This is a genomic window from Streptomyces sp. NPDC020845, assembly GCF_044334165.1.
In the GTDB taxonomy this organism is placed as follows: Bacteria; Actinomycetota; Actinomycetes; order Streptomycetales; family Streptomycetaceae; genus Streptomyces.
On the sequence record NZ_JBIRSJ010000006.1, the window covers coordinates 520,151 to 577,821 of the forward strand.

Here is a 57,671-nt window from a genome sequence, read left to right on the forward strand (position 1 = left end):
GGCTCGGACTGCCGGAGGCCTGGGCCAACGTCTCGTGGAACCAGTCGCCGAGCGGTCGCAGCTCGCCCAACTGCCCGCGCCGGGCCCGCTCCTGGCCGAGCCTGACCAGGCCGCGCAACACCTTCAGATGCGCCTCGGTGCGCCGCTGGGCGGCCCGGGCGGCCCCCAGGGGCTCCAGCAGCGCGCGGATGTCCAGCAGGTCGGCGGCCTCCCGCTCGGACGGCTGCGCGACGCATGCGCCCGCGTGTCGGCGGGTGGTCACAAAGCCTTCCGACTCCAGGGTGCGCAGCGCCTCGCGCACGGGCACGCGCGAGACGCCGTAGCGCCGGGCGAGGAATTCCTCGATCAGCCGGCTGCCGGGCGCGAAGGTGCCGGAGACGATGTCGTCGCGGATCGCCGTACACACCGCGTGCGCCGAAATCCGGCGACCGCCCGGCATCGCGGTCGTATCGCCGCTCACTTCCGGTCCCGCATTGTTGAACCTCCGCCTTAATCTCCGCGAAACGCAGCCGATTGACGCGTGTTCAGCGACTCTATTCTAAACAGCCGGAATTTCCGATGGGCGCGGAGATTTCATGGATATTTTTGGCCAGGCGGCCGGGCAGCCGGATGGCCAGGCGGCCGGGTGCCCATGCGAGTACGCCGAAGGCCCCGGTCCGCGGGACCGGGGCCTTGGGGAGCCGAAGGGGCGCGCCGCCCGCGCCGGAGGCGCTGATGTCGCTGTGAAAGGGAGAGCGCGCGGAGACCCTGAGGTACGAAGGGCCGAGCACGGGCGACCGTCGACAGGGGCTGAGGCGCCCCCCGCGAGGCGGACCGGGTTCAGGGGCAGGTGTGCGGGGGCGTGATCAGAGGTTCACGCCGTGCGAGCGCAGGTAGGCGACGGGGTCGATGTCCGAGCCGTAGTCGGGGCTGGTGCGGGCCTCGAAGTGCAGATGCGGGCCGGTGACGTTGCCCGTGGCGCCGGACAGGCCGATCTGCTGGCCGGGGGTGACCGTCTGGCCGACGGAGACGCCGATGGACGACAGGTGGCCGTACTGGGTGTAGGTGCCGTCGTTCATCTTGATCACGATGTTGTTGCCGTACGCGCCGCCCCAGCCGGCCTCGACGACGGTGCCGGAGCCGACGGAGTGCACCGAGGTGCCGGACGCGGCGTGGAAGTCCACTCCGGTGTGGGTGCCGGAGGACCACAGGCCGCTGGACGCCTGGTAGCCGGTGGAGACATACGAGCCGGTGACCGGCAGCACGAACATGTTCAGCCGCCTGCGCTCGGCCTCGCGCGCCGCGCGCTCCTTGGCCTCGCGTTCCTGCTTGGCCTTCTTCGCGGCCGCCTCGGCCTTGCGCTTCGCCTCGGCCGCCTGACGCGCGGCCTCCTTGCGGGCCTGGGCCTCGGCCTGCGCCTTGGCGGCGGCCTCCTCGGCGGCGCTCTGCTGGCTCTCCGCCTGGGCCTGGACCTGGTCTGCGAGCTGGTCGTCCATGGCGACCGCCTGGCGCAGCCCGGTGTCCTCAAAGCCGCGCGGGTCGTCCGCCGCCGCGAGGGCGGGGGCGGCGAAGCCGGCGACCACGCCGGAGGCGGCCAGCGTGGCTATGCCCGCGAGATTGGCGTTGGAACGGGCGGTGCGGGGGGCCCGGGTGGGGCGGCGGTGCTTCCCGGCGGTACGGGTGAACGCCATGGTCCGGCGCACTCCTTTCCTTCCTCTCGCCTACCGGGTTAGCTGACGGGTTCGGAGCAGGAAGGTCTCCTACGGGCCCCTCCCCCACGCGGGGAAGGCGTCCGATTCACCCCTGGGGATCACCCGTCCGGCGCCGCTGCGGCGACGGGCGAGGTTGGTTCCCCGGCTCCCCTGGCTCGCGCCGTACGGGGACTCGGCGATGGTTGCCCGTGCCGCGGATGCGGCGTGTCTCGGGCGGACAACCGAACTGACGCTAAGCGTGATCGCATTCGTTCACCAAACGGTTCCGCTTTTTTGTTGGTTTCCCCACAGACACGATCACCCAGACGAGCAATCTCTGCCACAAAGCGGACGAAACGATCGAGGAAACGACCGACAAAAAGAGACCCTGGCGCCTGAAGCGGCGCCAGGGTCCTTGTCACGAGGGCCTGTTGCTCCCGGGTCGGGTCGGCCCGTCGGCCCGTCGATCTGTCAGTTCGTCGGTCTGTCGGCCTGTCAGCCCTGGATGACGCGCACCTCGCCGATACCGAGCGCCTTGACCGGCTCCTCGATCTGCGAGGCGTCACCGACGAGCACCGTGACCAGCCGGTCGGCCGGGAAGGCGCTCACCACCGCGGCGGTCGCCTCCACCGTGCCGGTCTCCGCGAGGCGCGCGTACAACTGCGCCTGGAAGTCGTCCGGCAGATGCTGCTCGACCTGGTCGGCGAGCGTGCCCGCGACGGCGGCCGCCGTCTCGTACTTCAGCGGGGCGACCCCGACCAGGTTCTGCACGGCGACATCACGCTCGGCGTCCGTCAGGCCCTCCTCCTTCAGCGTGCCCAGCACCTTCCACAGGTCCTCCAGGGCGGGGCCGGTGACCTCGGTGGCCACCGAGCCGCTGATGGCCAGCATCGCGGCGCCAGTGGCCCCTCCGGAGGCGTCCGGAGCCGCGGAGCGGAGCACCTGGCCGAAGGCGCGCACGCCGTACGTGTAGCCCTTCTCCTCGCGCAGCACGCGGTCGAGCCGGGAGGTGAGGGTGCCGCCCAGGCAGTAGGTGCCCAGCACCTGGGCGGGCCAGACCCGGTCGTGGCGGTCGGCGCCGATCCGGCCGATGAGCAGCTGGGTCTGCACCGCGCCCGGCCGGTCGACGATGATCACGCGGCCGGTGTCATCGGCCGTGATCGGCGGCATGGGGCGGGACTCGGCGGCGCCGCCCGTCCAGGCGCCGAGGGATTCGGCCAGCGCCTTGTCGAGGTCGACACCGGCCAGGTCGCCGACGACCACGGCGGTCGAGGTGGACGGGCGGACATGCGTCTCGTAGAAGGCCCGCACGGCCGCGGCGTCGATGCCCTCGATGGTCTCCTGGGTGCCCTGGCGCGGCCGGGACATCCGGGACTCGGCCGGGAACAGCTCCTTGAACAGCGCCATCGAGGCGCGCCGGGCCGGGTTGGCCAGCTCGTGCGGGATCTCGTCCAGGCGGTTGCGGACCAGCCGCTCGACCTCGCCCTCGGGGAAGGCGGGCGCGCGCAGCGCGTCGGCCAGCAGGCCGAGCGCCTTGGGCAGCCGGGAGACGGGGACCTCCAGGGACACCCGGACGGCGGGGTGGTCGGCGTGGGCGTCCAGGGTGGCGCCGCAGCGCTCCAGCTCGGCGGCGAACTCCTCGGCGGTGTGCTTGTCGGTGCCCTCGGACAGGGCGCGGGCCATGATCGTGGCGATGCCGTCGAGCCCGGCCGGCTCGGCGTCCAGCGGGGCGGCGAGGTTGATCTCCACGGCGACGACCTGCTGGCCGGGGCGGTGGCAGCGCAGCACGGTCAGCCCGTTGGACAGCTCGGTGCGCTCGGGGGCCGGGAAGGCCCACGGCCTGGCGGCACCCGCCTGCGGCTGCGGGTGGAAGGTCATGGTGGTGGCGGCGTCGCTCACTGGGCCGACTCCCCTTCTGCGTCGTTGTCGTCGGCTGCTGCGTCGTGGTCGCCGTCGGCGGCGACGTCGGCCTCGGCCTGCTCGGCGCCCTGGACCGGCTCGTAGACCAGTACCGCGCGGTTGTCGGGGCGCAGCCTGGCCTGGGCCACGGCCCGCACCTCCTCGGCCGTCACCTGCAGGACGCGCGACACGGCGGTCAGCGCCAGCTGCGGGTCGCCGAACAGCACCGCGTAACGGCACAGCTCGTCGGCGCGGCCGCCGACGGTGGCCAGCCGGTCCAGCCACTCGCGCTCCAGCTGGGCCTGGGCGCGCTCCATCTCCTCCGGGGTCGGCCCCTCCTCGGCGAACCGGGCCAGCTCCTCGTCGACGGCGGCCTCGATGTCGGGGACCTCCACGCCGCCGGAGGTCTTCACGTCCAGCCAGCCGAGCGAGGGGGCGCCGGACAGCCGCAGCAGGCCGAAGCCCGCGGCCACCGCCGTACGGTCCCGCCGCACCAGGCGGTTGTGCAGGCGGGAGGACTCCCCGCCGCCCAGGACGGTCAGCGCCAGGTCGGCGGCGTCGGCCTCGCGGGTGCCGTCGTGCGGCAGCCGGTAGGCCGCCATCAGGGCGCGGGCCGGGACCTCTTCCTCGACGACCTCGCGCAGCTGGCCGCCGATCACATCCGGCAGGGTGCCGTCGCGGGGCGGGCGCTTGCCGTCGTGGGAGGGGATGGTGCCGAAGTACTTCTCGATCCAGGCCAGGGTCTGCTCGGGGTCGATGTCGCCCACGACCGCCAGCACCGCGTTGTTCGGCGCGTAGTACGTGCGGAAGAACTCGCGGGCGTCCTCCAGGGAGGCCGCGTCCAGGTCGGCCATCGAGCCGATCGGGGTGTGGTGGTACGGGTGGCCCTCGGGGTAGGCCATGGCGACCAGGCGCTCGAAAGCCGTGCCGTACGGCACATTGTCATAGCGCTGGCGGCGCTCGTTCTTGACGACGTCGCGCTGGTTCTCCAGGCTCTCCTCGTCCAGCGCGGTCAGCAGCGACCCCATGCGGTCCGCCTCGAGCCACAGCGCCAGCTCCACCTGGTGGGTCGGCATGGTCTCGAAGTAGTTGGTCCGCTCGAAGCTGGTCGTCCCGTTGAGCGAGCCGCCGGCGCCCTGCACCAGTTCGAAGTGGCCGTTCCCCGTGACCTGCGCCGAGCCTTGGAACATCAAGTGCTCGAAAAGGTGAGCCAGACCCGTACGCCCCTTGACTTCGTGGCGCGAGCCGACGTCGTACCACAGGCAGACCGCCGCGACCGGGGTCAGGTGGTCCTCGGAGAGCACCACCCGCAGGCCGTTGGCCAGCCGGTGCTCGGTCGCTGTCAGGCCGCCGGAGCCGGCTTGTTCCGTGGCCGTGTGACCCATGGGCATGTACGTCCCTTCGATCGCGTGATGGAGCGCGTGCGAGCCGCTTGAAGTGCGGTCCTGTCACTGTATGCAAGCGCACCGACATCTGGCGAAGTTCCCGCCGGGGAATCTCGCGGAGGGGGCGTTGTCAGTAGCCCGTTCCACACTTGTCGGTGGCCCGGTCCACAATGGTCGGCGTCAGATCCCGCCTCGGCAGTTGAAGGAGCCGCAAGCGCGATGGCCCGCCGCAGTACGAAAACCCCTCCGCCGGACGATTTCGAGGAGCGCATCCTCGACATCGACGTCGTCGACGAGATGCAGGGCTCCTTCCTCGAGTACGCGTACTCGGTGATCTACTCGCGCGCCCTGCCCGACGCCCGGGACGGGCTCAAGCCGGTGCACCGGCGCATCCTCTACCAGATGAACGAGATGGGCCTGCGGCCCGAGCGCGGCTTCGTCAAGTGCGCCCGGGTCGTCGGCGAGGTCATGGGCAAGCTGCACCCCCATGGCGACGCGTCGATCTATGACGCGCTGGTGCGTATGGCCCAGCCCTTCTCGATGCGGGTGCCGCTGGTCGACGGCCACGGGAACTTCGGCTCCCTGGGCAATGACGACCCGCCCGCGGCGATGCGCTACACCGAGTGCCGGATGGCCTCGGCGACGTCGCTGATGACCGAGTCGATCGACGAGGACACCGTCGACTTCGCGCCCAACTACGACGGCAGCGAGCAGGAACCGCTGGCGCTGCCCGCCGCCTACCCCAACCTGCTGGTCAACGGGGCGTCCGGGATCGCGGTCGGCATGGCGACCAACATGGCCCCGCACAACCTGGGCGAGGTGATCGCCGCCGCCCGCCATCTGATCAGGTACCCGGGCGCGGACCTGGACGCCCTGATGCGGTTCGTACCGGGCCCCGACCTGCCGACCGGCGGCCGGATCGTGGGCCTGGGCGGCGTCCGGGACGCGTACGAGAAGGGGCGCGGCACCTTCAAGATCCGCGCCACGGTCTCCGTGGAAACCGTGACGGCGCGCCGCAAGGGCCTGGTCGTCACCGAACTGCCCTTCACGGTCGGCCCCGAGAAGGTCATTTCGAAGATCAAGGACCTGGTCGGCTCGAAGAAGCTGCTGGGCATCGCGGACGTCAAGGACCTCACCGACCGCGAGCACGGTCTGCGCCTGGTCATCGAGATCAAGAACGGCTTCAACCCCGAGGCCGTGCTGGAGCAGCTCTACAAGCTGACGCCGATGGAGGAGTCCTTCGGCATCAACAATGTCGCGCTGGTCGACGGCCAGCCGCTGACGCTGGGGCTCAAGGAGCTGCTGGAGGTCTATCTCGACCACCGCTTCGATGTGGTGCGGCGGCGCAGCGAGTTCCGGCGCGGCAAGCGGCGGGACCGGCTGCACCTGGTCGAGGGGCTGCTGGTCGCCCTGCTCGACATCGACGAGGTCATCCGCATCATCCGCTCCAGTGAGAACGCGGCGCAGGCGAAGCAGTCCCTGATCGCCCACTTCGAGCTCTCCGAGGTCCAGACGCAGTACATTCTGGACACTCCGCTGCGCCGGCTGACCAAGTTCGACCGGATCGAGCTGGAGTCGGAGCGCGACCGCCTCAAGTCGGAGATCGAGGAGCTGACCCGGATCCTGGATTCGGACGCCGAGCTGCGCAAGCTGGTGTCGGCGGAACTGGCCCAGGTGGCCAAGAAGTTCGGCACGCCGCGGCGCACCGTGCTCCAGGAGTCGGCGGACGCCCCGGTGACCGCGGTGCCGCTGGAGGTCGCCGACGACCCGTGCCGGGTGCTGCTGTCCTCCACCGGCCTGCTGGCCCGCACGGCCAACGGTGAGCCGTTCCCCGGCGAGGGCCAGGCCAAGCGCACCAAGCACGATGTGATCCTCTCGGCGGTCCCGGCCACGGCCCGCGGGGACCTGGGGGCGGTGACCTCGACCGGGCGGCTGCTGCGGCTCGCCGTGGTCGATCTGCCGATACTCCCCGAGACGGCCGGCGCGCCGAACCTGGCGGGCGGGGCTCCGATCGCGGAGTTCCTGTCGCTGGAGGACGGCGAGGAGCTGATCTGCCTCACCACGCTCGACGAGTCCTCACCGGGGCTCGCGATCGGCACGGAGCAGGGCGTCGTCAAGCGCGTGGTCCCCGACTATCCCGCCAACAAGGACGAGTTGGAGGTCATCGGCCTCAAGGAGGGTGACCGGATCGTCGGCGCGGTGGAGCTGCGTACGGGCGAGGAGGACCTGGTCTTCATCACCGACGACGCGCAGTTGCTGCGCTATCCGGCGAGCCAAGTACGGCCGCAGGGCCGCCCGGCGGGTGGCATGGCCGGTATCAAGCTGGGCGCGGGAGCGAAGGTGATCTCGTTCACGGCCGTCGACCCGGCGGTCGACGCGGTGGTGTTCACGATCGCCGGCTCGCGCGGCACCCTCGACGACTCGGTGCAGCAGTCGGCCAAGCTCACTCCGTTCGACCAGTACCCGCGCAAGGGCCGGGCCACCGGCGGGGTGCGCTGCCAGCGGTTCCTGAAGGGCGAGGACTGCCTGGTCCTGGCCTGGGCGGGCGCGACACCGGCCCGCGCGGCCACCTCGACCGGCACCCCGGTGCCGCTGCCGGAGCCCGACCCGCGCCGCGACGGCTCGGGGGAGGCGCTCGCCAAGCCGGTGGCGGTGGTCGCCGGTCCGGTGTAGCGGGCCCGGCCCCCGGCAACCGGTGCAGCGGCCGAAGCGGCCGGGCCGTACGTCTCGCGCGTACGGCCCGGCCGCTTCGGCCGTTCGGGCGTCTTCGGCGGTACGGGGGTGTGCTGGACCGTTCGAGCGTCTTCAGCGGGTGAGCAGGTCCCGCAGGGCCTTGGCGATATCGGCGGGGGCCTCCTCGGCCATGAAGTGACCGCAGGTGACGGTCGTGTGCCGCAGATCGGGCGCCCAAGCGCGCCACAGCGCGGCGGCGTCGTAGCCGAGGGCGGCGCCCCAGTCCTGCTGGAGCACGGTGACCGGCATCCGCAGCCGGTGGCCGGCGGCGCGGTCGGCCCGGTCGTGGTCGGTGTCGATGCCGGCGGAGGCCCGGTAGTCGGCGACGATCGAGGGCACCGCCTCACGGCAGGCGTCCAGGTACGCGGCGCGGACATCGGCCGGGATGGCCTGCGGGTCGCCCGTCCACAGGTCGAGGAAGTGGCCGAAGAAGAGGTCCGGGGCGGCCCCGATCAGCCGCTCGGGCAGTCCGGGCGGCTGGGCCATCAGATACAGGTGGAAGCCCACGGCGGCGGTGGTGCCGTGCAGCGCCTCCCACATGTCCAGGGTCGGGAGCACATCGAGGCAGGCCAGATGGGTGATGGCCGCCGGGTGGTCGAGGGCGGCACGGAAGGCGACCAGGGCGCCGCGGTCGTGCCCGGCCAGAGCAAACCGTGTGTGGCCCAGGGCGCGGGCCAGGGCCACGATGTCGGCGGCCATGGTGCGCTTGGCGTAGCCGGTGCCGTCGGGGTCGGCGGGCTTGTCGCTGGCGCCGTAGCCGCGCAGGTCGGGGCAGATCACGGTGTGGTCGGCGGCGAGGTCGGCGGCGACGTGCCGCCACATCAGATGGGTTTGGGGAAAGCCGTGCAGCAGCACGATCGGGGTGCCCGAGCCGCCGACGGCCGCGTGGAGGGACACGCCGTCGGCGACGGGGACACGGTGGTGAGCGAAGCCGGCGATGGCAGGCGGCATGGTTCCGCCCCTTTCAGGAGATTTCCGAAGTGATCAGATGTGGTCAGACGTCGTCAGCGTGCCGGGCGCGAATGAGCATCGGATGAGCGCGTTACCGTGACCGGGGGCGTTGCCCCGGAAAGGGTGGTCCGGCGTGCGGTTCCTGTTCGGAGTGCTGGGTCCGGTGGCGGCCTGGGACGGGGCCGGGGACGCGATCGCCTTGAAGGGGCCGCGACACCGCGCGGTGCTGGCCCGGCTGATCGTCGCCCGCCGCCGGGTCGTCCCGGTCCGCCGCCTGGCCGAGGACCTGTGGCCGGAGGAGCCCCCCGCCGACGCGGTGGGCGCGATCCGCACCTTCGTGGCCGCGCTGCGGCGCACTCTGGAACCGGAGCGCCCGCCCCGCGCCCCCGCCCGCCTGCTGGTCACCGAGGGCCCGGGGTATGCGCTGCGCGCCGACCCGGGCGCGGTGGACGCCTGGAGCTTCGAGCGGGCGGTGACCGCCGCCGCGGCGCTGCCGCCCGAGGACGCGTTCGCGCGGCTGGACGAGGCGCTGGAGTGGTGGCGCGGGCCCGCCTACGCGGAGTTCGCCGACGAGCCATGGGCCCGCGCCGAGCGCTCGCGCCTCGCCGAGCTGCGACTGCACGCCGTCGAGCGACGCGCCGAGGCCCGGCTCGCGCTGGGCCTGGCCGCCGAGGCGGCGGCTGACCTGGACTCCCACGTGGCCGAGCACCCCTGGCGCGAGGACGCCTGGCGGCTGCTGGCCCTGGCGCTGTACCGGTCCGGCCGCCAGGGCGACGCGCTGGCGGTCCTGCGCCGGGCGCGTACGCTCCTCGCCGAGCAGCTGGGGGTGGATCCGGGCCCGCGGCTGCGCGGCCTCGAGGCCGACATCCTCGGCCACGCCGACCACCTCGCCCCCGGCCCAGGCCCGGGGTCCGGGGCGGCCGACCGGGTGTGGGCGCGTACGGCGGCGGCCTACGACCGCACCGTGCCCTCCGGCGCCCGGGCACGTCTGGAGTCGACGGTGGGTCTGCTGCGCAGCCTCGCGGTGACCGGTGGCAGCGGCCTCCAGACGGCCCGCCACCACCGCGTGGCGGCCGTCGCGGCAGCCGAGGAGCTCGGCGACGCGGAGCTGACCGCCCGTGTGATCGGCGCGTACGACGTCCCGGCCATCTGGACGCGGCTCGACGACCCGGAGCAGGCCGCGCGGGTCGTCGCGGCGGCCGAGCGCGCCCTGTCCGCCCTGCCGCCCGACGGGCACGACGCGCCCCGGGCCCGGCTGCTGGCCACGATCGCCCTGGAGTCGCGGGGCACCCGCGCGGCGCGCGGGCCGCAGGCCGCCCGGCGGGCGGAGGAGATCGCCCGCCGCCTGGACGATCCCGCGCTGCTGGCGTTCGCCCTCAACGCCACGTTCATGCAGACCTTCCACCGCGCCGGTCTGGCGCCGCGGCGGGACGCGATCGGCGCCGAGCTGATCGCCCTGTCCGCCCGGCACGGCCTGACCACCTTCGAGGTCCTGGGCCACCTCATCCGGCTCCAGGCCCGCGCCGCCCTGGCGGACTTCACCGGAGCCGACCGCCACGCGAGCGCCGCGGACCGCCTGGCCGAACGCCACGAGCTGCCGCTGGTCGGCGTGTTCACCCAGTGGTACGCCGCGCTACGGCTCGCCGCGACCGGTCCGACGGCGGAACAGGCGGAAGTGGGGGCGCCGGAGGCGGCCTACCGGGACGCCGCCGCGCGGCTGGACGGGGCCGGTATGCCCGGTCTGGAGCGCGGTCTGCTGCCGCTCGCGCTGCTGTGCCTGCGCGCGCGGCACGGGCTGCCCGCCCAGGCCGACGAGCACGGCGACTGGGGACCGTACGAGCCCTGGGCCCGCCCCTTGGTGCTGCTGGCCCAAAACCGCCGCCCCGAGGCCGCGGCGGCGCTGCGCGAGACCCCGGACCCGCCCCGTGACCTGCTGTTCGAGGCCCTGTGGTGCCTGACGGCCCGGGCGGCCCTCGCCGTCGGCGACCGGGAGACGATGGAACGCGCCCACCGCGAGCTCGCCCCCGCGGCGGCGGAGCTGGCCGGGGCGGGCAGCGGGCTGCTCACCGTGGGCCCGGTCTCGACGTACCTGGCCGAACTCGCCACGGCCCTGCGCGCCACCGAGCGACGCGGCTAGGAGCCCGCGCCGTTGCGCCGTGCGCGCAGCTGGTGGAGGGCCGCCCGGGCGCCGGGGTGGCCGCTGTCCGCCGCCCGGCGCAGATGCCGCTCCGCCTCGCCCAGCCTGCCGAGATCCATGTACAGGGTGCCGAGCACCACCATCGCCTGGGTGTCCCCCGCCTCGATCGCCCGGCCGAGCCAGCGCGCGGCCTCGGCGTACGCCCCACGGTGGACGAGTCCGATGCCGTGGACCGTCATCCCGCGCGGATCCCCGGCCTCGGCCGCCTCGCGGGCCAGCGCCTCGGGGATCGGCCGCCGCTGCTCGTACGCCGCGCCGACCATCGCCTCGAGCACCGGGCCCAGGGGCGCGGCCCCGCGCCTCCCCCGGCGTCTGCGCCACCACGCGCACAGCCCCGTGCGCACCCGCAGCCCCATACAGAACGCGCCCCCTCCCGCCCCCGTTCGCGCACCCCCGTACGAGCCCCCTCAAGCCCGCAAGCGCCATTTTCCCGCCCTGCCCGCCCTCCCGGAACCCGGCCGCGACCGGCAGAAACGTGCCTCTTGCCGCCGAAGGCGCGCCTTCGGAGGACCAAGGTCACAAGAGAGGTTAGGCTTACCTTCGTGAGCACGTGCGCGACCGCCTCCCGTGATCTGTCCGAGCCGCTCGCCGGGACGGCGACCGCCGCCACCACCTGGCTGCTGCTCGAACAGCCCGGCCCCTGGGGTGCCGAGGCCCTGACCGCCAGCCATCTGGCCCCGGCCGTCGGCCGCGCGCTGGAGCGCGCCACCAAGGACACCGGCGTCCGCGTCGCGCTGATCCGGCGCCCCGGCCGGCACGCCGACTGCCACACCCACCCCCGGCAGCGTGTCTTCGTCGCGCACACCCGCCCGGGCCGCTCCTGGATCCGTACGACCGCGCTCACCGAGCCCGAGCGGCTGCTCGCCCTCGACTTCGCCGCGCTGGGCGCGGGCGACCCGGGCGGTCTGCGCCCCGCCGCCGCGGGCCCCGACCAGGGGTGGGAGACGTACACGGGCGACCCCTTGGTGCTCGTGTGCACCAACGGCAAGCGCGACCGCTGCTGCGCCCTGCTCGGCCGGCCGCTGGCCGCCGAGCTGACCGCCTCCGGGGTGCGTGGCACCTGGGAGATCACCCACATCGGCGGCCACCGCTTCTCGCCGACGCTCATGGTGCTGCCGTACGGATACGCCTACGGGCGGGCCACCGCGCGGTCCGTGCAGGACGTCCTGGACGCGCTGCGGGAGGGCAGGGTCGTCAGCGAGGGCTGCCGCGGCCGGTCCACCTGGGATCGCCCCGGCCAGGCCGCCGAGCTGGCGGTCCGCGAGCTGACCGGCGAGGCGGGGGCGGACGCGCTGACCGTGCTGCGGACCGAGGGCGCCGCCCCCGCCTGGAACGTCACCGTCGAGCACGCCGACGGACGGCGGTGGCGGGTCGGTGTCGTGCAGATCGCCAGCGCGCCGCCGCGGCCGGAGAGCTGCGGGTCGGTGCTGGGCTCCCCGGCCCGTATGGACGTCATCGGCGTGCGGGCGGTGCGCGCCGGGCGCCCGGCGCCGACCGTCGCCGCGGCCGCGCCCGCGGCCGTGACACGACCGTCAATTGAGGAACCCCCACGGCGAGCGACCACCTCCGCGAGAGCGGCGCGGATCTAGCCGCAAGGCGCCGCCTGGCGCCGTGCAGCGGACCCGTGCTTGGTTACCCTCCTTGCCATGAGCGCCGCGATACCCAGGGGGCCGCGTGCCGAGGCTCCAAGGTGGCGCATCGGCTGGCCCCGCCGTGTCTTCTCCCAAGTGCTGCTGATGCAGCTGACCATCGCCACGGGCGTCATCGTGCTCGCGACCGGCCTCTTTCTCTCCCGGCTCGGCTCCCAGCTGGACGACCAGGCCATGCGCCGCGCCCTCGCCATCGCCCAGACCACGGCCTCCGCCCCGGGGCTCCCCGACGCGCTCGTAGCCACCCGGCCCACCCCCCACGGCCCGGTCCAGGCCCAGGCGGAGCGGATCCGCCGGGCGACCGGCGCCGAGTACGTCGTGATCATGGACAAGCGGGGTGTGCGCTGGTCGCACACCTCGTCCGAGGAGATCGGCCGGCATGTCTCCACCGACCCCAGCGACGCCCTCGCCGGCCAGGAGGTCATGGAGATCGACAACGGCACGCTCGGCCGCTCGGCCCGCGGCAAGGTCCCGCTGCGCGACGAGGACGGCCGCATCGTCGGCGCCGTTTCGGTCGGCATCTCGTACCAGAGCGTGCGCGACCGGCTCATCGGCGCGGTGCCGGGGCTGCTCGCGTACGCGGGCGGCACGCTCGCGGTGGGCGCGGTGGCGGCGTACGTGGTCGCCCGCAGGCTCCGACGCCGCACCCACGACCTGGCCTTCTCCGATATCTCCGCGCTGCTCGCCGAGCGTGAGGCGATGCTGCACGGCATCCGCGAAGGGGTGCTGGCCCTGGACGCGCGCGGCCGTATCCGGCTGGTCAACGACGAGGCGCAGCGGCTTTTGGACCTGCGCGCCGAGGACACCGGGCGGCCGCTGGACGAGGTGCTGCCGCCGGGCCGTACCACCGATGTGCTCGCCGGGCGGGTCACCGGCTCCGATCTGCTGACCGTCAGCGGCGGCCGGGTGCTGGTCGCCAACCGGATGCCGACGGACGACGGCGGGGCCGTGGCCACCCTGCGCGACCGCACCGAGCTGGAGCGGCTGGGCCGCGAGCTGGACGGCACCCGGGGGCTGATCGACGCGCTGCGCGCCCAGGACCATGAGCACGCCAACCATCTGCACACCCTCCTCGGGCTGCTGGAGCTCGAGCTGTACGAGGAGGCGGTGGAGTTCGTCACCGAGGCGGTCGGGGTGCACCGGGCCACCGCCGAGCAGGTCACCGAGCGCGTCCACGACCCGCTGCTGGCCGCCCTGCTGGTCGGCAAGGCCACGGTCGCCGCCGAACGCGGCGTCTCGCTGCGCATCGCCCCGGGGACGCTGCTGCCGAACCGGCTGGTGGACCCGCCGGGCCTGGTGACGATCGTCGGCAACCTCCTCGACAACGCGCTGGACGCGGCGGCCGGAACGGCCGATCCGCTGGTCGAGGTGGAGCTGTCCGCCGACGACAGCACGGTCGTGCTCCGGGTCTCCGACAGCGGGCCCGGTATCCCGGCCGACCGGCGCGACGTCGTCTTCGCCGAGGGCTGGTCGACGAAGGAACCACCCGCACACCGCAAGCGCGGCATCGGCCTGGCGCTGGTGCGCCGCCTCGCCGAGCGGCAGGGCGGCAGCGTGCGGGTGGCCGACCGGGACGGCGGAGGCGCGGAGTTCACGGTGGTGCTGCCCGAGGCGCTGGCCGAGGAGCCGAGCGAGCCCCGGCTGAGCACGACAGGAGAGCCGCGATGAGGGAGGTACGGAGGTGACGGACGTGAACCGCGCGGGCGGCGCGAGTGGCGCCATTAACGTGCTGGTCGTGGACGACGATGTGCGTGTGGCCCGGGTCAACGCGGCGTATGTGGAGAAGGTGCCCGGCTTCCGCGTCGCGGGGCAGGCGCATACGGCCGCCGAGGCGCTGGCCTTCCTGGACCGTGCCGAGGTCGACCTGGTGCTGCTCGACCACTATCTGCCGGACGAGACGGGCCTCGCGCTGGTGCGGCGGCTGCGCGAGCGCGGCCACCACACCGACATCATCATGGTGACCGCCGCCCGCGATATCGCGACCGTGCAGGCGGCGATGCGCCACGGCGCGCTGCAGTACCTGGTCAAACCCTTCACCTTCGCCGGGCTGCGCGCGAAGCTGCAGGGCTACGCGGCGCTGCGCCGCGCGCTGGAGGGCGGCGGCGAGGCCGGGCAGGACCAGGTCGACCGGATCTTCGGCGCCCTGGGCGGCGCCTCGGCCGGTCCGGCGGAGCTGCCCAAGGGCCACTCCGCGCTCACCGCCGACCTGGTACGGGAGGTGCTGCGGGGGGCCGAGGGCCCGCTCTCGGCGCAGGAAGTCGCCGATCGGTCCTCGCTCAGCCGTCAGACCGCCCAGCGCTATCTCAAGCTCCTGGAGCGCACGGGCCGGGTCCGGCTCAGCCTGAAGTACGGCGAGACGGGGCGCCCGGAGCACCGCTACGTATGGGTGTGAGGCGGCTGCGTACGGGCCCGAGGGCGGCCGTACGGGTCCGAGGGCGGCCGTACGGGTCCCAGCCCGCCGGGGCGCACGCCCCCGTCAGGCCGCTCCCGCCCCGGTGAGGGCCCGCACCTCCATCTCGGTGTGCTTGGCGGCGGATCCGGAGGCGCCCGCGGCCTGGGGCGAGGTGACGGTGCCGAGCCAGCCGGCCAGGAAGCCGAGGGGCACGGAGACCAGGCCCGGGTTGTCCAGCGGGAAGACGTGGAAGTCCACCCCCGGGAAGATCGCCTCCGGGCCGCCGGAGACCACCGGGGAGAGCACCACCAGCACGACGGCCGGGAGCAGCCCGCCGTAGACGGCCCACACCGCGCCACGCGTGGTGAACCGCCGCCAGAAGAGCGAGTACAGCAGCACCGGGAGGTTTGCCGAGGCGGCGACCGCAAAGGCGAGCCCGACCAGGAAGGCCACATTGAGATCCTGGGCGAGCAGCCCGAGGCCGATGGCGACCGCCCCGATCCCGACGGCCGCGATCCGCGCGACCGCGACCTCGCTGCGCGGCGTACCGGTCGCGCGGCGGCTCAGCGAGGCGTACAGATCGTGGGCGACCGAGGCGGAGGAGGCCAGGGTGATCCCGGCGACCACGGCGAGGATGGTGGCGAACGCGACGGCGGCGACCGTGGCGAACAACACCGTGCCGCCGGTCGATCCGGCGCCCCCGCCGAGGTCCAGCGCGAGCAGCGGCACGGCGGTGTTCCCGGCCGGGTTGGCGCTCCGTACGGTGTCGCTGCCCAGCACGGCGGCGGCGCCGAAGCCCAGCACGATGGTCATCAGGTAGAAGCCGCCGATCAGCCCGATCGACCAGATGACCGAGCGGCGGGCGGCCCGGGCGGTGGGCACGGTGTAGAAGCGCGACAGGATATGCGGCAGCCCGGCGGTGCCGAGGACGAGCGCGAGTCCGAGGCTGATGAAGTCCAGCCGCGCGGTCCAGCCGCCGCCGTACTTGAGCCCCGGGGCGAGAACCCGGCCGTGTCCGCTGTGCCGCGCCGCCGCGCTGAGCAGCGCGTCCACGTCCCCGTGGAAGCGGACCAGGACGAGGGCGGTGAGCGTGGCCGCCCCGGCCATCAGCAGCACCGCCTTGACGATCTGGATCCAGGTCGTGGCGCGCATACCGCCGAGCGCCACGAAGATCACCATCAGGGTGCCCACGCCGATGACCGTCCAGGCGCGGGCGCGCGGGCCGGTCTCGCCGATCAGCAGGGCGATCAGGCTGCCCGCCCCGACCATCTGGGCGACGAGGTAGAGCACGCATACGGTGACGGACGAGACGCCCGCGGCGATCCGGACCGGGGGCTCGCCCATACGGGCGGCGAGCACGTCGGCGAGGGTGAACCGGCCGCAGTTGCGGACCAGTTCCGCGACCAGGAGCAGCACGACCAGCCAGGCGACGAAGAAGCCGACGCAGTACAGCACCCCGTCGTAGCCGAAGAGCGCGATGATGCCGGAGATGCCGAGGAAGGAGGCGGCCGACATGTAGTCGCCCGCGATGGCGAAGCCGTTCTCCATCGGCGAGAACAGCCGCCCGCCCGCGTAGAACTCCTCCGGAGAGCCGTGCCGCCGGCGGCCCGCCCAGGTGGTGATGGCGAGGGTGGCGGCGACGAACACGCCGAAGAGCAGCAGCGCCAGGCCCTGCTGATTGCCCGTCACCGGCCGTGCCCCCGCATCATCTCCTGCGTCACCCAGCGGAGCTCCAGCGCGACCCGGTCCCGGCGCAGCCGGGCATGGCGGGCATACGCCCAGGTCAGCAGGAAGGTGGTGGCGAACTGGGCGAGCCCGGCGACCATCGCCACATTGAGCGCGCCGACGACGGGGCGGGCCATCAAACCGGGCGCGGTGGTCGCCGCGACGACGTACGCGAGGTACCAGAGGAGGAAGAGGGCAGCCGCGGGGAAGACAAAGCGGCGGTAGCGTCGGCGCACTTCCTGGAAGGCGGCGCTGCCGTGCACCTCGGCGTAGACATCCGCCGCGGCGGGCGGGTGCGCGCGCCGGGGTCCGGGTGCGCCGCCGGTCTCGTCCTCGCCCCAGCCGGAGCCGACCGTGTCGTACCAGGGATCGCCCAGCCCGACCACCCCGGCGTCGCGCGCGTTGTGCTGCATGTTCACCCGAACACTCCTTGCTCCACTGCCGCATTGGCCGCGTGCCAAGGATGGACGGAGTGGGAGGCCCCGGACCCCTCAATAACGGACGTTCACCCCATCAGGTGACTCAGGTGACGAACATCCCGGAACCGGGACCGTATTACGGGCCGGGTTCGAGATTACGGGCCGGGTTCGGGCCCGAGCCCGGGGCCGGAGGAGAGGCCAGGCGGTTGGGCGATCCCGCTCCGGTAGGCGTAGCGCACGGCCTGGGCGCGGTCGCGCACCCCCGCCTTGGCGAAGAGGTTGTTGATGTGGGTCTTCACGGTCGCCGGGCCGATATGCAGCCGCCGGGCGATCTCGGCATTGGACAGCCCCTCGGCGACCAGCGTCAGGACCTCCGCCTCGCGGGGCGTGAGCCCGTCGGGCAGCGGGCCCGGCACGGCCCCGGCCCCCGTCTTCGCGGCTGTTCCGTTGGCGATGTCCGGGGTGTCCGCGGTGTCCGCGGTGCCTGTGACCAGTCGCTCCAGCAGCCTGCGCTGCACCTTCGGCGACAGCCCGGCCTGCCCCGACATCACGTCCTCGATGGCGCGGGCGATCTCCTCCGCGTCGGCGTCCTTGGTCACATAACCGCGGGCGCCCGCCTTCAGGGCCGGGAAGAGCCATTCGTCGTCGGCGTAGGTGGTCACGACCACGACCTGGGTCGCGGGATGTTCGGCACGGATGCGCCGGGTCGCCTCGACGCCGTCGCAGCGGGGCATCCGCAGATCCATCAGCGCCACATCCGGGGAGACCTCGGCGACCAGCCGCAGCGCCTCCTCGCCGTCGCCCGCGGAGCCGACGACCTCGATGCCGGGCAGCAGCCCCAGCAGCAGCACGATGCCCTCGCGCACCATGATCTGGTCGTCGACGACCAGTACGCGCACCGCCCGTGGCCCGGCGGCCCCGCGCCCTTCGCCCATTGCCTCTCCCCCTGTGTCTCCCCCTGCCGACGTCACGCCGGGACCCGCAGGCGCACCACGAAGCCCCCGTCGGCGGGTCCTGCCTCCAGCGTGCCGCCGAGGAGTTCGGCGCGTTCGCGCATCCCCCGCAGACCGTATCCGGCCCCGGTCGCCGCCGGGCCGCCGGCGGATGACTCGCGGGCCCCGCCGTCCCGTATCTCGAGAAGCACCTCGTCCATCCGGTAGACAAGCCGCAGCTCCACCCGGGCGCCCGGCGCGTGCTTGCGGACGTTGGTCAGCGCCTCCTGCGCGACCCTCCGGACCGCGAGCCCGGCCTCAGCGACCAGTTCGCGCGGCTCGCCCTCCGTCTCGAACCGTGCGCCCTCGGTCGCGGCGGACTCCCGCAGGAAGTCCTCGACCGGGGCCATCTCGCCGCGCAGCGCGTAAAGCGCCTGGCGGGTCTCGGCCAGGCCATGGCGCGCCATCCTGCGGGCCGCCACCACCCGCTCCAGCACCACGGCCCGGTCCTCGCCGCGCTCGACCAGCAGCCTGGCCGCCTCCAGGTGGACGAGCTGGGCGGAGAGGCTGTGCGCCAGCACGTCGTGGATCTCCCGGGCGATCCTGGCCCGCTCGGCGAGCGCCGCGCTCTGCGCCTCGGCGCGACGTGCCGCCCGCTCCTGCTCGAGCAGCCGGTAGCCGGTGCCGCGCGCCTCCTCGTCCAGCCGCAGCGTATAGCCGACGAGCAGAAAGCCGAGGCCCGCGGCCAGACCGCCCGGCAGGCTGTGGTCGCCGAAGATCGTGAACGAGCAGGCGGCCACGATTCCGGCGGGCAGGCCGGCCATCAGCGGCAGCCGCTCCATCGAGACGACCACCCCGACGATCCACACCGCGGCCGCCGGGTTGTCGGCTCCCACGGCCCTGAGTGCCGCCCCCGCCCCGAGCAGCAGGGCGAGCAGGGCGAGGGCGGGGCCCAGCCGGTGGTCGACGGTGACGCGGCGGAACGCGTACACCGTGGCCGCGCATCCGGCGACGGCGGCGAGCAGGACGATCCGTGCCCACCTCGGGAAGGCGTCGTCGCGGGCCACGTCCCACAGCAGCAGGCTCGCCCCGAAGACCCACATGCCCGTGTTGATCATCAGCCGGACCGGGGGCACGCCCTGGCGGCTGAGCGCCTGCCGCGAGGGCCACTGGGTCCATCGGTTCATCGGCCCTCCCTGGGTCCGGCGGGGTCCCAGACGCTACGGAACGACCTCTGCGGCGCGGATCAGCCTTGAGGCGGGCCCTGGGTGGAAAGTGCCTCTCCACCCAGGGGTGGAGAGGCACTTGTCCGCTGCGGGCCGGGGTACGTCAGGCGTCGATGCGCGACCGGTCCAGGGTCGCCGCCGAGTTGGTGATGAACTCCTTACGGGGCGCGACCTCATTGCCCATGAGCAGGTCGAACACCTGCTCCGCGGCCTCCAGGTCGCTGATGTTGATCCGCCGCAGGGTGCGATGGCGCGGGTCCATCGTGGTCTCCGCGAGCTGGTCGGCGTCCATCTCGCCCAGACCCTTGTAGCGCTGGATGCCGTCCTTGTAGCGCACGTTCCGGCGCTGGAGGTCCAGCAGCGTCTCCTGGAGCTCGTGGTCGGAGTACGTGTAGACGTACTTGTCCTGGCCCCGCTTGGGGTTGACCAGCTCGACCCGGTGCAGGGGCGGTACGGCCGAGAAGACCCGCCCCTGCTCGACCATCGGCCGCATATAGCGCTGGAAGAGGGTGAGCAGCAGGATGCGGATGTGGGCGCCGTCCACATCGGCGTCGGCGAGGAAGATCACCTTGCCGTAGCGGGCCTGGTCGATGTCGAACGTCCGGCCCGAGCCGGCCCCTATGACCTGGATGATCGAACCGCACTCGGCGTTCTTCAGCATGTCGGAGACCGACGCCTTCTGAACGTTGAGAATCTTGCCGCGGATCGGCAGCAGCGCCTGGAACTCGGAGTTCCGGGCGAGCTTGGCCGTGCCGAGCGCCGAGTCGCCCTCGACGATGAACAGCTCGCTGCGGTCCACGTCATCGCTGCGGCAGTCGGCCAGCTTCGCGGGCAGCGAGGAGGACTCCAGCGCGGTCTTACGCCGCTGCGCCTCCTTGTGCTGACGGGCCGCGATGCGGGTGCGGGCGGCCGCCACGATCTTCTCCAGCACGGCGCGGGCCTGCTGCTTGCCGTCCCGCTTGGTGGAGGTGAGAAACGCCTTGAGCTCCTTGGCCACCACGTTCGCCACGATCCGGGAGGCCGCCGAGGTGCCCAGCACCTCCTTGGTCTGCCCCTCGAACTGCGGCTCCGCCAGCCGCACGGTCACGACCGCGGTGAGCCCCTCCATGGCGTCGTCCTTGACGACGTCGTCCTCGGCGACACGCAGCAGCTTGGCGCTGCGCAGCACCTCGTTGACCGTCTTGGTCACCGAGCGCTCGAAGCCGGAGACGTGGGTGCCACCCTTAGGGGTCGCGATGATGTTGACGAAGGACTTCGTGGTGCTGTCGTAGCCGGTGCCCCAGCGCAGCGCGATGTCGACGCCGAGCTCGCGCGTGACCTCGGTCGGGGTCATATGGCCGCGCTCGTCCAGGACCGGGACGGTCTCCTTGAACGTGCCCTGCCCGGACAGCCTCAGCACATCGCAGACGGCCTTGTCCTGCGCCAGGTACTCACAGAACTCGCTGATGCCGCCGTCGAACCGGAAGATCTCCTCCGAGGGACCCTCGGCGCCGTCCCGGCCCTCGGCGGTCCGCTCGTCCCGGACGATCAGCGTCAGGCCCGGCACCAGGAAGGCCGTCTGGCGGGCGCGGGCGTACAGCGTCTCCAGGGAGAGCTTGGCGTCCTTGAGGAAGATCTGCCGGTCCGCCCAGTAGCGGATGCGGGTGCCGGTGCGGGTCTTGGGGACGCGCTTGCCCTTGAGCAGGCCGCTCGACGGGTCGAAGGGGGCCTCGGGGCCCGATTCGGTGAAGATGCCGGGGACGCCGCGCCGGAAGCTGATCGAGTGGGTCTTGGCGTCCCGGTCCACCTCCACGTCGAGTCGGGAGGACAGCGCGTTCACCACGGAGGCACCGACGCCGTGCAGACCGCCGGAGGCCGCGTACGAGCCGCCGCCGAACTTTCCGCCCGCGTGCAGCTTGGTCATCACGACCTCGACGCCCGACAGGCCGGTCTTGGGCTCGACGTCGACCGGGATCCCGCGGCCGTTGTCCCGCACCTCCACCGATCCGTCGTCGTGCAGGATCACCTCGATGCGGTCGCAGTAGCCGCCCAGCGCCTCGTCGACGGAGTTGTCGATGATCTCCCATAGGCAGTGCATGAGGCCACGGCTGTCCGTGGAGCCGATGTACATACCGGGGCGCTTGCGTACCGCTTCGAGTCCTTCCAGGACGAGCAGGTGCCGCGCGGTGTAGTTGGAGCCGCCCCGGTCTGCTCCGGTCAGCAGCGCAGTGGACGGCACGGACGTGTCGGCGGTCACGCGGTTCGCTCCTCGCTGAATTTCTTCTTGGCCCCGCTGGGGGCCGACTTGGTGGCTGGGTCGCCCGTCAGAGCGTACCGAGGCCTGATAGAGCCGTTGTGCCGCCACCCATAAGAACGTCCATGCTAGTCCAGACTCCTTGACTTTCGCTCGTACGTTCGATCGCTCATCGGGGTGACACAAACATCACGTTCCCTTTCAGGCATGAACCATTTAGGCTCCGGGCACGTCCTCACCAACAACCGGCAACCCGGCCGGGAGGACAAATCCGACAAGCGACGTGAAACCGTAAACCCACGCAATACGGCTCATTCGCCGCCAACCGTCACCATCTGGTCTACTCAGAAGCAATTTTTGAGAAAAAGCCACGAGCGGGAACGTTTTCGGCTTGGTTGGATGTTGACCCTGGTACGACAGCTCGTCGAGCTAGAGAAGAGGCGACGTGACTACTGTTCTGACCCCCGCGAGCCCCCTGACGGCCGCTGACCGCTGCGACCGCTGCGGCGCCCAGGCGTACCTGCGCGTCGTCCTGGTGAGCGGCGGCGAACTGCTCTTCTGCGCCCACCACGGGCGCAAGTTCGAGCCGGAACTCAAGAAGATCGCCGCAGAGATACAGGACGAGACCGAGCGGCTCATGGCCGCCCCGGCGTCCGCGTCCGACGACGAACGCTGACACCTCGCATCATCCGACGACGACGAGCGACACCGGCCCAGGGCCGGGACCTCGGGCGGCCGTCCCCGCAGGGGGAGGCCGCCCGTCCTCGTGCTCGCCCTCATTCCGCGTGACCCCGCCCCCTCACTCCACATCCGCGGTCGCCTCGTCCGCCGCAGAGGCGGTCGCCTGGCGCGCCTCAGACGCGGTCACCTGGTCCGCCTCGGCCCCGGTCTCCACACCCGCCTCGGTCGCGGTCTCCCGGTCCGCCTCGGCCGCGGCCGCCAGCGAGAGCACCGACGAGATCCGCGTATAGACGCCCGGCCGGCCGGCCTCCGCACAGCCGCTCCCCCAGGACACCAGGCCCACAAGCTTCCCGCGGGCGACCAGCGGTCCGCCACTGTCCCCCTGGCAGGCGTCCCGGCCCCCGTCCGGCAGCCCGGCGCACATCATGGTCTCCGAGCGGTACTCCCCCTCCGCGTTCCCCGGATAGGCCTCCTCACATGCCTCGTCCGGCAGCACCCGCACACGGCTGGCCCGCAGCGTCGAGGCGTAGCTGCCGTTGCCCCGCGTATCGCCCCATCCGTACACCGCCGCCCGCGCCCCCGGCTGATAGGCCAGATCTCCGCCGGCCGCCATGGCGATGCCGTAGACCCGGGGCAGTGGCTGGGCGAGGGTGAGCACGGCGACGTCCCCGGACCGGCCGACCTGCTCGTATGACGGATTGACCCAGGCCCGGAGCGGAGCCATCTCCACCCCTCCGCTGCCGCGCAGATCGTCCCGGCCGATGATCACGCGCAGGTCCCCGACCTCCCACCAGTCCACGCCCAGCACCTCGCGGCTCAGGCAGTGCGCGGCCGTGAGCACCGTGGTGGGGCCCACCACCACGCCGCCGCAGAACTGGCCCGAGCGTGCTCCGCCGAACCGCTCACGGCTCGCCAGCGCCACCGCCCAGGGCGCCAATTCCGTATGAGCCGGGTGGCCGCCGACCACCGTGCGGTCTGCCGTCGCCGGGGGAGGCAGGATCGCCAGCATGGCCAGGGCGGTGACCAGCGGGGCCGCGAGAGGAGCGAACAGGGCGGACAGCGACCTACGCATTCAGCCTCCTGACCGTACGGAGCGCGTCGCACACCCAGCGTCACCCCGTCTTCGCCACTCCGCATCCTGGGACGGGCCGAACGGGGGTGAGCACGGACAGCACGAAGGCCGAGCCCTTGGGAGGGCCCGGCCTTCGCGCTGTTATCTGGTCCGTGAGAACCGGTCCGAAAGGTCCAGTCCGTGCGGTCCGGTGTCCGTCAGTCCAGGTAGTCCCGCAGAACCTGGGACCGGGACGGGTGGCGCAGCTTCGACATCGTCTTCGACTCGATCTGCCGGATGCGCTCACGCGTCACCCCGTAGACCTTGCCGATCTCGTCGAGCGTCTTCGGCTGGCCGTCGGTCAGGCCGAAGCGCATGGAGACCACGCCCGCCTCGCGCTCGCTGAGCGTGTCGAGGACGGAGTGCAGCTGCTCCTGCAGCAGCGTGAAGCTCACCGCGTCGGCCGGAACGACCGCCTCGGAGTCCTCGATCAGGTCACCGAACTCGCTGTCGCCGTCCTCACCGAGCGGGGTGTGGAGGGAGATCGGCTCGCGGCCGTACTTCTGGACCTCGATGACCTTCTCAGGGGTCATGTCGAGCTCCTTGGCCAGCTCCTCCGGGGTGGGCTCGCGGCCCAGGTCCTGGAGCATCTGGCGCTGCACCCGCGCGAGCTTGTTGATGACCTCGACCATGTGCACCGGGATACGGATGGTGCGGGCCTGGTCGGCCATCGCTCGGGTGATCGCCTGACGGATCCACCAGGTGGCGTAGGTGGAGAACTTGTAGCCCTTGGTGTAGTCGAACTTCTCGACGGCACGGATCAGGCCCAGGTTGCCTTCCTGGATGAGGTCCAGGAAGAGCATGCCGCGGCCGGTGTAGCGCTTGGCCAGGGAGACCACCAGTCGGAGGTTGGCCTCCAGGAGGTGGTTCTTGGCCCGGCGGCCGTCCTCGGCGATGATCTCCAGTTCGCGCTTGAGCTTGGGCGCGAGCTTGTCGGAGTTGGCGAGCTTGTCCTCGGCGAACAGGCCGGCCTCGATGCGCTTGGCGAGCTCGACCTCCTGCTCGGCGTTGAGGAGCGGGACCTTGCCGATCTGCTTCAGGTAGTCCTTGACGGGGTCGGCGGTCGCGCCCGCCGCGGCGACCTGCTGCGCCGGGGCGTCGTCCTCGTCCTCGTCGGAGAGCACGAATCCCTGGTTCTCAGGCTCGCCCTCGCCACCCTCGGCTCCGGGCTTGCCGCCGGGAGCGTCCTCGATGACGTCCTCACCCTCGAGGATCTCGTCCGGGTCCTTCTTGGCGGCGGTCTTCTTCGCCACTGTCTTCTTGGCGGCGGTCTTCTTCGCCACCGTCTTCTTGGCGGCGGTCTTCTTGGCTGCGGCCTTCTTCGCGGGCGCCGCCGCGGCCTCTCCGGCCATGCCCTCTCCTGCCTCGGCCGCCGGGGCGGTCGGAGCGGCAGGGGTCTTCTTCGCGGGGACCGTCTTGGCCGTGACGGTCTTGGTGGCGGTGCGCTTTGCCGGACTCTTCGCTGCGACGCTCTTGCGGGTGCGCTTGGGCGCCTCTGCGGCACTGACCATCAGCGTCACACCCTCCTCGTCGAGGACCTGGTTGAGGCTGCGCAGAACGTTCTTCCACTGGGTTGGCGGAATCTGGTCAGCCTCGAAGGCCCGACGCACGTCATCGCCGGCGATCTGCCCCTCAGCCTTTCCCCGCTCGATGAGCGCCATGACAGACTCGGATTCGGCGATCTCCGGCGGGAGCGTACGGGATGTGCTGGCCGACACGAACAACCTCTCGGAACGATGGAAACGGCTTCCGGCCCCGTCCGCTGGGGACCGGAGCCGACGACCGCCGGCAGGATGAACCGACGGCGCGGGCGGAGTGCTGCGGGTGGAGTACAGCGTCGCGAACGACGCCCGTATTCCCTCTGCGGCTGCCACCTCTTTAATCATCGCGCTGCCCCAAAGAGCGTTACGCCCATTCCTCGTGTCCCGAGTCACACCCCATAACGGTCGCAATGCCCACTCAGCGGACAGATCGACCGGACAGGCCGGCTTTAGTTGATCATGCGCCGCGCCCGCGCCACCGCATCCGCGGAAATTGGCGTTGCGCCGCGGCGTCACCCCGCCGCATCACTCCGGGGCGCCGCCTCGCCACTTTGCCTCGCGGCTTTGCTCTGCCTCTTTGCCTCGCGGCTTTGCCTTGCCGCGTCACGCCGCCGCGTCGCGCCGCCGAACCCGCCGGGCGGGTTCCGGCGACGCCGCTTCCTACGCCGTATGCCGCGGCCCGCGGGGTCAGTGCTCGCGCGGCGCGGGCACCCCCACCTCGGCGTGGTCGAGATCGGGGTGAACGATCAGCAGCTGGCGCATCGCGGCCTCCGCCGCCGCGGCGTCGCCGGAAACGATGGCCTCGACGATCCGGCGGTGGTGACCCACCCCGGCCTCGGTGAGCCGGTCGCAGCCGGTGACCGGGGCGCCGGAGACATGCAGCGCGGCGGCGACGATGCCCGCCAGGTGCTCGAGCATGCGGTTGCCCGCGACCTGCAGCAGCAGGGCGTGGAACTCGGCGTCGGCGCGCGAGAACGTCAAGGCGTCACCCTGCCCCAGCGCATGGCCCATGATCTCGGCCATGTCGGCGAGCCGCTGCTGCACGTCCTCACGACCGGCGCCGGCGGCGAGACGGGCGGCGAGCGGCTCGATGGTCCAGCGCAGCTCGCACAGTTCGCGGCGCTGGTCGTCGCGCTGCGGCCCGAAAGCCCGCCACTCGATGATGTCGGGGTCCAGGAGGTTCCAGTCGCTGACGGGGCGAACCCGGGTGCCCACATTGGGGCGGGCGCTGACGAGGCCCTTGGCCTCCAGGACGCGCAGCGACTCCCGCACGACGGTGCGGGAGACCTCGAAGCGCTGACCGATCTCCTCGGGGACGAGCGGACGGTCGGCCCCGAGATCGCCGGAGACGATCATCTGGCCCAGCTGTTGGACGAGTTGGCCGTGCAGCCCGCGGCCCCGGCTGCCGGCCGCGCGTCGGCCGACTCGGCCGATCTCGGCGTCTGCGCCGTCCCAGGAGGGGGCGCCGCCGCGGTCGCCGCCGGGGGCGTCGGCGTAGGGATAGCGGTCAAGCTCGCCCGGGCCGGCGAGGCCGGAATCGGCGGGGCGAGCCGCGGTCATCGTGGTGTGCGCAAGGGTACTCACGCATCCTTTGTCGGCGACGCCCCGGAAGCCCTTGAGGTCTTTGGTGAAAAGCACACGAAAGGGTGATCGACCATTACCTCATAATTGACGCCGAATCGGACAGAAAGCAGCAGCCTTCGGGGAGTTGCGACCACTTCACGCGATGGGCCTACGGAACCCCTTCCGACCTGGTCCACCGCCGCGCGGGCTGCGCCGGCGCTACGCCGGGTGGACTCCCCCGGCGCGCCGAGATCCGTGGCTCCGGGGCTCGCCCCCGGGCACGGTTTCGGACACGGATCCCGGGTGCCGCCCCGTTGATTCCTCTGGTTCCTCGTAGGTGATCGGCGCGGTGCCGACGCGGTATCGGCCCGGCATTACTGCCGCGCCCGGCCGCGCAGGCCGGTGAGGGCATACGCGCACAGCAGGACGACCAGCGACAGCAGCAGGGCCTGCCCCACGGGCTGGGACGCCAGCCGCAGGGCGAGCGCCAGGGCCCGGTCCACCATGGTGTGCGGCTGGTCCAGTGCCTCCGCGCGCAGCCGGTGCGGCAGCCCGACGAGCGAGCGCACCGAAGGCTCGGCCATCAGCCGCTCGACGACCGGCACCGCCATAACGGGCACCGCCAGCAGGGTGGCCAGGCCGAGCGCGGTGGAGCGGAAGACGGCCGCCGCCATCAGCCCGGCCCAGCCGGAGCCGATCGCGAGAGCGCACACGCTCGCGATCAGCATCGGCCAGTCGCCCGGCAGCGGTACCGCGTTGCCACCGACCAGCAGGAGGAGCGCCGCCCCGTCCAGGGCGAGGATGGCGAAGGAAAGCAGCAGCGCCCCAACCGCGCACACCAGGAACTTGGCGGTCAGCAGACTCAGCCGGCGTGGCACCGTGTCCCGCGCCGGGGCCAGCGCGGGATAGCGGAACTCCTCCCCGAAGGACAGCGCGCCCAGGAGCCCGGAGGCGATCGCCACGGGCGGCAGTGGAACATCGGCGGGCCAACCCGTGATCCGGTGCAGCTCCCCCGCCCCGCCCGCCCGGGCGAGCAGTACGGAACCGACGAGCGAGGCTACGAGGGCCACGACGGCGATCAGCCAACCGGTACGCACACCGGTGGCGCGGCGCAGCTCGTAGCGCAGCGGCCAGGCCGGGCCGGGCAGCGGCAGCCGCGGGAGCACACGGGGCGGGGTGACCCGGGGACCGCGGGCGGCGCTGTCGCCGCGCGTGGCCTCCAGGCCCATGTCGGCGGTCTCCTCGACCAGCCGGTGCACGACGATGCCATGGCGGTACGCGGCCTCGCCGACGGCGGCGCAGGGCAGCCCGTAGACGGAGATTCGCGTCTCGTCCTCCCGCACCACCGAAAGCCGACGCCCGACCGAGGGCACGCCGTCCGCGGGCACGGCGACGTCCGGCACGGCGACGTCCGCAGGCACGACATCCGCAACCACGGCGTCCGCAGGCACGGCTGCGTCCGCGGGCACGGCGACATCAGTTGGCACGGAGGCATCGAGAGGCCTCGCAACATCCGCAGGCCCCGAGGCGTCCCCGGGCACGACAGCGTCCGTAGACCCGGAGGCGTCCCCAGCCACGGCAACGTGCGCAGACCCCAAGGCGTCCGCGGGCACGGCAGCGTGCGCAGACCCCAAGGCGTCTCCGGGCGGGGCAGCGGGCGTGGGCACGGCAACGCTCGGTTGCCCGGTCCGGCCGTCGGGCTCGGCCTCGCCCCCAGCCGCGCCTTCCTCCCCACCCTCCGCTCCGCCAGGCACTCCACCAGCCGCTCCGTCAACGGCCCCCGCTGCCCCGTTGACAGCCAGGGCACCGATCTCGGCCGCTCCGTTCACGGCCCCCGCTCCAGCGGCCGTCTTGACCTCTACTCTGACCGCTTCGGCCCCCGCCTCGACCTTTGCACCGTCCTCCGCCCCGTCGGCACTCCCGTTGGCCTCACCCTCGTCCTCGGCTTCGCGCGGCGCGGGCGGCTGGGCGGCACGCGCCTCCTCTTCCAGCACGGCGGCCAGCCGCCCGGCCAGTGGCGAGAGCACGGCGACGCGGGGGCGCAGCCGGGTGCGCGCGAACTCGTCGACCGGCTGGTCCGCGATCAGCCGGCCGCCGTCCAGGGTGAGGACCTGATCGGCGAGGCGGGTGACGCTCGCCGGGTCCTGGTCGGTGACGAGGACGGCACCGCCCTGCCCGGCGAACTGCCGCAGCAGACCGTGCATCCAGACGGTCTCGCGGGCGGACAGACCGCGCGTGGGGGCGTCGAGGACGAGGGTGTGCGGGTCTCCCAGGAGAGCCGTGGCGAGGCCGAGGCGACGCTCCATGCCGGCCGCCAAGTCGCCGATGCGCTCATCGGCCAGCTCGGTGAGGCCGACCACGTCCAGCACCACGTCCGCGCGGGCGGCGGGCACCCCGACGGCGGCTCCGAGCATCCTGAGGTGGCCACGTGCGGTGCGGCCGGGATGGCCGGGGACATCGTCCAGAAGGACCCCGATCTCCCGGGCCGGGCGCCGGATGCGGTGGAGCGGGCGGCCCCGGAAGAAGGCGGCGCCATGGCCCCGGTCGAGCTGGAGCAGAAGCCTCAGCGCGCTGGTCTTGCCCGCGCCGGGGGCGCCGAACAAGGCGGTCACGCGGCCCGGTGGAGCCTCGAAGCTGAGATCGTCGACGGCAGGCCGATGGTTACGGCGGGGGGTGCTGGTCAGCCCGGTGGCCTGGATCATGGCTTCTCCCGCGGGGCGTGGAACCGCTCGTGGCACGTGGGGACTGGTGACGTACCGGAGCACGGTAACCCGCTATGTCCTATTTCGTCGGCACCTACACCCCCTGTCGAGTCGTCGTGTCATGGGCCCTCACACCTCGGGACGAAGCATGGGCGGGTTGAGCAGCGTCGCACCCCCGGCCCGGAAAAGCTGTGCGGGACGGCCACCCTGACGCGTCGTCGTACCACCCGTGGGCACCAGGAATCCGGGCGTCCCGGTGACCTTTCGATGGAAGTTGCGCGGGTCGAGCGCCACCCCCCACACCGCCTCGTACACCCTGCGCAGCTCGCCGACCGTGAACTCCTGAGGGCAGAAGGCGGTGGCCAGTGAGGAGTACTCGATCTTGGAGCGGGCGCGCTCCACGCCGTCCGCCAGGATGCGGGCGTGGTCGAAGGCGAGCGGGGCGGCCAGCTCCGCGTCGCGACCGAAGGTCCCGTCCTGGTCGAGCAGGGATTCGACCGGCGCCCAGCGCACGCTGTGCGCATCGCCGCCGGGCCGGGGCGCGGGGAGGTCCGGTGCGAGGGCGAGGTGGGCGACGCTCACCACCCGCATCCTGGGGTCGCGCTTGGGGTCTCCGTAGGTGGCGAGTTGTTCGAGATGGGCGGCGTTGGGAGGGGCCGGGACCGCGGGGTCGTGGGCGAGCAGCCCGGTCTCCTCGGCCAGTTCCCTGGCGGCCGCCGCGGTCAGGTCCTCATCGGCCCGCACGAAACCGCCCGGCAGAGCCCAGCGCCCCTGGAAGGGCGGCTCGCCACGGCGGACGGCCAGCGCGCACAGCGCGTGCCGCCGGACCGTCAGTACGACCAGATCCACGGTGACGGCGAACGGCGGGAAGGCCGCTGGATCGTAGGGCATGTGGCGATCATAGTCGTCTTCCTGACGATAATCAGTCCCTTCAGAATGATCGTCGATGTTGATGGAAGCGCTCCCGCCACGGCGATCCCGCCGCGGCTCAGTGGCGGCTGCGGTCCCCTCGCCGGCCGGGCCTGCGCCGCACCCGCATCCGCCCCGCCGGACGCGTCCTGGCCGCCGGCGCACCCGGGCTCTTGGCCCGGACGCCGCGCGGCCGCGCGGTCCCGCCGGACGCGGACGACCCGCCGGACACTCCGTCGGACGCCGTAGCGGCAGCGGCGCCAAGGCGCTCCAACTCCCCGCGCACCGCGGTCTGCAGGGCCCTGTCGACGCGCTCCTGGCGCAGCGAGCGGCGCAGCAGCTCCGGATCGAGCCCTTCGTTGCAGGCTTGGTGCAGCAGCCTGGCGAACAGGTAGTGGGGGTCGACGCACAGCGCGCGGCCGAGCGAGACGCGCGCCGCCGGCTCGTCCCCGAGCGACCAGGCGACCCAGCCCGCGAGGGTGAGCGGTGCCGCGGCGTGCTCCCCGTACGAGCCGACGCAGCGGCGGGCGAGGGCACGCCACAGCCGCAGCGCCGCTTCCGCCTCCGGCCCTTCCATCCACTGCGCGGCCCGGTCGCGCGCCAGCCTGTCCTGCAGCCCGATGATGACCGCGGCCGCCTCCTCGTCGCCGATCAGCCCGTCGTCGCGGACGTCGGCCGCGACCGAGTCGGCGATCGGCGGCGCGGCGCGGAGCCGGGTCAGCATGCCTCCGACGAGGACCAGCGTCTCCTCGCGCACCGTCGCGCAGTCCGAGCCGCCCAGGATCCTCGGCACGAGCTCACTGCCCGCCGCGTCCAGCGCCCGCTCCTGCTCCTCGGCCCGGGGCGGGGCGAGCGGCGCGAGCCTGGCCTCCATCTCGCGCAGCGACCCGCGCACATGGATGCCCGCGTAGGTCGCCGCAGCCGCCATCACGGAGGTGCCGGGCAGGGTGAGCGGGACGCCTTCCGGCGGGCAGCAGCGCCGGTCGGGGCAGACATACGACCAGAACCGGCCGTCGGAGATGCACAGCGCTTCGAAGACCGGCACCTCCAGCCCGCCGCACGCGGTACGCAGCCGCTGGGCGAGCGGCCGCAGGCGCTCCATCACGTCCTGCCCCGACTCGCCCTCGGCCGGCTCCTGGCACAGGAACAGCACCGTCCCGTCGGGTCGGCCCGCCCGCCGCTCACTGCCCGTCACCAGGCACTCGGCGAGCTGGTCGCAGACCTCCGGCCACTCCTCGCTCGTCCGGGGAATGCCCAGCCTGAGGCGACCGCCGAAGCGGCCGCGTGGCCCGTGCAGCGCGATCATCACGATGCTGTCGTCCGGGTGGAACCCGAGGACGTAGGGCAGGGCGTCGGCGAGCTCGGCCGGGCTGCGGAGCGTGATCTGGTCATCGCCGGACAGGCCGGCCGCTTCGTTGTGTCGAGTCATGACCCGACGGTCCCCCAGCCGAGCCTGGCCCGCCAGGCCTGTGGATAACGTTATCCACAGGCCTGGGGCCTGGTTCGCGCGATGACGGTGGGAGCGGGTTGCATGGGGGCATGAGCGACGAAGACCTGCGCATCGCGGCCGACCGCGTCCTGGCCCGCCTCGTCGGGGATCCCTCCGGCTCCGCCCGCCTGCGGGAGGAGCAGTGGCGGGCGATCGAGGCGCTGGTCTCCCACCGCCGCCGGGCGCTGGTCGCGCAGCGCACGGGATGGGGCAAGTCCGCGGTGTATTTCGTCGCCACCTCCCTGCTGCGCGAGCGCGGCAGCGGCCCGACGGTGATCGTCTCCCCGCTGCTGGCGCTGATGCGCAACCAGGTCGAGGCCGCCGCGCGGGCCGGTATCCGCGCGCGCACGATCAATTCCGCCAACACCGAGGAGTGGGACACCGTCCAGGCCGAGGTGGCCGCCGGTGAGGTGGATGTGCTGCTCGTCAGCCCCGAAGGGCTAACTTTCCCAACATCGCACTCTGCCCATATTTCAGTAGGTCATGCGGCTGGACGCAGCACTCAATCAGCCGTCGGCATTCATGATCCGGGCCGTCTGCGAGCCAGCTCACCGCCCTCGGGCACGACGACATCCGTTTTGGCTGATCAAGAGAGGGATCACAGGTACGCCGCAAGCAGACGAAGAACCTCCTGGTGTCGTACTTGCCGAAGAAGCCGGGCTTCTTCGGACCATGCAACAAGAACGCCTGACGGGCGCTTGCCCGTCAGGCACCCGCTATCTATTCACTGAGGGCAGGGCGGCCCGGGCTCCACGGTGAGATACGCCACACCCCTCCTGCCGAATTCCAGTACGGCCCAGTTCACGGGGATCGCCCGCTGCACCCATTGACCTGCACGGACGGGGTTTCGGCGCGAACCGTCCACTGGAAGGCGCAACAGGAAGGACGGTCGCTTCCTGGACGAATCCCGGCCTGACCAGACGCCGCAGCAGCTGTCCGCCCGTCATGGGCCTTCTTGATTCCCCATAGCCCCCTCATTACCTTGGAGGAATCAGGAGAGGTGCATTTGCCTGACGCTGAATCGCCCCCAGCTCACCCCCCTGGCGAGGTCATTCGACGAATGCCGCACTGACGGCAAGGTGCGCCTTCGACACGGCGCCCTCCCCGCCGCCCCACCTTTCCAAGAATTGTGGGGATGCAAAAACAGCAGCTGTCCCGCTGATGTGACAGCGTTGCGTCATTCACGCCTGCAACCCACCGACCTGCCCCCATCAGTCATGTCCAGATACCAGATATGACCGAATACTGCGTGGTCCGCACGTCAAAGTCTAGTGAACACACTAGACTTTCAGGAAAGGATCTCCGCATGTTCATTCACCCCACGAAGACGGTTTCATCCGAGAAGTCCCTCCCGGTACCCCGTTCGCCCGCCACCGCCGCTCTTCAGTACGGGCTTCTCGATCGGCAGGAAGAACTCGCCGTCTTAGGATGGCTTACCGAGCGTTTGCGCGACCGTGTCAGTTCGTTGGTATGCGTCGAGGGTGCGGGCGGCATCGGCAAGACCTCACTGCTGAACGCCTGGATTGCCGGTGCGCGCGACCGTGGTCTGCTGGTGGCGCGTGCGCGTGGCGGCGAGTCACAAGAACGCAGGCCATGGTCCACGACACGACAGTTGCTCGACTCCCTTCTTGTCGCGCTCCCCGAATCGGACCGGCGTGCTCTGCAGGAAAGCCCCGCGGCCCAGGCCCTGTCTGCCCTGTCTGCCCTGTCCGCTGAGGAGTGCCGGGCGTCCGGGGACGACGCCGAGGTGTCATCCGAGATCGGCGAGAGCCTGTATGAGGTGATCGTCAGCGCCTGCGAGTTGAGCCCGTTGGCTCTCGTCCTGGACGACGCCACCTGGGCCGATCAGGTGTCGCTCCGCTGGATTCGCTGCCTGGCGGGCCGCATCGACGGCCTCCCCCTGATGCTGGTGACGACCCGGCGGTGTGGTGACGGACACGAAACCGCGTCGTTGCTGGACGAACTCGCCCTCCAGCCGGGCGCCATCACCCTGGAACTCCTCCCGCTCAGCCCTGGCAGCGTGCGTCGGCTCGTCCAGGACCGAATGGGCAGGCACGCCGACGAGCAGTTCTGCGCGGCATGCCACGAGGCGTGCGCGGGTAATCCCCTGCTGCTCCACGAGTTGCTGCGGGTCCTGGTGAAGAACGGAGTGCAACCGTACGCGGCTCAGGCCGGCCGCGTGGCCGAACTCAACGAGCAGGTACTGGAAAAGACCATCGCCGTGCGCCTGGCCCGGCAGTCCAAAGCGGTCATGGCGATGAGCCGGGCGCTGGCGGTACTCGGTGACGGTACACGGCTTCCCGTCGTGGCCGCGCTGGCCGGTCTCGACCCCTTCCGCGCGCAGGAGGCGGTGCGGGAGATGCGCTGCATGGGTGTCCTGGCCGAGGAGGAGCTTCCGCGGTTCACCCAGCCGCTGATACGGCCCGCCCTCTTCCGCGCCATGGCTCCGGGGCAGCTGGCCGAGGAGCACATGCGCGCCGCTCGGCTGCTGCGTGACCACGGCGAATGCAGTGAGAGGGTCGCCCACCACCTGATGCTCACCCAGCCCACCGGGGACGAGTGGCGCATCGCCGTGCTACGGGACGCGGCGCGGAGGGCCGCAGCCCGCGGCGCCCCGGCCACTTCGGCCCGCTACCTGCGGCAAGCCCTGACGGAGGCCCCGGCCCCGCAGGCGGAGGTGTCCCTTCGGGCAGAACTCGCGACGCTGGAGATGCTGGACAATCCCATCGCTTCGGCCTACCACTTCCAGCAGGAACTGCTGCTGCGTCAGGACGCCCACGGGCGGGCCGCCGCCGTCAGCGGGCTGGCCGTGGCGTTGTGCACCGCCCGGCGCACCCAGGAGGCGGTGACGGCGCTGCGGCAGGTACTGGCCGAGCTCGGGGACTCGCCCGAGGACGGCGAGTGGCGGTTGCGGCTGGAAGCGCACCTGGTCATGGCCGCGTGGCAGGACGGCCCCTCCGCGTCGATCGGCACCGAGCTCGTGGAGGCGCGTGCGCATCGTTCCTTGCGCGGCGACACCCCCGGCGAGCGGGCCTGGCTGGCGGTGTGCGCCCTGCATACCCAGGCCGGTCACGGCACCGCCGAACACGCCCGCGCCCTGGCGGGCCGCGCCCTGCGGGGTGGGATGGAGCTCGACGGGGCCATGGTGCGGTTCTTCCCGCCCCTCCTCCTCTCCCTCGTCGCCGCCGACCACCCGGAGATGGCAGCCGGCTGGCTCCAGCGGATGGCCGACCACGCCGCCCGGCGTGGCTCGGGACGGCTGTCCGCCCTGGCGAGCTTCGGGCTGGGCACGGTGGCCTGGCACTCCGGTCATGTGCAGGAAGGGCTCGGCCACGCGCATGCCACGCTCGACGTGATCGGGCGGGAAACCCAGGAACGTCCCGCCCTACCGTCGTTCGCGGTCGTGGCCAACCTGCTGCTGGACCTGGGGGCCACCGATAGGGCGCACGACATTCTGCAGATTCATCCGACCGACAGCCTCGTCAGCGATGCCTGGGCCAGATCCGCCTATCTGCTCGCCCACGGGCGGCTGCGGCTGGAGCAAGGTGATCCGGGCACCGCCTTGGCAGCCTTGCTGGAGTGCGGCCGGTACCAGGAGGCCGGCCCTCTGATCACTCCGGCGGTCACCCGGTGGCGCTCCTATGCCGCCTTGGCGTATGCCGCCGCCGGCGACCGGGCCTCGGCAATCGACATGGCCAACCGCGATCTGGAGCTGTCGCGCAGATGGGGCACCCACAAGGCGATCGGCGTCAGCCTCCGCACTCTGGGCACGGTCACCGGCGGCCAGCGGGGTCTCGAGTTCCTTTCCCAGGCCGTCGACATGCTGGAGCACTCACCGGCGCGGGTGGAGCTCGCCTACACGCTGAACGAGTTCGGTGCCGCCTGCCAGCGCCTCGCGCGACGGGACGCGGCACGATCCTCCCTGCAACGGGCGCTGGTGGTGGCCGAGGAGTGCTCCGCGAACTGCCTGGCCGACCGCGTCCGCCTCACTCTGCCGCTGGTCGGAGGCAGACTTCGGGCAGCCAAGGCATCGGATGCGCGGCAGCTCACCCCCAGCGAGCGCCGGGTGGCGGAGCTGGCCGCCCAGGGCCGGACCAACCGCGAGATCTCAGAGACCCTTTTCGTCACCCGGCGCACCGTCGAGATCCATCTGACCAGTGCCTATCGCAAACTGGAGATCTCCGGCAGGCCGGAGCTGGCCTTTGCGCTGGCCCAGTCGGCCGCCCCGGCCCGGCAGGACCGTGCGCTGTCGGTGCACGGACGGCCGCCCGGGCCGTAGGGATCTCTCATAGGCGATGTACCCGCACGGAACGAGGGGCCCCCAGCCGCACGGTGCGGCTGGGGGCCCCTCGTTCCGTGCGCCCGTCACCGGCCGCCGGACGGTCGGTTCGCGGACGCCTGGCGCACCGTCAGCTCCGCGAGGCCGGGAGGGTCACCACTGCCGGCCGCCTTGAGAGTGAGCCGTACGTAGCGGACGAGCGCGGGGTGCCGGAGCCCGCCGGAAGAGGCGGAGTTCTCCGCCGGATTCCAATGCCGGCCGTCGGCCGAAACCTGCACGGTGGACGACGCGGGCGCGGTGGTCCACTCCGGCGAGATGCGGGTCACCCGGCCTGCGCGTCCCAGATCGACTGTGAGGCTGCCGGCCGCCTCGGCCGGGACCCAGGCCGTGGCGGTGCTGCCGTCCACCGCCGCGCGGGCGTCCATGCCCGGCTGCGCGGAGGTGGCCGTCGCCGTCGCGCACCGGGCGACGTTGGTCGTGGCCGCGAGGTCCGGACGCCGGGTCTCCAGCACGGCCGGGGCGGCCGTGGTGACCGTCCGGGTGCCCTCGGCGGTCTCGACCTCGAACGGTCCGCCACCGGTCAGCCGGACGGTCGTACGGTGGGGCCCGACGGCGACATCGAACGTACGGCCCCGCCAGTGCAGTCCCTTCAGCCGCACCCCATCCCCCAGCTGCGGGGGAAGCACCGGGTCCAGCCGCACGCGGTCCTCCTCCCACCGCAGTCCGGCCAGGCCGTAGGTGAACGTCTGGAGGAAGCCACCCGCCCCGGTGAGGAAGTTGTGCGCGGGCGCGCCCGCCAGCGGGTCGTCCGCTCCGGCCTTGGCGCCGCGTGCCTCGGAGAACTGGTGGAAGGGTCCGCGGACGAACGGCTCGATCGAGCGCATCAGATACGTGTACGTCGAGCAGCCCGGCTCGCCGATGGCCGCGGCGTCGATCGCGTGGATCGCGTCCGTCATCGCGGGGCCTTCCGGGTCGGTGCGTACGGCGTAGTAGTCCAAGGTGCCGGCCGCCTGCTCGCGGGTCATGGGCCACCGCAGCGGGTACATCAGCATGACGGTGTCCGCCTGCTTGATCTTCGAGCCGTCGTAGCCCGCGTACTGTTCGAAGACTTGCCGGTCGCTGTCGTACGGGATGCGCAGCCGGTCGGCGATCCGCGTCCAGTCGGCGGGCGGGGCGTGTCCGAGCACGCGCGCCGCCCGGGTCGCGTCGCGCAGCGCCGTGGCCGCGCCGGCATTGGTGAACGCCCCGTCGGTGACACCGTTGCTGTACTCGTCGGGGCCGGCCACGTTCTCGATCGAGTAGCTGCCGTCGGCGTTTCCGGTGACCCGTCCGGTCCAGAACTCGGCGATGCCCTTCAGCACGGGCCACCCACGTTTCCGCAGCCAGTCGCGGTCGCCGGTCGCCTGGTAGTACTGCCAGACGGCCATGGCGATATCGCTCTGGAGGTGGATCTGCATGAGGCAGTGCGGCGGCGGGCCCCAGCTGTGACACTCTTCGAGGTCGCCCTGACCACCACTGGTCCACGAGTAGAACAGACCGGGATAGCCAAGCCGTTCGGCGTTGGCGCGGGCCGCCGTGCGGGTGCGGTAGCGGTAGTCCACGATGGATCTGGCCAGCCGCGGCTGGTTCGCGAGCAGCGCGGGGAACATCCAGGTGTCGGCGTCCCAGAACACCTGGCCCGCGTAGTTGTCGCTGGTCAGTCCGGTCGGCGCGACGCTGTTGCCGGAACCGGCGCGGACGTTGGACAGCATCCCGTACTCCGCGGAGCGAATCCATGCCTGGAGGTCGGGCTGCCCCGTGACCGCGATGTCGCTGCGCCAGAGCGCCGCCCAGGCCGCCGTGTGGCTGGCGAACAGGGCCGGCCAGCCCTGCTCCGCCGCCCGCCGGGAGGCCAGCACCGCCGCCTGGCGCGGCGCGTCAGCGGTCAAGGCGGTGTCAACGCCGACGTACTTGGTAAGCGTGTACATGTGCGCACTGCGGACCGGGAAGCCGACGGACTGCCGGTTCGTCAGGCTCCGGCCCTTCTCGGCCGGGCGGGTGCCGCGCAGGTGTACGCCGGGCCCGGTGGTGAGAGTGGAGGCGATGGCACCGCGGGTTCCGGTGCCGTCGGCGCGGAATCCCACGGTCATGGTGCGGCCGGGCTCGCGGCCGCCGCCGGTCGCCGACAGCATCCGGGCACCGCGGCCGTCAATGAGGTCGGTGACGGTGGCGTCACCGCTCCAGTGGGGGGTCATCCGCACCCGTACCGCGGCCGTGTGCTCCCGGTCGCGGGCGGCGAACATCTCGTAGACCAGGTCGGTGGCGCGTCCGTCAGCCGTGGTCCAGGTCAGCGAGGTGCGGACGAGGCCGCACCGCAGAAGGACGGTCTGCCGGTAGTGGGAGATCCGGTCGGCCGGGGTCTCGGAGGTGAAGACTTCGGCACCAACGCCGACGGTCAGCCCGGTCCAGGTGGGAAGGGCGGCGATCACCTGCCGGTCATCGGTGGTCGCCGGGTCGTGGGCATACAGGCCCGAGACGTACGAGCCGTCGTAGCGCGCCGAGTACAGCGGCCAGCCCGTTCGCTGCTCGTCGGCCCAGTACCCGGTGCCGTTGGGGGGGATGCGCTGCCCGAGGTAGCCGTTGCCCACGAAGGCGTGGTAACTGTCCTGAGAGTCGATGGCGGTCGATGACGGCGCCCAGCCGTCCTCCGGGCGCTCCCCGGCGCACGATGCGGCGGAAGGCGCCGGCTGGGCCGGGGCCCGGGTGGGCAGCGCGGAGGCCGAGGCCGCGGGGAGGGCCAGGACAACCAGGAGGATCCAGCCGAGCCGTAGCCATCGGGGCATCCCCACGCGAGCCGCCCGGTCGGACGCTTCGGGCCCGGCCATCACAGACGAACCCCGTTGCGCGCGAGGGTGTTGGACGGACGGATCGCCAGGGACATCGCCCCCGCGGCCAGGCACACCGTGGCGCCCGTGAACCAGACGATCGTGTAGGTGCCGAAGTGGTCACGGATCACCCCGCCCACGGCGGTCGCGAGCGCCCCGCCGACCTGGTGCGCGGTCCACAGCCAGCCGAAGACCACGCCGGCCGACGAGCCGAAGGAGTCCTGGCACAGCCGGATGGTCGGTGGCACGGTGGCAATCCAGTCCATGCCGTAGAAGATGGTGAAGACCAGCATGCCGGGCGTCACCGTGTCGGCGAACAGCCAGGGGAGCGTCAGCAGGGACAACCCTCGCAGGGTGTAGTACACCAGGAGCAGGTAGCGCGAGTCGTACCGGTCCGTCAGCCAGCCCGAGAAGGTGGTCCCGACGATGTCGAAGACCCCGGCGATGCCTAGTAGCCCGGCGGCGGCCGTCGTCGTCATGCCATGGTCGTGCGCGGCCGGAATGAAGTCGGTCTGCATGAAGCCGGACGTCGTGACGCCGCAGATGCCGAAGGTGCCGGCCAGCAGCCAGAAATCCTGCGTACGGGCCGCCTTGCGCAGCACCCCGAACGCACTCGTGGTCGCGAGCCCCGCCTCCGGGGCCTCCGGTTCCCGCTCCGGCGCCTCCTCGGCTCCGTACGCGGTCAGGCCCTTCTCCCGCGGGTGGTCCCGGAGGAGGATGATGACGAAGGGCACCGCGACCAGGGAGCCCAGGGCCACCACGATCGACGCCGTGCGCCAGCTTGAGTTGTCGCTCAGCCCACCCAGCAGCGGCAGGAAGATCAGTTGGCCGGCGGTGCTGCCGGCGGTGAGCACTCCGGAGACGATGCCGCGGTGCTTGACGAACCACCGCTCGGTGAGGGTGGCGACGAAGGCCAGGGAAATCGCACCGCAGCCGGCTCCCACCAGCACGCCCCACAGCAGCACCAGTTGCCACGGCGCCGACATCCACGCGGGCAGCCCGGTGCCGAGTGCGATCAGAACCAGCGCGCCCGAGAGCACAGTGCGGATGCTGAGCCGTTCCATCAGCGCCGCCGCGTACGGTGCCGCCAGGCCGACGATCACCAGATTCAGCGAGATCGCGAAGGAGATCGTGCCGTAGGACCAGCCCATCTCCTCGTGGATCGGGGTCATGACCACGGAGGGCAGGGAACGGAAGCCGGACGTGCCGACCAGGACGAGGAACGAGACACCGGCCACAATCCAGGCCCAGTGCAGGGAACCCGCTCCCGCTCGGGGCCTGCTGCGGGGTGGTTCGGGGATCTTTTCGAGGTTCTGCACGGCGTCAGGAGTCCCCTTCGGGCGCGTGGGTGACGACCATGGCCGAGTACGTGGCGCCCAGGCCGGTGGCGGTGAACAGGTAGTGCCGGCCAGGCTCCAGCTGTCCGGTGTCCCGCATCGTCGTGTAATTGACCAGGACGTCCGAGGCGTAGCAGTGGCTGTACTTCGGGAGGTTGTCGGTGAAGAACCGGCTCCGGTCCACACCGAGCTCGGTGGAGACCTCGATCATCAGCGAGTTGTAGTGCACGAACCGGTGGATGTCGTCGAGTTGGAGGCCGGCCTTGGCAACCGCCTCGCGGATGACGTCCGAGACTTCCGGATCGTGTGCGTTGTTGGCCCGCTCACGGGTTTCCTGGTCCATCAGGATGCCGTCGGCGAACTCGCCGCGGGTCCGGGTGACATACGAGAGCACACGGTCTCCCCGGCCCCCGCGGGCGACCAGGCAGGCGCTGGCGGCCTCGCCCATCACGGAACCGAGGGAGTGGTAATCCTGGTTCAGCTTCGCGAAGGGTTTCTCGCCGGTGACGACCAAGGCGCGCCCCGCCGGGTCACCGTCCATCGCCAGCAGTGCGCCGGCCATGTCGATGGCGGCGAGCCCGATCGCGCAGTTCTGCTGGGTGAGCCCGAACGCCTGTGCGTCATGGAGTCCGAGCGACGTGCGCAGAATGTCGGCGGCGTCCATGGTGGAGGGGGTGACCTCCTGGGTGGCGTGTCCATACAGCAGGTACTTCACCGTGCTCGGGTCGGTCACCTCCTTCAGCGCCGCGCGGGCAGCGGGCAGGATGAGGTCGAAGAGCGACTGTTCGGGGTCCAGCCGCATGTCGCGGACGCCGTAGACGCGCCGCAGTACTTTCATCTGAGCCCGCGTCAGCCCCAGCGGGGCGCCGGCCTCCTCCAGGGAGACCGAGCGGGACGGTACGTAGGCCCCCCACGCCTCCAGGGTGGTCGGCTGGTCGTCGAGGGACCCCTGCGGCCCATGGCCCGGCCGGGGCGTGTAGGCGGTCGAGAAGGTCACGCCGTTGTCCTCCTGTTTCGTGGTCCGTACGTCCTGAACCTGCGTACTCCTGAGCCGTGTGGTGGGGCTCAGGCGGTCATCGCGCGCCGGCGGGCCTTGTGCACCGGCACCACCACGACCCCCACCGCGCGGCAGACGACCACCGGCTCGTCGAGGACCCCGGCGGTGCTGTGCCCCTCCTCGTAGCGGGCCTCGATGACCTTGCGGGCCTCCAGCTCGACGACCCGGCGCAGCCGGCTTTCCTTGGTCAGCCGCCCGGTCACCTCGATGAAGTCACCGGCGTGGACGGGAGCGGTGAAGGTGACCTCGGTGTAGTGGGACAGCAGCCCCTCGTCCCCGTCGGTGCGGATGGCGATCTCGGTGACGACGTCGCCGAAGAGGCGGAGCATCCGGGCTCCGTCCACGAGGTCGCCACCGTAGTGCGCCTCCTCGGCTCCGATGCGCACCCGCAGCATCACCGTGCACGGGTCGGTCAGATCAGTCGGCACCGAGTGCCCTCCTCTTCGTCAGGACGCCGCCGCGAGCGCTCGTCGTCTGCGCGAACACGGCGTCGAACGCCTGCTCAATCTCCCGCTGCGCGGCTGCGCCGGTGCGCTCCGGCATGGCCGCCGGCCAGCCCACCGCGACGGCGATGACCAGGTCTTCCTTGTGCGAGATCGACAGAGCGATCCGGTCCAGGCCGATATCGGCGGCACGGCGGGCGGCAGCGCCGGTCAGTCCCACCCGAGGGGCGCCGCCCTCGGTACGGCCGATGTCGATCTGCCAGGCCGGGACGCCGGCGAGCAGTCCGACGCCCAGCGCTTTGAGCACCGCCTCTTTCGCGGCGAATCGCCCGGCCAGGAACTCCCGGCGCCGGCCGGGCGCCAGCGTCCCGGCCTCCCGGCGTTCCGGGGCCGAGTACAGCAGGCGCCGGAACCACTCGCGGTGCACCAGCCGGTCGAGTTCGCCGATGCGGAACAGGTCGACCCCGACGAAGGGGGGACCGGTCCCGGGCCCGGCCCCCTTCGCGGCCCGGTTCACGCCGAGGGCTCCGGGCGCGCGGCGGTACGCAGGATCGCCGCCGAGCAGGTCCCCGAGCGCGGGTCGGTGTCGTGCAGGACGACCGTGGCGTACTGCTCGGCCCACTGGGGATTTTGGGCCAGCTCCATCCAGACGCTCGTGCAGTAGGTCCGTTCGGCGTGCCGGTGGACCTCCATACCGTCCGCCTGGATGTCGTGCCCGCCTCGAGGACCCTCGACGAGCAGCGACGTGCCGGACCGGGCCGATGCGGTGACGTCGGCCAGCCGCCGGGCGCAGTCGTCCGGTCCGCACTGGACCCACACGTCGTGCACGTCCAGCCCCGGCCCCTCGCTGCCGGACTGCAACAGCAGCAGCGCACCGGAGTCGACCAGGTCCGCGCCGTGCACCAGCGGGTCGTGGTTGGGCAGGGTGGTCTGCTCCAGCACCGCGAGCACGGCTTGGTCGCAGTAGCCGAGCCGGCAGTACGCGGCAGCGATGCGAAGCGCCGAGAAGGGCGCCGCCAGCCCCTGCTCGGCGATCGCGAAGCTCGCCGAGCGGTTGCCGAACGCCTGGTTCAGCTGGGTGGAGGTGGTGGTGAAGGGGTGCACATCGGGCAGGGCGTAGGAGACCATCACGAGGTCCGGCTCCACGGGCCCGAGCGGATCGCCGTCGAGCAATTGCCGGACCAGGTCGACATGGGTGACCACCGGCCGGTCCCCGGCCGCCTCCGGATCCGGGCTCTGGCCGAAGGATGCGAGGAGGTCGCGGTCGTAGTCCGCCATGAGGGAGAACTCGGGGCGCATGGTACGGGGCGGGGCGAGGACCGCCGCCCCGTGCCGTACCGCCAGCGTGCTGCCGGCCATCAGGATCCTTCCTGGAAGACTTCCGAGGTCGAGGACGTCACACGGGCTCCCGTGCCCGGCTAGCCGGCGGCCTGGTCCGCCGCGGCGGGCAGCTGCCGGAGCAGATAGTCGGTGAAGCTGCCGACGGTGGCGAAGTCCGTCATCTCCAGCTGCTCGGGGTCGACCTCCACCCCGACCGAGTCCTCCAGGGTCATCAGGACCTCGAGCACGGAGGTGGAGTCGAGGTGCATGTCGTCGAACAGCCGGACGTCTTCCGACAGGCTGTCGACCGGGCGTTCAAGAGCCTCGCTCAGCGCGGACTCGATCTGGTGGACGAGTTCGATGCGGTCCATGGGAACTCCGTTCGGGTCAGAGGGGTGTGGCTAGAAGCGGACCAGGTGCTGCCGGTTCAGCAGGTCCTCAGGGGTGTCACGGCGGGCGATGAGGTGCGGCGTCCCGTCGTGGACAAGAACCTCGGCCGGATAGCCATGGCTCAGGAAGAGCACCGGCGAGGCGGTCGGCCCGTACGCGCCCGACCGTTCGACCCCCAGCAGGTCGCCGGGCGAGACAGGAGGCAGCGCCACCCGCTTGCCGATCACGTCGTTGGGGGTGCACAGCGGTCCGGTGACCGTGATGGGGGAGGTCGCCGGGTCGTGGTACCGGCTCAACGACCGGATGGGGAAGTTGCGTTTGACGAAGCTGCCCACGCCGACCGCGGCCATGTGGTGGTTGGTGCCGCCGTCGGCGACCGCGAAGCGCTCCCCCATCGACTCCTTGACGTAGAGCACACGCACCACGTAGGTGCCGGCCACGGCGGTGAGATAGCGGCCCAACTCCATGATCAGCCGGGTCTGCGGGTGGCGCTCGACGAACTGCTCGATCACCGCGTTGACGTCGCCGTGCAGGGCGTTGACATCGAGCTCCTTCTCGTTGTCGAAATACGGCACGCCCAGACCGCCGCCGAAGTCCACGGTCCGCAGTGGGACACCCAGCTCCTCGCACAGCGCCTCGGCGATGGAGAGGATGTTGGTGGTGTTGTTGACGACATCGGAGTAGTCGAGGATGCGGGTCCCCATGTACGCGTGGACACCGGTCACCTGCACCGACCGGAGGGTCCGGACCAGGCTCGTGGCCGACTGCCGCAGCACCGCCAGGTCCACCCCGAACTGCCGTGGCTTGCCGCCCATCGAGAGCCCTCCTCCCTTGGTCTGGAAGTCGGGGTTCATCCGCAGCAGCACCGGTACGTCGGTCAGGCCGGCCTCGGCGGCCAGGGCATCGAGCGCCTTCAGCTCCTCCAGTGACTCGCATACGACGGCGTGCAGACCGGCCTCGAGGCAAGCGCGCAGTTCCTTGGTGGTCTTGCCCGGGCCGAGGAAGATGATGTTCCCGGGGGCGACGCCGGCGCGCTGCGCCGTGATCAGCTCCGTCAGCGAGGACACCTCGGCGCCCGCCCCGAGCGAGCCGAGGTAGGAGCAGATGCTGATGTTCGGGTTCGCCTTGAGGGAGAAGAAGACATCGACCGCCGGGTGCAGGTTCTCGCGCAGCCGCTGGTAGTTGGTGCGCAGGACCTCGGTGTCGTAGACGTACAGGGGGGTGCCGTACTCGCGGGCGAGCTCCGATACCGGCACGCCCTGGATTTCGAACTCCATCGCATTCACCGGATTTCTCCTTTCGTCGACACGGCGACGAGTGCGTTGCGCACCTCGGCGTCGAGGGCGGTCAGGGCATCGCGGTCCTGGGCGAACAGCAGGGTGTAGAGGCGGCCTTCGAAGGGGGGCCGCCGGTGGGCCTCGGCGTTGACCGTTCCGAAGCAGGTGATGACGGCACCGGCGCCGCCCGGTCCGCGCGGTGCCAGCGGGCCGAGGACCGACTCGATCTCGTGGAACCGGACCGGGCGCTCGAGCTCCAGCGTGTAGTGCTTGGCCAGAGCGGCGCCGGAGGAGAGAAACCGCTCGGTGACCGGACCCTGGTAACTGGACATGTTCAACCGGGCGTTGATCTCCAGCACGGGGTAGAGCGTGTCGTCCTTGCCGAGGATGGCGTCCACCCCAACCACACCGAACAGTCCGTCCTCGTACAGCCGCTTCCCGACCCGGGCCGCCGTGTCCTCCAGCTCCGCCAGATGGGACGCGCCCAGGCGGGTCGGCATCACGTGGCCGAGGTGCACACCCCCCGAGGTCTGCGCCTCCTTGACGAAGTCGAGGTGGACCCCTCCCGCGCGGTCGATGGTGAACTGGTAGTTCAGATCGCACTGCTTGGCCAGGAACCTCTCGACCACCACGTGGATGGCGCGGGAACCGGTACGGGCCGCCCGCTGCTCGACCATCCGCAGCAGACGCTCGGCCTTGGCGGGCGTGTCCAGCACGATCAGTCCCTTGCCGGAGACCCCGTACGACTCCTTGACGATGAGCGGCACACCCTCGTCGAGGCCCCGCCGGACCGCCGCCGTGAGCTCGTCCACGGTCTCGCAGCACTCGCCGGGCACCGGGCGGATGCCGAGTTCGTCGACGAGACGCCGTCCGTAGATCTTCCCGTTGACCCGCTCCATCGTGTCGCTGTCCGGGGCGGCCAGCGGCAAGCCGGTCAACTCGGAGATCTTCTGCTCGGTGGCAGAGGTGCCCATCGGCATCAGGTAGGTCCGGCGGTCGGCCAGGTCGGCCAGACGCCCCAGCGTCTCGGGCGAGGCCAGGATGCGTTCGCCGGTACTGGCGCCGGGCTCACCCCGCGGGACGACGAGCTCGGCCGGCAGCTGGAAGCCCAGGTTGGTGGCGTACCGCTTGAAGCGGGGGTCGAGCGGATCGCCCAGGCAGATCACGTCGCCGCTCCCGGCCAGCAGGGCACCGAGTTCTTCCATGCGCTGCACGGTGGTGGGAGCCGATGACAGTTTCGGCATCGGCAGTCCGATGTAATTGTGCGCCCACGTGTGCTCGACCTCGAAATTGCAGAGAAAGACCAGCCGGGCTTCGGGATTTCCGGTCAGCGATTCCTTGAGACCGCCTAAGTAGGCACCGCTCATAGCCATTCACACCTTCCTGTGCAGGGGTATGCCACTCACGACAGGGGAAATGGTCCCGAAGGTTCAGGGCGCCGAATCACACCGAGAAGTACAAAGCATGGGGAGGTGCCCCGGCAATAGACCCCAGGAAACACTGTGGTGGTGCCCGTAAGCACTTCGGTGTGCCCTTACGGTACCCACGGTTCCCAGGACCACGGCGTTCTCGCACGCCGTCCAGGCGCGGACATCTCCTCGTAACACATTCGGCCGCGGCCCCGTCAAGAGCCGCCCCTGCGTGGGGTCGGCGCCGTCCCGGGGCTGTGGTTGCGCCGTACACCATCCCCAGTGGACATTCCCCCCATGACCGATCCCGGCGAACCTGCCCGGCCGGAAAGCGAAGGAGGCGGTCAGGCCGTGGAAAATCTGAATCGCATGCCGCCGACGTCCAATCAGCGCGGCATCTGGGCCGCTGAGGCGCAGACCCCGGACGACCCGCAATTCAATATTGTCGTCCATGAATGGCTCACCGGCCCCCTGGGCCCAAATGCGCTGCGCACGAGCCTCAGCCGAGTGAAGCGCCGGCACGCAGCCTTCAGCGTGCGCCTCGGCGATGACGAGGGAGTCCCCTACAGCGCATCGAGAGGCACGATGCGTGCTCATGGGTCGACCATGCCGACCTCGCGGACGAATCCGAGCCGGCTGTCGCCTTCAAAACCTGACGTGATCGCCTCATCGCCGAGCCGTTCGTGCCGACCGGCTTCCGCCTCTTCACCGCCCTCCTACTGCGCGAGAGCGTCGAGGCCGTCCGTCTGCTGCCGCAGATCCACCATCTGATCGTGGACGGCTGGTCGCTCAACCTGGTCAGCACTGAGATGTGGGCGGAATACGCCAGGCTGACGAACAGACTGCGACCGCCATCCTCGGGCCCCGCCATCGCCTCCGCCGACATCGTCCCGGCGGACACCGACTACCCCGGCGCGGCCGATCTGTCGTTCCTCGCCGACCCAGAACTCCCACTCCTCGACCTGCACGGTGGCGTCACATACTGCACCGGTTGGCTGGTACTGAGGTCAGTGGAGGTCACCTACCCGGCCAGGGCAAGGACAAGCGGGAGTACCTGGTCGGCTCCGCTCTGGCGCAGTAGGCGGGCGGCTACGGCCAGGGTCCAGCCGGAGTCGGTGTAGTCGTCGACGAGCAGGACCGGGCCGGGGGTGTCGGCCAGGACGGCGGTGAGTTCGTCGGGCACGGTGAGCGAGGCGACCAGGGCACGTAGCCGCTGGGCGGAGTTGCTGCGGTGCGCCGTATGCTCGTCGGCCTGCGGGGTGTGGGCCAGGCTGCCCAGCAGTGGGAGCCTGCCGACCCGGGCCAGGCCCCCGGCCAGGGAAGCGACCAGTTGAGGGCGGGTGCGGGAGGGCATGGCGACGATCCCCACCGGTCGTGCCGCCGCGTCAGGGGAGCCGTTGGCCCAGCCGCCAGGTGAGCGGGCCCAGTCGGCAACCGTCGTCACGACGGCGGCCAGCACGTCGTCCGGGACCGGCCCGTCCGCGGCCTGCGCTGACAGCAGCAGGCGTAGGCGGTTGCCCCAGCCGATGTCCGACAGCCTGCCGAGCGCGCGCCCGGGGGCCGCCTGCTGGGCCGCTGGAATACGGCCCTTGAGGTCGACCCCGACCGCGGACATACCCGTAGGCCACATGCGGCGTGGCTCGACCTCGACCCCCGGGCGGTCCAGCTCGCCTGTCGCCACCGCGAGGGCTCCGGGCGAGACGGCGGGATCGAGCCAGGGCCCGGCACAGGAGTCACAGCGACCGCATGGGGCCGCTTTCTCGTCGTCGAGCTGCCGCTGCAAGAACTCCATCCGGCACCCCGTGGTCGCCACGTAGTCCCGCATGGCCTGCTGCTCCGCCTCCCGCTGCCGGGCCACCCACGCATACCGCTGCGCGTCGTACGCCCACGGCCGCCCCGTGGCGGTCCAGCCCCCCTTCACTCGCTTGACCGCCCCATCCACGTCCAGGACCTTCAGCATCGTCTCCAGCCGCGAACGCCGAAGATCCACCAACGGCTCCAGCGCTGGCAGCGACAACGGACGCCCCGCCTGCTCCAGAACCCTCAGCGTCCGCCGCACCTGCTCCTCGGGCGGGAAGCCCACGGAAGCGAAGTACGCCCAAATCGCCTCGTCCTCCCGCCCCGGCAGCAGCAGCACATCCGCATGGTCCACACCACGCCCCGCACGCCCTACTTGCTGGTAATAGGCGATCGGGGACGAGGGCGACCCCAGGTGCACCACAAACCCCAGGTCCGGCTTGTCGAAACCCATCCCCAGCGCCGAGGTCGCCACCAACGCCTTCACCCGGTTCGCCAGCAGATCCTCCTCCGCCTGCAACCGGTCAGCGTTCTCCGTCTTCCCCGTGTAGGAAGCCACCGGATACCCGCGCTGCCGCAGGAACGCCGCGACCTCCTCCGCCGCCGCCACCGTCAGCGTGTAAATGATCCCCGAACCCGGCAGATCCCCCAGCCGCTCCCCCAGCCAAGCCAGCCGATGCGCCGCATCCGGCAACTCCAGCACCCCCAACCGCAGACTCTCCCGGTCCAGCGGCCCCCGCAGAACCAGAGCATCCCCACCCCCGGTACCCAACTGCTCGGCCACATCCGCGGTCACCCGTGCGTTCGCAGTCGCCGTCGTGGCCAGCACCGGCACACCCGACGGCAACTCCGCCAGCATCGTGCGAAGGCGCCGATAGTCGGGCCGGAAGTCATGCCCCCAGTCGGAAATACAGTGCGCCTCGTCAACCACCAGCAGACCGGTCGTGGCCGCAAGCTCGGGCAGCACCTGATCACGGAAATCCACGGAATTGAGACGCTCCGGACTTACCAGGAGAACATCGGTCTCGCCGCGCTCCACCTCCCCGTAGATCGTTTCCCACTCCTCCGGGTTCGCCGAGTTAATGGTGCGCGCCTGGATACCGGCACGCGCCGCCGACTCCACCTGGTTACGCATCAGCGCCAGCAGCGGCGAAATGATCACCGTAGGGCCGGAGCCACGCCGTCGCAGCAGAGCGGTGGCGACGAAGTACACCGCCGACTTTCCCCAGCCGGTCCGCTGCACCACCAGTGCCCGCCGGCGCTCCTCCACCAGAGCCGCCACGGCCTGCCACTGATCCTCCCGCAGCCGCGCCAACCCCACCGGGGCACCGACGAGCTCAGCGAGGATAGCGTCGGCTTCAGTGCGAAGCTCCAGATTGTCCATGCCCCCCATGCAACCCGACGGCACTGACAATCGGCCAATTCATCCAGCGCGGCAAAGGGCTCGACCAGTGCTCGCCTGACGCGCACCGATCAAGGACGGCTAGGGCAGATCAGTGCGTTTATGCAGGTCAGGGCTCCAAGTCCGCCTGGAATTTGAATGTCTTCCCAGTTCTGTAGCCCCGAGCGGCTGAACAATCCCGACTTCCGGGACCAGGTGCTGCCCAAGCTCGCCGCGGCCACCGGCCTGCTGGTCGTCGACGAGGCACACTGCATCTCCGACTGGGGCCATGACTTCCGTCCCGACTACCGCAGGCTGCGCACCATGCTCGCCGACCTGCCGCCAGGCGTGCCCGTGCCGGCCACGACCGCGACCGCCAACGCCCGGGTGACCGCGGACGTCGCCGACCAGCTGGGCACGGGCGGTTCGTCGGCGGCGGATGGCTCCGGCGCGGACGGCTCGAGGGCGCTGGTGCTGCGCGGGCCGCTGGACCGGGAGAGTCTGAGCCTGGGTGTGCTGCGGCTGCCGGACGCGGCACACCGGCCGGCCTGGCTCGCCGACCATCTCCCCGAGCTCCCGGGCTCGGGGATCATTTACACCCTCACGGTCGCCGCGGCCGAGGAGGTGACCGCGTTCCTGCGGCAGCGCGGCCATACCGTCTCCTCTTACACCGGCAAGACGGAGAACGCCGACCGTCAGCAGGCCGAGGAGGACCTGCTGGGAAACCGGGTCAAGGCCCTGGTGGCCACCTCCGCGCTGGGCATGGGCTTCGACAAGCCGGATCTGGGCTTTGTCGTCCACCTGGGCTCGCCCTCCTCCCCTATCGCCTACTACCAGCAGGTCGGGCGGGCTGGGCGTGGTGTGGAGCACGCCGAGGTGCTGCTGCCGAGCCTGAGGACGAGGCCATCTGGCGCTATTTCGCCTCGCTCGCCTTCCCCTCCGAAGAGCAGGTGCGCCGCACGCTCGATGTGCTGGCGGCGGCGGACCGGCCGGTGTCCCTGCCCGCGCTCGAGCCGCAGGTCGACCTGCGCCGCTCGCGCCTGGAAATCATGCTCAAAGTGCTCGACGTGGACGGCGCGGTCCATCGGGTGCGCGGCGGCTGGACCGCGACGGGGCAGCCCTGGGCGTACGACGCGGAGCGCTACGCATGGGTGGCGCGGCAGCGGGAGTCCGAGCAGCAGGCGATGCGGGACTACGCCTCGGCGCCCGGCTGCCGGATGGAGTTCCTGCGGCGGCAGCTGGACGACGAGGCGGCGGCGCCGTGCGGGCGCTGCGACAACTGTGCCGGGGCCCGGTTCACCGCCGAGGTGTCCGCGGCGTCGCTGGAGGCGGCGCGCGGCGAGTTGGGGCGCCCCGGCGTCGAGGTGGAGCCGCGCCGTATGTGGCCGACCCGACTTCCCGCGGTCGGCGTCGAGCTCAAGGGCCGGATCCCGGCGGGTGAACAGGCCGCCCCCGGGCGGGCGCTCGGCCGCCTCTCCGATACCGGCTGGGGAAACCGGCTGCGGCCGCTGCTCGCCCCGCACAGCCGGACGAGCCGGTTCCGGACGATGTGGCCGACGCCGTGGTGACGGTGCTCGCCGACTGGGCCAAGGGGCCCGGCGACTGGGCGTCGGGGGCGCCGGACGCCCCCGCCCGGCCGGTCGGCGTGGTCACGGTGGCCTCGCACACCCGGCCGCGGCTGATCCAGACGCTGGGCGAGCGGATCGCCTCCGTCGGCCGGATGCCCCTGCTCGGTTCGGTCTCCTACCTCGACTCCGGGACCGACACCCGGGTGCCGCGCACCAACAGCGCCCAGCGGCTGCGGGCGCCGCACGGCGCGCTGACGGTGCCGCCCGCGCCGGCCGAGGCGCTCGGGCAGACCTCGGGGCCGGTGCTCCTCGTCGACGATCTGGCGGACACCGGCTGGACGCTGGCGGGGGCCGCCCGGCTGCTCCGCCGGGCCGGGGCGGAGGCGGTCTTTCCGCTGGTCCTCGCGGTGCAGGGATGACCGCCGCCGCAGGTGAGGGCGGCTCGCGGAATATTGACGGCGGACCGGCCCAAACCGGTCAGGTGTGCCAATTGCTCGTTGCCGCGCGCCAGTACGACCGCAAGAATTGAAGCAGTTCCCTGCTTCCGGGCCGCCCGTGGTGCGCCGGAGCCGTGTCGTGGCGTGCGCCCATGCCCGACCTTCGCACGGACCGTGGGCGCGCAGACGAAGGGAGGACCGTGACCTTCGGCTTCGCTCCGTCGCCGGCCACCGATCACGTTTCCGGGCTTGGCCGGATGCTCGAGCCCGCAGAGTGGGCCGCTGCCGGCATTCCGCTGCTGCGCAATCCGCGTGAGGTCGTCACCGGCCTGCACAGCCGCCATCTGCCCACACCCTCGACGGCCGTGGTCGCGGTCCTCGATCCGGAGGAGCGGCTGGCGGCCAGTGCCTCGTTCACCCGGCGCCGCTCCTGGGCGGCCGATGGCTGGGAGTTCCGAAACGCGCTCCTGGCCCAGTTGCGCCGGGTCATCCCGCACGATCTGCGGCGCCGCACACCGGTCCGTACCGCCGTGCTGCTCTACTGCCGGGACGGCGAGAGCCAGTGGACGGAAGAGGACGGCGCCTGGATGTGGGGCTTGCGCGATGCCTGCACCCTGCACGGGCTGCGCTGCGGCGCCTACATCACGCTGACCCGGGCGGGCTGGCAGGTGCTGGGCGAAGGGCGGGGCGGCCGTCGGCCGCACTCCGCCTCCCGCCACAGCGGCCTCGGCTTCGGCACCACCACCGCCGACAGCGTCACGTCGGCGGTACCGCACCCCCACGGTGAAGCGCGCGAGGCGCTGCACCGCTCCGCGGCCGTGTGAGCGGCCACGCGCCCGCGGGGTGCGATCAGACGCCCGCGGTGATGAGGGTGTTGATCCGCTCGGAGTCGCCGCAGACGATCAGCAGCGTTCCGGCCCGGCGCATCGCCTCGGGCAGTGCGCGGGCGACGGCGTCGTCCGCTCCCCCGTTGACCGCGACGACCACGACCGGGCGGGCCGTGACGCGGCCGGCAGCGGTGGCGGCGTAGAAGACGTCGTCACCGGCGTCCTGCTGCGCCCAGTAGGACGCCTCGCCGAAGGACAGCTCATGCGCCGCCCACGGATGCTGTTCCCCCGTGGTCAGCACCAGGATTTCGCCGGGCGCCCGGCCGGAGTCCAGCAGCAGGTCGACGGCCTCGTCCGCCGCGTCCAGGGCCCCCTCCGGCGAGGCGGGGATCAGCTGGAGCTGCGGACCGGCGGGCTTCGCGGAAGAGACGGGCGGCGCGGGCTTGGCCGCACCGGCGGGCGGACCGGGCTTGGCCACGTCACCAGCGGTTCGCTGGGCCGGGGCCGAGGGGGTCGCGGCGGAGCCGCGGTTGGGGCCGGGGCTGCCGGGCCGCCGTGGGGCGGGCCGGGGGCCGGGGCCAGGGACGGGACGAGGGGTCGGCGCGGTGCGGCCTGCGGCCGGTGTCGCGCGAGGACCCGGGACACTCTCGTGAATCTGAGGCTCCTCGGGGATGAGAGGCATGGGCTGATGTCTATCAAACGTCGGTGCGAGTCGCATCGGCGGGTGGGTGGAAATAAACCGTTCAGAAGTCGAAGCCGAGTTGACCGGAATCCTCCGCATCGGCTGGTCCGGGAACGCTGCGGACCCGCTTGAGGTGCCGCCAGCGGGGCAATCCGTCCAGATATGCCCAGGACAGCCGGTGGTAGGGGGTGGGACCCAGCTCCGTCAGAGCGGCGCGGTGCGCGGGCGACGGATACCCCGCGTTGTCGCCGAAGCGGAAGTCCGCGTGGGCGGCTCCCAGTTCGGCCATCAGCGTATCCCGCCGGACCTTGGCGATCACCGAGGCCGCGGCGACGGCCACGCAGGACTGATCGCCCTTGATGACCGTACGGACCTTCCAGGGCTCGCCCAGGTAGTCATGCTTCCCGTCGAGTATCACCGCGTCGGGGCGCACGGGCAGTCCGTCGAGCGCGCGGGTGGCGGCGAGCCGGAGGGCCGCCGTCATCCCCAGGGCGTCGATCTCCTCGGGGGATGCATGGCCAAGGGCGTATGAGGTGACCCACGTCTCCAACTCCTGGGCAAGCGCCGTGCGCTTCTTGGGGCTCAGCAGCTTGGAGTCGGTGAGCCCGGCCGGCGGTCGCCGCAGCCCGGTGACCGCCGCGCAGACCGTCACCGGACCGGCCCAGGCCCCGCGCCCGACCTCGTCGATCCCGACGACGATCTTGGCTCCTGTGGTGGCGCGGAGCGAGCGCTCGACGCGGTGAGTGGGCGGTTCGTAGACCATGGCGAGGACCAGATTACGCTGCCCGAGCACCGCTCGTGCACCGGGTTATGCCTGGCGGCCCGCGACCGGCCCTCGTGGACCGCCCCCACTCAACGCGACAGCGCCCGTGGGCGGTTCGAGGGCGCGGGCCGGACGCCGCGGGAACGTCCGTGGGCACTGCGTGTCACTCCCGCGTCGGCGCAGGTCAGTGAGTGTCAGTGCGCGTCAGCCCGCGGTCGGGACCCAGCCCGGAAGCGGCTCTGTGCGGTCCTGCCACTCGCCCGGCGGCGCACCGGCCGCCGCGGCAGCGATCACGCCCCCGACGATCGCGCAGTTGGTGTCCACGTCCCCACCCACCTGGGCGGTCGTCCAGAACGCCTCCTCGAACGCGCCGAGGTGCCGGGCCGCCGACCACAGGGCGAACGGCACGGTGTCGTGCGCGCTGGTGCGGCGGCCACAGCCGAGCACCGCCGCGACGGTCCCCGCGTCCGCGTAGTCGAGCATGTCACGGGCGCGGCGCAGCCCCGCCTGGACGGCGCTGCGCGGGACGAGCGAGATCACCCGGTCCAGCAGGGCGTCCGGCCCGCCGACGCCCGCCGGGTCGGCGGCCAGCGCCGCCGCCGCGGCCACCGCCATCGCCCCCGCCACGGCTTCCCGGTGCTGGTGCGTGGTGTACGCGGAGATCTCCGCCTGGTGCGTGGCCTGCTCCGGGTCGCCCGCGTACCAGGCGCCCAGCGGCGCGATCCGCATCGCGGCGCCGTTGCCCCACGAACCCTGCCCCTGGAACAGGCCCGCGGCCAGCTCCCGCCAGTCGCCGCCCTCCCTGATCAGCCTGAGCATCCGGTTCACCGCGGGCCCGTAGCCGCGGTCGAAGTCATGGTGCTCGGCGAAGGAATGGGCGAGCGCGTCCTGGTCGATACGGCCATGGGTGACCAGAACGGCCAGCACCGAGCCCGCCATCTCGGTGTCGTCGGTCCACTGCCAGGCCCCGGGCGGCAGCTCGCGCCGCCCCAGCAGCGGATAGTTGACGGGTACGAAGAACTGGGAGCCGAGGGCATCGCCCACGGCCAGCCCGCGCAGGCTCCGCAGGGCCCGCTGGAATCGGTCTCCGGTCATCAGCGCGCACTCCAACTGGTAAGGCCATAGGGCTCGGGAGCGCACCAGCGCTCGAAGGGCCGGTCGAGGTGGTAGCGCCCGTCAGGGCCGAGCACCAGGGCCCGTGTCTCACCGTTGCCCGGGTTGGACAGCGACTCGAACTCCGCGACGGTCCAGTGCAGCCACCGCATGAAGAACAGCCGCATGGTCAGCCCATGGGTCACCAGCAGGACGTTCGGCGGATGGGCGGGGTCCTCGAAGCTGCGCCACAGGCTCTCCAGAAAGGCGTCCACCCGGTCGTAGACGTCGGCGCCCGACTCGCCCTGGGCGAAGCGGTAGAAGAAGTGCCCATAGGCGTCCCGGTAGGCCTTCTGTTTACGGACGTCCTCCCGGTCCTGCCAGTTTCCCCAGTCCTGTTCGCGCAGCCGCGGCTCCTCCCTGACGCGGGTGCGCGACGGGTCGAGGCCGAGCAGTTCCAGGGTCTGATGGGTGCGTCGATACGGCGAGACATAGACCGAGACCCGCTCGTCGGCGAAGATCGCGCGCAACCGCTTCCCCACCTCAACGGACTGCCGCCGCCCGGTCTCCGTCAGACTCAGGGCATGGTCGGGCACCCGCTCGTACACCGCGTCGTCAACGTTCCCCTCCGATTCGCCGTGCCGTACGAGAACGATGCGCCGGGGTCGTGCCATGCGGCCACCCTAGGCCACCGGCCCCGGCTCACACCGTCCAGGAGGGCTCGACCCCCACGACGTCGCCCGCGATCGCCGCTACGTCCGCCTCGGTCTGCGCGCGCAGGGCGAGCCGTTCCACCCGCTCCACGCGGTACTTGCCGTGCTCGGCGGCCGAATTCCACATCGACAGCACCAGGAACTCACCGCCGGGAGCCTCCCCGAACACCCCGCGCACCATCCCCGGCGACCCGGCCATCGCCGGATTCCACACCTTCTCCTGCACCAGCGTGAAGTGCTCCACCCGGTCCGGGTGGACCCGGCAGTGTGCCGCCCGCACCACGTCCGCGTCCGTGAACCGCGGCTGGAAGCCCACCTTCACATCGAAGCGGTGCTCGAACAGCCGCACCTGCATGTCCCGGTATGTACCGGACTGCGCCGCCGCCAACCGGTCGTGGGAGCGCGCCATGAAGGAGTCGTAGAACGCTCTGCTCTCCCAGAACGCGAAGATGTGCGCCACATTCGGCCGCCCCCGGCTCCAGCCGCCGCCCTGCCCCCGGAAACCCGGTTCGCCGAGCAACCCCGCCCACTTCCGCTGCCCCCGCTCGAAACCGCGGCGGTCCACCACGGTGCAGCGAATCCACTTGACCAGCACCGCGCCATCGTACGGCCCCGAAGGTGGCCCGCATCACGGACTGAATGAGTCCGGCTACGCATGGGGGTCGCCCGGCGGCAGCACGTTCGAGGATCCGCTCGGCCGTACGCCTGGCGCACACCCCTCAGAGCGACCATGCGCATGCCCCGGAGCGACAAAGGCTGCGGCAAAGGCGGGGTGCGGGCCGAGGGCCCGCACCCCGCCTCAGCGGTTCGCCCGCGAGGGGCAGGTGATCAGCTGCAGCCGCTGGTCGAGCCGCAGCCCTCGCACAGGTAGCAGCTGCCCGCCCGGCGCATCTTCGTGCCGCAGGAGAAGCAGAGCGGCGCGTCGGCGTTCAGCCCGAACTGGATCTCGGCGAGCTCGGTGGAGCTGTGGGCCTGCTTGGGCGCCGGGGCGACGGCCCGCGGCTTGGAGGTGGCGGCCTGCGGGGCGTCCACATGGCGCGGGGCCGACTGCGCCAGGCCCTCGACATCCACCTCGGCGTCGTCGATGGACTGCTCGTACGAACCGGTCTCCAGGTGGCGCTGACGCTCCTCCGCGGAGTGGATGCCGAGCGCCGACCGGGTCTCGAAGGGCAGGAAGTCCAGCGCCAGCCGGCGGAAGATGTAGTCGACGATCGACTGCGCCATCCGCACGTCCGGGTCGTCCGTCATGCCGGCCGGCTCGAAGCGCATGTTGGTGAACTTCGAGACGTAGGTCTCCAGCGGCACGCCGTACTGGAGGCCGACCGAGACGGCGATCGAGAAGGCGTCCATCATGCCCGCGAGGGTCGAGCCCTGCTTGGACATCTTCAGGAAGACCTCGCCGAGGCCGTCGTCGGGGTAGGAGTTCGCCGTCATGTAGCCCTCGGCGCCGCCCACCGTGAAGGAGGTCGTGATGCCGGGACGGCCCTTGGGGAGGCGCTTGCGGACCGGGCGGTACTCGATGACCTTCTCGGCCTCGGGCTCGGCCTGCTCAGCGGGCTTCTCCTCCTTCTTCTTGGCCGAGAGGGGCTGGCCGACCTTGCAGTTGTCGCGGTAGATCGCCAGAGCCTTCAGGCCCAGCTTCCAGCCCTCGAAGTAGATCTCCTCGATCTCCTCGACGGTGGCCGACTCCGGCATGTTGACCGTCTTGGAGATCGCGCCCGACAGGAAGGGCTGGGCCGCGGCCATCATGCGCACATGGCCCATCGGCGAGATGGAGCGGTCGCCCATGGCACAGTCGAACACCTCGTAGTGCTCGGACTTGAGCCCCGGCGCGTCGATGACGTTGCCGTGCTCGGCGATGTGGGCGACGATCGCCTCGACCTGCTCGGGCTGGTAGCCGAGCCGCTTGAGCGCCTTCGGGACCGTGTTGTTCACGATCTGCATCGAGCCGCCGCCGACGAGCTTCTTGAACTTGACCAGGGCCAGGTCCGGCTCGATACCCGTGGTGTCGCAGTCCATCATCAGGCCGATGGTGCCGGTCGGCGCGAGCACCGACGCCTGGGCGTTGCGGAAGCCGTTCTTCTCGCCGAGGCGGATCACGTCCTGCCAGGCCTCGGTGGCCGCGGCCCACACCGGCGTGTCCAGGTCGTCCATGCGCTTGGCGGCGCCGTTGGCGTCCGAGTGCTGCTTCATGACGCGCTTGTGGGCGTCGGCGTTGCGGGCGTAGCCCTCGTACGGGCCGACGACCGCGGCCAGCTCGGCGGAGCGCCGGTAGGACGTGCCGGTCATCAGCGAGGTGATGGCCCCGGCCAGGGCCCGGCCGCCGTCACTGTCGTAGGCGTGGCCGGTGGCCATCAGCAGAGCGCCGAGGTTGGCGTAGCCGATGCCCAGCTGGCGGAAGGCGCGGGTGGTCTCGCCGATCTTCTGGGTCGGGAAGTCCGCGAAGCAGATGGAGATGTCCATCGCGGTGATGACGAGCTCGACGACCTTGGCGAAGCGCTCGGCGTCGAAGCGCTGGTGGCCCGCGTCATCGTCGTCCAGGAACTTCATCAGGTTGAGCGAGGCCAGGTTGCACGAGGAGTTGTCCAGGTGCATGTACTCGCTGCACGGGTTGGAGGCGGTGATCCG

Annotated in this window: 42 protein-coding genes, 2 pseudogenes and 1 riboswitch (2 of these 45 running past the window's edge); of the genes and pseudogenes, 11 read left to right on the plus strand and 33 right to left on the minus strand. The window is 71.7% G+C overall.

Annotation, left to right across the window (positions count from 1 at the left end):
* The 4 genes from ACH4U7_RS18055 to ACH4U7_RS18070 form a co-directional block, all read right to left on the minus strand.
* Positions 1-439, minus strand: partial view of a GntR family transcriptional regulator gene (locus tag ACH4U7_RS18055; RefSeq protein WP_398528964.1) — the 5' portion only. The gene continues 302 nt to the left of window position 1, outside the view; only the first 439 of its 741 coding nucleotides appear in the window; the start codon lies at positions 437-439; the stop codon falls past the left edge of the window.
* Positions 440-845: 406 nt separating this feature from the next.
* On the minus strand, positions 846-1,670 hold the full coding sequence (locus ACH4U7_RS18060) for a M23 family metallopeptidase (RefSeq protein WP_398528860.1): 825 nt from the start codon (positions 1,668-1,670) through the stop codon (positions 846-848).
* 12 nt (positions 1,671-1,682) lie between these two features.
* A riboswitch (cyclic di-AMP (ydaO/yuaA leader) is annotated at positions 1,683-1,879 on the minus strand.
* A 286-nt stretch (positions 1,880-2,165) separates the two neighbouring features.
* Positions 2,166-3,548 carry a M16 family metallopeptidase gene (locus tag ACH4U7_RS18065; RefSeq protein WP_398528965.1) on the minus strand — a complete coding sequence of 461 codons (1,383 nt, stop codon included), beginning with the start codon at positions 3,546-3,548 and terminating at the stop codon, positions 2,166-2,168.
* A gap of 17 nt (positions 3,549-3,565) precedes the next feature.
* On the minus strand, positions 3,566-4,960 hold the full coding sequence (locus tag ACH4U7_RS18070; protein ID WP_398528861.1) for a M16 family metallopeptidase: 1,395 nt from the start codon (positions 4,958-4,960) through the stop codon (positions 3,566-3,568).
* A 213-nt stretch (positions 4,961-5,173) separates the two neighbouring features.
* Between ACH4U7_RS18070 and ACH4U7_RS18075 the strand changes: the two genes are divergently transcribed.
* A complete protein-coding gene (locus ACH4U7_RS18075; RefSeq protein WP_398528862.1) occupies positions 5,174-7,627 on the plus strand; it encodes a DNA topoisomerase (ATP-hydrolyzing) subunit A in 2,454 nt (817 codons plus the stop codon).
* A gap of 132 nt (positions 7,628-7,759) precedes the next feature.
* Here the strand turns inward: ACH4U7_RS18075 and ACH4U7_RS18080 are convergent, their stop codons facing one another.
* Positions 7,760-8,638, minus strand: coding sequence for an alpha/beta fold hydrolase (locus tag ACH4U7_RS18080; protein ID WP_398528863.1), 879 nt, complete (start codon positions 8,636-8,638; stop codon positions 7,760-7,762).
* A 133-nt stretch (positions 8,639-8,771) separates the two neighbouring features.
* On the opposite strand from ACH4U7_RS18080, the gene ACH4U7_RS18085 reads away from it, so the two are divergent.
* Positions 8,772-10,775, plus strand: coding sequence for a BTAD domain-containing putative transcriptional regulator (locus tag ACH4U7_RS18085; protein ID WP_398528864.1), 2,004 nt, complete (start codon positions 8,772-8,774; stop codon positions 10,773-10,775).
* Here the strand turns inward: ACH4U7_RS18085 and ACH4U7_RS18090 are convergent.
* Positions 10,772-11,191, minus strand: a complete 420-nt coding sequence (locus ACH4U7_RS18090) for a sel1 repeat family protein (RefSeq protein WP_398528865.1) — start codon at positions 11,189-11,191, stop codon at positions 10,772-10,774. The two genes, ACH4U7_RS18085 and ACH4U7_RS18090, sit on opposite strands and share 4 nt — an antisense overlap.
* A gap of 186 nt (positions 11,192-11,377) precedes the next feature.
* Here ACH4U7_RS18090 and ACH4U7_RS18095 point away from each other — a divergent pair, with 186 nt between their 5' ends.
* Genes ACH4U7_RS18095 through ACH4U7_RS18105 form a run of 3 tightly spaced genes read left to right on the plus strand, consistent with a single transcriptional unit; the run spans position 11,378 to position 14,876 of the window.
* Positions 11,378-12,424, plus strand: a complete 1,047-nt coding sequence (locus tag ACH4U7_RS18095; protein WP_398528866.1) for a sucrase ferredoxin — start codon at positions 11,378-11,380, stop codon at positions 12,422-12,424.
* 57 nt (positions 12,425-12,481) lie between these two features.
* The gene (locus tag ACH4U7_RS18100) at positions 12,482-14,152 is read left to right on the plus strand and encodes an ATP-binding protein (protein ID WP_398528867.1); all 1,671 of its coding nucleotides are present in this window, start codon (positions 12,482-12,484) and stop codon (positions 14,150-14,152) included.
* A 13-nt stretch (positions 14,153-14,165) separates the two neighbouring features.
* Positions 14,166-14,876 (plus strand): response regulator, encoded by a 711-nt coding sequence (locus tag ACH4U7_RS18105; RefSeq protein WP_398528868.1) that lies wholly within the window; start codon positions 14,166-14,168, stop codon positions 14,874-14,876.
* An 84-nt stretch (positions 14,877-14,960) separates the two neighbouring features.
* Here ACH4U7_RS18105 and ACH4U7_RS18110 read toward each other — a convergent pair whose 3' ends face one another.
* The 5 genes from ACH4U7_RS18110 to ACH4U7_RS18130 all read right to left on the minus strand — a co-directional run bounded on the left by ACH4U7_RS18110 (position 14,961) and on the right by ACH4U7_RS18130 (position 21,414).
* On the minus strand, positions 14,961-16,565 hold the full coding sequence (locus ACH4U7_RS18110) for a cation acetate symporter (RefSeq protein ID WP_398528869.1): 1,605 nt from the start codon (positions 16,563-16,565) through the stop codon (positions 14,961-14,963).
* Positions 16,562-17,014 (minus strand): DUF485 domain-containing protein, encoded by a 453-nt coding sequence (locus ACH4U7_RS18115; protein WP_398528966.1) that lies wholly within the window; start codon positions 17,012-17,014, stop codon positions 16,562-16,564. Before ACH4U7_RS18115 ends, ACH4U7_RS18110 begins: the two co-directional genes overlap by 4 nt.
* A gap of 161 nt (positions 17,015-17,175) precedes the next feature.
* Entirely contained in the window at positions 17,176-17,955 is a 780-nt protein-coding gene (locus ACH4U7_RS18120; RefSeq protein ID WP_398528870.1) for a response regulator, read from the minus strand.
* Between the two features lie 32 nt (positions 17,956-17,987).
* Positions 17,988-19,139: a sensor histidine kinase gene (locus tag ACH4U7_RS18125; RefSeq protein WP_398528871.1), complete on the minus strand. Its 1,152-nt coding sequence runs from the start codon at positions 19,137-19,139 to the stop codon at positions 17,988-17,990.
* A gap of 142 nt (positions 19,140-19,281) precedes the next feature.
* A complete protein-coding gene (locus tag ACH4U7_RS18130) occupies positions 19,282-21,414 on the minus strand; it encodes a type IIA DNA topoisomerase subunit B (RefSeq protein WP_398528872.1) in 2,133 nt (710 codons plus the stop codon).
* A gap of 442 nt (positions 21,415-21,856) precedes the next feature.
* Between ACH4U7_RS18130 and ACH4U7_RS18135 the strand changes: the two genes are divergently transcribed.
* A complete protein-coding gene (locus tag ACH4U7_RS18135) occupies positions 21,857-22,087 on the plus strand; it encodes a hypothetical protein (protein WP_385630313.1) in 231 nt (76 codons plus the stop codon).
* Positions 22,088-22,210: 123 nt separating this feature from the next.
* Here the strand turns inward: ACH4U7_RS18135 and ACH4U7_RS18140 are convergent, their stop codons facing one another.
* The 6 genes from ACH4U7_RS18140 to ACH4U7_RS18165 all read right to left on the minus strand — a co-directional run bounded on the left by ACH4U7_RS18140 (position 22,211) and on the right by ACH4U7_RS18165 (position 31,347).
* Positions 22,211-23,164 carry a serine protease gene (locus ACH4U7_RS18140; RefSeq protein ID WP_398528873.1) on the minus strand — a complete coding sequence of 318 codons (954 nt, stop codon included), beginning with the start codon at positions 23,162-23,164 and terminating at the stop codon, positions 22,211-22,213.
* A gap of 197 nt (positions 23,165-23,361) precedes the next feature.
* Entirely contained in the window at positions 23,362-24,927 is a 1,566-nt protein-coding gene (locus ACH4U7_RS18145; protein WP_398528874.1) for an RNA polymerase sigma factor, read from the minus strand.
* A gap of 504 nt (positions 24,928-25,431) precedes the next feature.
* On the minus strand, positions 25,432-26,382 hold the full coding sequence (locus ACH4U7_RS18150) for a FadR/GntR family transcriptional regulator (protein WP_398528875.1): 951 nt from the start codon (positions 26,380-26,382) through the stop codon (positions 25,432-25,434).
* Positions 26,383-26,681: 299 nt separating this feature from the next.
* On the minus strand, positions 26,682-29,009 hold the full coding sequence (locus ACH4U7_RS18155; RefSeq protein ID WP_398528876.1) for an ATP-binding cassette domain-containing protein: 2,328 nt from the start codon (positions 29,007-29,009) through the stop codon (positions 26,682-26,684).
* A gap of 129 nt (positions 29,010-29,138) precedes the next feature.
* Positions 29,139-29,900, minus strand: coding sequence for an NUDIX domain-containing protein (locus ACH4U7_RS18160; RefSeq protein WP_089508555.1), 762 nt, complete (start codon positions 29,898-29,900; stop codon positions 29,139-29,141).
* A 97-nt stretch (positions 29,901-29,997) separates the two neighbouring features.
* Positions 29,998-31,347: a DUF4192 domain-containing protein gene (locus ACH4U7_RS18165; protein WP_398528877.1), complete on the minus strand. Its 1,350-nt coding sequence runs from the start codon at positions 31,345-31,347 to the stop codon at positions 29,998-30,000.
* Between the two features lie 110 nt (positions 31,348-31,457).
* Between ACH4U7_RS18165 and ACH4U7_RS18170 the strand changes: the two are divergent.
* Positions 31,458-31,859, plus strand: a pseudogene (locus ACH4U7_RS18170) (DEAD/DEAH box helicase); the annotation flags it as partial.
* A gap of 854 nt (positions 31,860-32,713) precedes the next feature.
* Positions 32,714-35,686: an AAA family ATPase gene (locus tag ACH4U7_RS18175; RefSeq protein ID WP_398528878.1), complete on the plus strand. Its 2,973-nt coding sequence runs from the start codon at positions 32,714-32,716 to the stop codon at positions 35,684-35,686.
* 86 nt (positions 35,687-35,772) lie between these two features.
* On the opposite strand, the gene ACH4U7_RS18180 is transcribed toward ACH4U7_RS18175, so the two are convergent.
* From ACH4U7_RS18180 to ACH4U7_RS18220, 9 genes are all read right to left on the minus strand, one after another.
* On the minus strand, positions 35,773-38,550 hold the full coding sequence (locus ACH4U7_RS18180) for a discoidin domain-containing protein (protein ID WP_398528879.1): 2,778 nt from the start codon (positions 38,548-38,550) through the stop codon (positions 35,773-35,775).
* Positions 38,550-39,869 (minus strand): MFS transporter, encoded by a 1,320-nt coding sequence (locus ACH4U7_RS18185; protein WP_398528880.1) that lies wholly within the window; start codon positions 39,867-39,869, stop codon positions 38,550-38,552. The genes ACH4U7_RS18180 and ACH4U7_RS18185 overlap by 1 nt, the downstream gene beginning before the upstream one ends.
* A 4-nt stretch (positions 39,870-39,873) precedes the next feature.
* Positions 39,874-40,884: a 3-oxoacyl-[acyl-carrier-protein] synthase III C-terminal domain-containing protein gene (locus ACH4U7_RS18190; RefSeq protein ID WP_398528881.1), complete on the minus strand. Its 1,011-nt coding sequence runs from the start codon at positions 40,882-40,884 to the stop codon at positions 39,874-39,876.
* Between the two features lie 68 nt (positions 40,885-40,952).
* Positions 40,953-41,339, minus strand: a complete 387-nt coding sequence (locus ACH4U7_RS18195; RefSeq protein ID WP_398528967.1) for a 3-aminobutyryl-CoA ammonia lyase — start codon at positions 41,337-41,339, stop codon at positions 40,953-40,955.
* A gap of 22 nt (positions 41,340-41,361) precedes the next feature.
* On the minus strand, positions 41,362-41,904 hold the full coding sequence (locus ACH4U7_RS18200; RefSeq protein WP_398528882.1) for a holo-ACP synthase: 543 nt from the start codon (positions 41,902-41,904) through the stop codon (positions 41,362-41,364).
* Entirely contained in the window at positions 41,901-42,746 is an 846-nt protein-coding gene (locus tag ACH4U7_RS18205; protein ID WP_398528883.1) for a hypothetical protein, read from the minus strand. The genes ACH4U7_RS18200 and ACH4U7_RS18205 overlap by 4 nt, the downstream gene beginning before the upstream one ends.
* Positions 42,747-42,805: 59 nt before the next feature.
* Positions 42,806-43,078, minus strand: coding sequence for an acyl carrier protein (locus ACH4U7_RS18210; protein ID WP_398528884.1), 273 nt, complete (start codon positions 43,076-43,078; stop codon positions 42,806-42,808).
* Positions 43,079-43,108: 30 nt separating this feature from the next.
* Positions 43,109-44,374, minus strand: coding sequence for a diaminopimelate decarboxylase (gene lysA, locus ACH4U7_RS18215; RefSeq protein WP_398528968.1), 1,266 nt, complete (start codon positions 44,372-44,374; stop codon positions 43,109-43,111).
* 5 nt (positions 44,375-44,379) lie between these two features.
* Complete coding sequence (locus ACH4U7_RS18220; RefSeq protein ID WP_398528885.1) at positions 44,380-45,741, minus strand: ATP-grasp domain-containing protein; 1,362 nt, start codon at positions 45,739-45,741, stop codon at positions 44,380-44,382.
* Between the two features lie 725 nt (positions 45,742-46,466).
* Here ACH4U7_RS18220 and ACH4U7_RS18225 point away from each other — a divergent pair.
* Positions 46,467-46,904, plus strand: a complete 438-nt coding sequence (locus ACH4U7_RS18225; protein ID WP_398528886.1) for a hypothetical protein — start codon at positions 46,467-46,469, stop codon at positions 46,902-46,904.
* On the opposite strand, the gene ACH4U7_RS18230 is transcribed toward ACH4U7_RS18225, so the two are convergent.
* A complete protein-coding gene (locus ACH4U7_RS18230; protein ID WP_398528887.1) occupies positions 46,805-48,964 on the minus strand; it encodes a RecQ family ATP-dependent DNA helicase in 2,160 nt (719 codons plus the stop codon). The genes ACH4U7_RS18225 and ACH4U7_RS18230 overlap by 100 nt on opposite strands.
* Before the next feature lie 174 nt (positions 48,965-49,138).
* On the opposite strand from ACH4U7_RS18230, the pseudogene ACH4U7_RS18235 reads away from it, so the two are divergent.
* Together ACH4U7_RS18235 and ACH4U7_RS18240 are read left to right on the plus strand one after the other, a co-directional pair.
* Positions 49,139-50,948, plus strand: a pseudogene (locus tag ACH4U7_RS18235) (helicase-related protein); the annotation flags it as partial.
* A 218-nt stretch (positions 50,949-51,166) separates the two neighbouring features.
* On the plus strand, positions 51,167-51,790 hold the full coding sequence (locus ACH4U7_RS18240) for a hypothetical protein (protein WP_398528888.1): 624 nt from the start codon (positions 51,167-51,169) through the stop codon (positions 51,788-51,790).
* Positions 51,791-51,815: 25 nt separating this feature from the next.
* Here the strand turns inward: ACH4U7_RS18240 and ACH4U7_RS18245 are convergent, their stop codons facing one another.
* The 6 genes from ACH4U7_RS18245 to ACH4U7_RS18270 all read right to left on the minus strand — a co-directional run.
* A complete protein-coding gene (locus ACH4U7_RS18245) occupies positions 51,816-52,475 on the minus strand; it encodes a hypothetical protein (protein ID WP_398528889.1) in 660 nt (219 codons plus the stop codon).
* A 61-nt stretch (positions 52,476-52,536) separates the two neighbouring features.
* Positions 52,537-53,238 carry a ribonuclease HII gene (locus ACH4U7_RS18250; protein ID WP_398528969.1) on the minus strand — a complete coding sequence of 234 codons (702 nt, stop codon included), beginning with the start codon at positions 53,236-53,238 and terminating at the stop codon, positions 52,537-52,539.
* A gap of 204 nt (positions 53,239-53,442) precedes the next feature.
* Positions 53,443-54,333 (minus strand): ADP-ribosylglycohydrolase family protein, encoded by an 891-nt coding sequence (locus ACH4U7_RS18255; protein WP_398528890.1) that lies wholly within the window; start codon positions 54,331-54,333, stop codon positions 53,443-53,445.
* Positions 54,333-55,004, minus strand: a complete 672-nt coding sequence (locus ACH4U7_RS18260; protein WP_398528891.1) for a histidine phosphatase family protein — start codon at positions 55,002-55,004, stop codon at positions 54,333-54,335. Before ACH4U7_RS18260 ends, ACH4U7_RS18255 begins: the two co-directional genes overlap by 1 nt.
* A gap of 28 nt (positions 55,005-55,032) precedes the next feature.
* Positions 55,033-55,638: a YdbC family protein gene (locus ACH4U7_RS18265; protein WP_398528892.1), complete on the minus strand. Its 606-nt coding sequence runs from the start codon at positions 55,636-55,638 to the stop codon at positions 55,033-55,035.
* Positions 55,639-55,871: 233 nt separating this feature from the next.
* Positions 55,872-57,671, minus strand: partial view of a vitamin B12-dependent ribonucleotide reductase gene (locus ACH4U7_RS18270; protein WP_089508546.1) — the 3' portion only. 1,074 nt of this gene lie beyond the right edge of the window; only the last 1,800 of its 2,874 coding nucleotides appear in the window; the start codon falls outside the window, past its right edge; it ends in the stop codon at positions 55,872-55,874.

What these genes read in the sequence shown, in the direction of transcription:
- ACH4U7_RS18060 (WP_398528860.1), bottom strand. Translation starts at nt 1,670, where the DNA reads ATGGCGTTCACCCGTACCGCCGGGAAGCACCGCCGCCCCACCCGGGCC.
- ACH4U7_RS18065 (WP_398528965.1), bottom strand. Translation starts at nt 3,548, where the DNA reads ATGACCTTCCACCCGCAGCCGCAGGCGGGTGCCGCCAGGCCGTGGGCC.
- ACH4U7_RS18070 (WP_398528861.1), bottom strand. Translation starts at nt 4,960, where the DNA reads ATGCCCATGGGTCACACGGCCACGGAACAAGCCGGCTCCGGCGGCCTG.
- ACH4U7_RS18075 (WP_398528862.1), top strand. Translation starts at nt 5,174, where the DNA reads ATGGCCCGCCGCAGTACGAAAACCCCTCCGCCGGACGATTTCGAGGAG.
- ACH4U7_RS18080 (WP_398528863.1), bottom strand. Translation starts at nt 8,638, where the DNA reads ATGCCGCCTGCCATCGCCGGCTTCGCTCACCACCGTGTCCCCGTCGCC.
- ACH4U7_RS18090 (WP_398528865.1), bottom strand. Translation starts at nt 11,191, where the DNA reads ATGGGGCTGCGGGTGCGCACGGGGCTGTGCGCGTGGTGGCGCAGACGC.
- ACH4U7_RS18100 (WP_398528867.1), top strand. Translation starts at nt 12,482, where the DNA reads ATGAGCGCCGCGATACCCAGGGGGCCGCGTGCCGAGGCTCCAAGGTGG.
- ACH4U7_RS18115 (WP_398528966.1), bottom strand. Translation starts at nt 17,014, where the DNA reads ATGCAGCACAACGCGCGCGACGCCGGGGTGGTCGGGCTGGGCGATCCC.
- ACH4U7_RS18120 (WP_398528870.1), bottom strand. Translation starts at nt 17,955, where the DNA reads ATGGGCGAAGGGCGCGGGGCCGCCGGGCCACGGGCGGTGCGCGTACTG.
- ACH4U7_RS18125 (WP_398528871.1), bottom strand. Translation starts at nt 19,139, where the DNA reads ATGAACCGATGGACCCAGTGGCCCTCGCGGCAGGCGCTCAGCCGCCAG.
- ACH4U7_RS18140 (WP_398528873.1), bottom strand. Translation starts at nt 23,164, where the DNA reads ATGCGTAGGTCGCTGTCCGCCCTGTTCGCTCCTCTCGCGGCCCCGCTG.
- ACH4U7_RS18155 (WP_398528876.1), bottom strand. Translation starts at nt 29,009, where the DNA reads ATGATCCAGGCCACCGGGCTGACCAGCACCCCCCGCCGTAACCATCGG.
- ACH4U7_RS18160 (WP_089508555.1), bottom strand. Translation starts at nt 29,900, where the DNA reads ATGCCCTACGATCCAGCGGCCTTCCCGCCGTTCGCCGTCACCGTGGAT.
- ACH4U7_RS18165 (WP_398528877.1), bottom strand. Translation starts at nt 31,347, where the DNA reads ATGACTCGACACAACGAAGCGGCCGGCCTGTCCGGCGATGACCAGATC.
- ACH4U7_RS18175 (WP_398528878.1), top strand. Translation starts at nt 32,714, where the DNA reads ATGTTCATTCACCCCACGAAGACGGTTTCATCCGAGAAGTCCCTCCCG.
- ACH4U7_RS18180 (WP_398528879.1), bottom strand. Translation starts at nt 38,550, where the DNA reads ATGGCCGGGCCCGAAGCGTCCGACCGGGCGGCTCGCGTGGGGATGCCC.
- ACH4U7_RS18195 (WP_398528967.1), bottom strand. Translation starts at nt 41,339, where the DNA reads ATGCTGCGGGTGCGCATCGGAGCCGAGGAGGCGCACTACGGTGGCGAC.
- ACH4U7_RS18205 (WP_398528883.1), bottom strand. Translation starts at nt 42,746, where the DNA reads ATGGCCGGCAGCACGCTGGCGGTACGGCACGGGGCGGCGGTCCTCGCC.
- ACH4U7_RS18210 (WP_398528884.1), bottom strand. Translation starts at nt 43,078, where the DNA reads ATGGACCGCATCGAACTCGTCCACCAGATCGAGTCCGCGCTGAGCGAG.
- lysA (WP_398528968.1), bottom strand. Translation starts at nt 44,374, where the DNA reads ATGGAGTTCGAAATCCAGGGCGTGCCGGTATCGGAGCTCGCCCGCGAG.
- ACH4U7_RS18220 (WP_398528885.1), bottom strand. Translation starts at nt 45,741, where the DNA reads ATGAGCGGTGCCTACTTAGGCGGTCTCAAGGAATCGCTGACCGGAAAT.
- ACH4U7_RS18230 (WP_398528887.1), bottom strand. Translation starts at nt 48,964, where the DNA reads ATGGACAATCTGGAGCTTCGCACTGAAGCCGACGCTATCCTCGCTGAG.
- ACH4U7_RS18245 (WP_398528889.1), bottom strand. Translation starts at nt 52,475, where the DNA reads ATGCCTCTCATCCCCGAGGAGCCTCAGATTCACGAGAGTGTCCCGGGT.
- ACH4U7_RS18250 (WP_398528969.1), bottom strand. Translation starts at nt 53,238, where the DNA reads ATGGTCTACGAACCGCCCACTCACCGCGTCGAGCGCTCGCTCCGCGCC.
- ACH4U7_RS18255 (WP_398528890.1), bottom strand. Translation starts at nt 54,333, where the DNA reads ATGACCGGAGACCGATTCCAGCGGGCCCTGCGGAGCCTGCGCGGGCTG.
- ACH4U7_RS18260 (WP_398528891.1), bottom strand. Translation starts at nt 55,004, where the DNA reads ATGGCACGACCCCGGCGCATCGTTCTCGTACGGCACGGCGAATCGGAG.